This is a genomic window from Serratia sp. DD3, assembly GCF_000496755.2.
The window spans coordinates 1-57671 of record NZ_AYKS02000093.1 but is presented as its reverse complement, the minus strand read 5'-3'; the positions used below and the strand labels follow the sequence as shown (position 1 = coordinate 57671).

Below are 57671 nucleotides of genomic sequence, written 5' to 3'. Positions count from 1 at the left end.
CTTTGAAAAATTTGCCTGCAATACCGCTCATAAACGCCGTAGGAAGGAAAACGGCGATCAGTGTAAACGTGGTTGCAATCACCGCTAAGCCAATCTCATCGGCGGCTTCTATCGCAGCTTCATAGGGGGTTTTACCACCGCGCAAGTGGCGCACGATGTTTTCGATCTCGACAATCGCGTCATCAACCAGAACCCCGATCACCAACGACAGTGCCAGCAGACTGATCACATTGATAGAAAACCCCATCAAGGCCATACCAAAAAAAGCTGGAATTACTGACATGGGCAGCGCCACTGCCGAAATAAAAGTAGCTCGCCATTCGCGCAGGAAAAACCAGACGACCAACACCGCCAACAACGCGCCTTCATACAGCAGATTGAGTGATGAGTTGTACTCCGCTTTGACTGGGCTGACGAAGTCAAATGCTTGGGTGATAATCAGATGCGGGTATTCTGCCTTAATTTTTTCCAACGCTTTTTCGACAGCGTCGCCCACTTCTACCTCGCTCTCCCCGCGGCTCCGCACAATCTCAAATCCAACAACTGGCTTGCCGTCAACAAAGGCAGCAGAGCGGACTTCAGCCACAGTGTCGGCGACAGTAGCGAGTTGATCGAGTCGAACGTAACGCCCATCGATAAGCGGGATCTGTAGTGCAGCGATCTCTTTGGCGGAGTGTTGCCCTCCTAGGGTGCGAACAGTCTGTTCGCTATTGCCAAGCTCGGCGCGTCCACTGGGGGCATCCTGTTGCACTAAACGCAATTGTTGCGAGATTTGTGCCGCGCTCACCCCCAGACTTTCTAGCTTTAATGGATCGAGCAGCACCTGGACCTGACGATTGACGCCCCCGACTCGATTGACGGCCCCGACGCCGCGGATCGCCTGCAAGCTGCGCACCAGGGTGTTATCCACAAACCATGACAGTGCTTCTTCGTCCAAATGTTCTGAGCGCACCGCATAAACCAGCACAGGCGTTCCAGACAGATTGACACGTTGTACCACAGGATCACGGACATCGCTGGGGAGATCAGAGCGCACACCCTGTACTGCTGAACGCGTATCATCCACCGCTTCCTGGACCGGTTTCTCCAGTTGAAATTCCAGCGTCATAATAACGCCGCCTTCGGAGATCTTGGTATAGATGTGCTTTAGCCCCTGCAGGGAAGCCACGGAGTCCTCCAGTTTGCGCGCCACGTCGTTTTCCAACTGTTCCGGCGAAGCGCCCGGCAAGGCGGCGCTGACGGTGACCATCGGTAACTCGATATCGGGAAACTGTTGGATCTTCATACTACGGAAACTGATGATCCCAGCGACGGTGAGTAGCACAAACAACATAGCCGCAGGGATGGGATTACGTATAGACCAGGTAGAGAGATTCATTGTGCTGTTTCCCCTGTGGGGAGGGGGTTAACGCGCACTCTTTCGCCGTGATTGAGGAAACTGGCACCGCTGGTAACGATGCGCATATCAGGCTGCAGGCCGGTGAGGATCTCAAACCGCCCTTGATATAACTGACCAATCTCGACTTTAATTTCGCTGACGTTGCCCGCGTCATTAACAGCAAAAAGGTAGTGAAACCCTTCCCGTGAGACGAGAGCAGATTGTGAAACGGTAAGCGCTGATATTTCACCGACGTGGAACGTCCCTTGGGCAAACATACCCGCTTTTACCCCGAGCTGTTGTTGCTGTGTCGGGGTGATATCGACATAGACGATGGCGTTGCGTGTTTGCAGGTCGAGTGAAGGGGCCAGGGCGCGGATGCGGCCTGTGAGCTCGGTTCCTGCTGTGGTGCGCAATACGGCACTCATACCCGGTTTGAGGAGGGGTAATTCTGCGGCGGTCAGTTCTGCGCGCCATTCCAGGCGCTCTTGACGGATCAGGCGGAATAATTCGTTGCCACGGTTGGCGACGTGACCAACAGTTGCGCTTCGCGATGAGATAATACCGTCGTCAGGGGCCAGTACGCGCGTTTTTTCCATGCGCAACCGCTGGTATTGAACTTGCGCTTTAGCTTGTTGGACGCGAGCACGTGCTGTTTTATCGGCGGCGAGGTATTGGTCGATCTGCAATTCGCTGAGTGCACCGGTATTCTTCAGTTGGCGTGCGCGTTGTGCATTCGTGCTGGCTTCGTCTTTATTCGCCAGAGCTTCAGCTAAAGCAGCCTCTGCTTGGGCAAGGTCAGCGGCGACTGTTTCGGGGTCAAAACGCGCAAGAAGTTGGTCTTTACCAACGCGGTCGCCAACATTGACGTAAATTTCTGCCAAGCGTAACCCATCAGCCTCACTACTGACAATCGCTTCCTGCCAGGGGGCAATATTACCATTGGCGTTGATTTGGCGTGGTAAATTCTGTTGTCGGGGGACTTCGATATTAACGGTAAGTGCCGCCTGTTTTTCTGGCGGAGTATCACCATGTGCGGGGCTGTTTGCACTTATTGTAAAAATAAAATAAATGCTGATACCGATTATGAGGACAATAGCGCCGAGAAAAATTCTATTTTTGTACCACGTCATGTCAATTATCAACCCTTTGGAGGTGATTAAAAAATCCATTTAACTCATCAGCATACTAAAGTCACATAATCCGAGGCGTCAAGCAAGTCGCACGTCTCCTTTTATAATCGTCATCACGTGGTCGATCGAATGGATGATATTACAAGACAAGTGCAGCACAAGCGGTTGATCTCAACACAGCATCAGCACGGTTTAGGTATTGGCTTATCGGAAAGTGAGATAAATAGTTAACCCCTGTCATGGTGTTGTCCAGGGGTTATGCTTTAAGAATCTAGGGAGGTAACTATGCTTTGATCACACCACAAGCAAATCGTGCTCCACCACCGCCAAGAGGACTGGGATGGTCGGAATGGTTATCACCACCTGCATGCACCATGATGGCTTTTCCATTTACTTCATTAATCTGCTTCAATCTTGGCGCTAGCACTGGATAGGTGGATGAGCCATCGGCATCTACATAGAGTGCGGGCAAGTCACCCAGATGGCCATCACCATAAGGGCCTAGGTGTTTGCCTGTTTTCGCCGGATCAAAATGACCACCTGCCCCCAAAGCAGCAACGGCTTTGCCGTCTTTCATTGCGGGTTCGCAACTGCCTTTTTCATGAATATGAAATCCACGAACACCTGGCTGTAACGCTGTTAACTGTGGAGTAAATAACAAACCATAAGGGGTTTCACTGATGGTGATTTGGCCGATGTTTTGTCCTATTCCTTCGGCACTGACTTGATGAATGGGGACATTAATGCTTGCCGCCTGTACCGCACTTGATGCAACTAAACCCAAAACCGCATACCAACATTTTTTCATTCCGTGCACTCCTGTTTCATCGGTAGGTATTTAATAAATATTGTCCTAGAGGCTGTTGATCTTTCGTGGTGGATTATTAGGCGGTATGAAGGACTGGTATAATGACTTTCGCCAAAAACTAACCGCGACAGCCCAACATGCCAAAAACGATATTAACAGATGGATACTGGTTAAAGCTAATCCACTTGATGCTGAAACGGGTCGCGCCTATGGCAAGCCGGAACACAGAAATAGATTAGAAGGGAAATAGATTCCTCTGCCCGGAGGGGAAAATGGTGATTATAGGCGTCGTACATAACAGCGTTTAGCTATACCATTTTGAGCTATGGGTACCAGGAAGAGCATTGTTCAGTCTGGTGGGAGATTGGTTTCTTTTCTTCACTTGCTCAGCTAGCACCATCCGGGGCAATTTTCCTCAAAGTGATATACTAGCCCGCTTAACGAGTGAGCCCTTGGGGTGAGAAATCACGCTTTGGCAAAACATAACTAACGAGTGGGTTATGACCAGAACAGTGGCGTTTAAGCAGGTTGATGTTTTCCCTCAATTGCCTTTTAGCGGCAATCCGTTGGCAGTTATTCTGGATGCCAACGGATTAAGCGATGACGAGATGGCGGCCATCGCCCGCTGGACGCATTTATCAGAAACGACCTTCGTGTTAACCCCGACCGATAAACAGGCCGACTATCGGGTGCGTATTTTTACCGTTGACGGTGAGTTGCCGTTTGCCGGGCACCCTACGCTAGGTACCGCGCATGCGCTGCTGGAAGCGGGGTTGGTACCACAAACGGCGAGTCAGATCGTGCAAGAGTGCGGTGTTGGTCTGGTTACCATCAAGATCGATCCTCAAGGGGCGCTGGCGTTTATGGCACCAGAGGTAGTTCTCACGCCATTTGACGATGCGTTGATTGGCACTGTATTTGACCAAGAGGCATTGGATGTCGCACAAGCGGTGACTATCGCCGATATGGGGATTCGCTGGCTGTTAGTGCCGATGATATCGGCGCAAGCCGTGTTAAATGTTAAGCCCAATGTGAGCGCCTTAGAGCGTTTACTGAAACATGCGCAGGTGAATGGTCTGATGCCTTTCGGGCCAAGTAACGAGGGTGCTGAGCAATTTGAAGTTCGGGGTTTGATGGTTGAGCAGGGGGCGTTAACAGAAGACCCTGTCACTGGTAGTGCCAATGCATGCCTGGCGCATTATTTCGCTGCGCGCGGATCGCGGGATGATTATCATGCTCGTCAAGGGACTGCCATTCAACGCTATGGACGTATAACGGTCCAGTATCGTGAAGAGGGTATCTGGATTGGCGGCCAAACGGTCACGGTGATTAACGGCAGTATTAATCTTTAACCGCGGCCCCACAATATAGGGTTGCCCACGGGTTAGCGAGCGAACTTGACGCTTCCATGTGGTCTATTCCCCCTGAACGTGAACTTTTCGAAGGTATACACCTATAGCTTGAATGAACCGAATTCGGTTATGGATAATCCGCCTTCGTTGCGATGGGATTATCCTGTCATGTTTGTGGTTACCGGTAGGGTACCCCAGACCTATTTGATGTTATTGATTATTTCATTATCGAAATCAGTTTTAGCTGCCGTAATCCGGCTGGGGGGAAGGTGCCCAGCAATAACGCCCGGTGTATTGCTGGCGTTTATATTAGTCAATGGGCATGTTTGGTGCATAACGCCGGTCAAGTGTACTCGTGTTGAACCAGTTGACACTTGAGTTACGACGGGGATCCGGAAGTCTGGAAATCCTGTTGGGGTGTAAACAAACAGACATGCCTGATGTTCTACTGGTAACTCACTGACATCCTGCTTGGTAAATTCGACGAGGAACTCAAATGATGGGGGCGTGGGATTGTCATCCAGCGGTGACTTCTCGAGTACCAATTTTTCCGCTAAAGCACGATAACTGGGTTGACGATAGAATTGGTCTGCCGAGAGTGAGATATAGAGCTCTTCGAGTATATAACCTCCGTCAAGTGATTTCGGCAGGTCAATACTCACTGTTCCCGGTTTACCAGGGACTTTATTGACCGAAAGTTTTTTCCTCGTTTCGGTATAGCTCTCCTCTCTATGGGGTAAAAGGAGACAGGTGACGCCAGTGATACAGGCAAACATTTTGAGTGAGTTCACTCTATGGCGATAAGTCGCGATAATATCGACTTTCGATGAAAGGCTGGAAAGCACCGCAGCATTTTCCTGCGGTGTGAAAAATGGAGTGTAGAGATCACTGACGGCAAATGTGAAGTGCAAATTTTCGTTTGGCTTCGCCGCATTTGCCGCAGTCAGCAGTAGTAGGCTGCCGATTAATGCGCAGATCCCCTTTCTGATCCCCAATAGAGAGACTGTAAAGTATGTTTTTCTCAGGGAGTGGTAGCAGGTAAACATGATCAACACCTCAGGTAATCTAACCAGAGCATTGCCCCCCAAGCACTCAAGCTGCCATCTGGCAACCTGAATGGCTTGGGGGGGCACTTATTTCCGCGCAGGCTAATTTTGCCCGGCGGTGCTCTCCGTATCTTCAGTGGTGGGGGCTTCAGCAATTTTCATGGTGACAAATTTCTGATAGAACCAACCGACGGCCACCAGACACAGGCCGAGACCCAGGAATGAGGCGGAACGATAAAGCCCTTCAAGGCCAGACATATCCCACAGGAACAGTTTGACGATCGTCAATGCCAGCAGCCCCAGCGAGGCGAGGCGTATCTTGTCATTTGACCAATGTATTGCGCCGTACATCATGCCAATGGCCGTCAGCATCCACACCAGTGAGTAGCTGTATTGTTCACCGCTATACACCACCGGGCTATCCAACCGAGCACCATGCCACAACTGGCGAACCGTCAAGGTAATGAACACCATTCCCAGCAGAGCTGTGACGCCCAGTACATAAGGTTTTAGCTGTACTGTTAACCATTGATCTGGCCAGAATTTTAGCGCAACCAACATGAATAACATTGGGATTGCATAGGCAACGGTGACCATATTCAGCAACGGCAGGCTACCGACACTTTGTGCTGACCACAATGGGTTAAAGGCAAGCAGGCTGGCTGCTGTCATGAGCAGCATCAGAACAGCACTGGCTTGGGCTGCCCAACGGTAGATATCACGCAGTGAATCCGCCAGCCGTTCGCGATAACCATAGGCCAACGCCATGATGCCGAAGGTGACGCCATGCAATGCGCAATCAGTAAGAGAGGCGAAATCCAGGGAAAGATGGTAGCTGCCATGCAACAAGTGGCGTAGCTCGACATTAATCCATAAGGCCAGCAGGTAAATGGCATTGGCCGCTAACCAATTGGCGGTATCGTCACCGCGCCGGGTAGCAAGCAAACGTGAACTCAACCACAGGCAGAGAATCGGAATGCCAAAACCGTATAGCGTCCAGGGAATGGTGACGGAAGCGATATGCAAGGGCGACGAATAGTCAATAATAAAGGGGTTCAGTGATAAACGTGCCAGCAGTAACATGGCATGTATCTTGAAAATCCAGGGCAGCAATGAAATCTGACGCCAACGTTGCCAGAGTACCAGTAACAGCAGTTGAGCCGCCAGCAATAGGGTGAGCGTAACCTGGCTGAAACAGATGAATAGTGCAAAGGCCAACATCAGTTGAGCGGCAATCTGGTAGATTGAGCGCAGAAGCTCTGATGCGCGGGCGTACAAATCACTGAACATGTTCCAGGCGACATACATCACCAGGCAAACTGCCAGCAGAGAGTACTCAACCCAGAACGGCTCAAAGTTATCGCGACAAGCATAATAAGTACTTGCCACAGTACACATCGGTACCAGTACAGACAACGCCGCCCACCAAAGTTTACGGTAAACCGGCCTGGTGACCTGGTAGATGCCATATATCCCGCATATTAGCGCTAATAGACTCACCCCTACTAAGCTGACCCAGACTCTTTCTGGCGTAAAGAGCGCGACTGGGTTAATAAAGGGAGAAATGGCTAATACCCCGACCACTGGGACAAACAGATCCAATGACGGGGAGCGTTTGGCGATCAAGAGCAGGCTGATAGAGAACAGAATCAGCGTGGCCCAGGCCAGCAATGAATAGTTCTCGACTACCGTTAAGGCAAACAGTGAGAACGCCGCAATGAACCCAGTAAATAGGGGATCCAGTAGTGCGTTGGGCCAGTTCGTCCAGTCATTATTGCGGAAACGCATTTTGCTTTTGAGTGACCATCCCAGGTGTGGCCAGGCAAGGAATCCGTAAGTGGTTGCTAGCAGGAACAATGAACGCGCTAACTGGTGTTCTTCGGTGGCCATGGTTAAAGAAATAAGTAGCCACAGATAGTTGCCCGCCATTGCTCCCAGCCATAACCAGCGGCGATAAACCCGGCTCATCAGCCCGATAGCGGCCAAACTGACCAGGAACACATAGGCCAATAGCCCGGTGACATTACCACTGCCGGTTGAGACAAATAACGGCACGGTGTAAGCCCCAAGGAGCCCTAACGCGGCCATAAATGGCCCCTGCCATAAAGCCAGTACCATTGCTAGCAGCGAAGTCAGGCTGAGTAATAGCATCAGCACAGGCATTGGGAACATATCGTAGAGATATTTAGCGGCCAGCATTGAGGCGAATAGGCCGATAATCCCCGCGCCACTGAGTGCGGCGGGAATGTAACGGGCATTCGCTAACGGCAATTGAAAACGAGAGCGCCGGAGTAATTCACCCCCAGCAACCATCAGTAGGCTCAACACGGTAGCGACGGAAATCCGTAATGTCGGTCCGAACAGCCCGCGTTCGCTGCCCGCTTTCAGCAGGAAAATCACGCCCAGGGCCATGATCACACCACCGATCCACACCATCCAACGGGCGGCAAACTCTTGTTCGAGACGTTTCCAGATACTTTCTTTGGCATCGAGTGAAAACAGCACTTTATCCAACTTGACCCAGACGTCCGGCACCGGAACAGTGGGTTGAATGTGGGCTGGCTCTTCATTGACGGTCTGCGAGATAGTTTGGGGTTGATCCAGTGGTTGAAGCACCTCGCTGCTAGCAGTCACTTCGCTGCTAGTAGTCTCCTCTGCTGCCTGCGTGGTTTGTGCACTCTGTTCACTCTGCTCTTTTGCCGCATAGGCCGCAGCGATGGCTTCAATCTGCTCCTGCTTTTTCAGTTGCACGAAATCCCAGTGGTTTGGACGAGTGGATGACCAAGGGTCTGATGCGGTAGCGGGGAAGTCTGGCAGGGTGACAACGTTTTGCTCTTCCTCTACCGCACTGGTGGATTGGTGCTCTTCCTGGGCCGCAATATCAGGGGCCACTTCAGGCGTTGACAACGTTTGGGGGCGTTGACTGGATAGCTTGGTGAGCTCTTCACGAATGTATTTGACTGACTCAGATAAGGCACTTATTTGTTTGTAGATAATAAACATGAAAATCAACAAACCAGTCCAAAGCCAATATTCCATTATTCATCCCGTATCTTAAGATTCTAACGTCTTGCTTATGAATAGCTTCAAGCAGCCTATAGAGATGTTTATGATAATGCGAGCTTTTTTTAAAAAATGAAGCTGGCAGATGGTGTTCAAAAAGCTTTGCTTGATTGGCAAGGGGAATGTGATAAACGCGAAAGTACTCACCTTTCTCCAGTCGATGGGTATTGAGCCACATCGTGGGAGTTTGATGCCTTGTTATCTGGGGGGCGTAGTTAACTTTGGGCCTGTTCATGCTTTCAGGTTGGACGGTGACCGTTTATTACCGGTCGGGTAGGGTTGCTCAAGCGAGTGTTGCGCTATGCGCGGCATTAATTCATAATGCGTATAACGCAACACATTAGAGCAGTGAGCAGTCAAACCATGATTAAGAGTTTTAAGCACCAAGGATTAAAGAAATTCTTCGAAACGGGTTCAACTGCGGGAATTAATGCCAAACAAGTTGACCGAATTGCTAACCGTTTGGCTGTTCTTAACCGGGCTGTAAAGATTGATGATGTCGATCTACCAGGTTTCGCGTTACATCCTTTGACTGGTAATCGGAACGATCAGTGGTCTATCACGGTAACAGGAAATTGGCGGATCACATTTACTCTATCTGATGGTGATGTTTACATTGTTAATTATGAGGATTATCACTGATGGCTATGATGTATAACCCACCCCATCCGGGGTTATTGGTTAAAGAGTGCCTGGAAACGCTAGGCATGAGTGCCAGAGCGTTGGCTAAAGAATTAGGCGTTGCACCATCAACAGTGCAGAGATTAATCTCTTGTAAATCTGATGTATCACCAGAAATGGCGTTAAGGTTATCCGTCGTTGTTGGTAGCTCTTCTCAGGTTTGGATGGGGTTGCAGGCTGACCATGACCTTTGGCATGCTCAACAGACTATTGATATCTCAACTTTGCATAAGTTGCATGTGGCCTAATGAGGGATTAGTGTCCCCGCTTTCGCGGGGATCGAGTTTATCTGGCCTGCCCCTGCAACAAATCCAACGCATACAGACGTTCGCCAGGCTTTAGCCTATCCAGCAAGAGCATAAACCGCACATTATAAGGTAAATAGTTACCCCTTAAATGGCCGCGGGATTGGGTGGCTTAGGCAGTAAAGTACTCGTCTTCCTCCAGTCGATGGGTATTGAGCCAACACCGTGGGAGTTTGATGTCTTGTAAGCTGGGGCTAGGGTGAAATTTGGCAACGGTCACGCCTCTTTCAGACTGGACGGCGATCGGCTGAGACTGTTGAGATAGAATTGACCTTCATGAACCCTCGCGTTAAATTGCTCATATATTTTAATAAAAAAAAGAACAAGTGAACGCTATGATCAAAAAGACACCAAAGCAAGATGCTCTATATGAATCAATAAGTGACTGCACTAAAGTTCTCTTTAGCGATTTAAATTCGGATAATCTGTTAGAAACCATTAAGTTAATGTCTGTTGTTGATGATAAAGGGCGTTATCTACATTGGGATGACATCTCTAAAAGGATTAGAGTAAAAGAAAAGGCAATTGCGCACTGGTCGTTAATAAAAATGGCAAGGAAAGGTGTACTCAGGCAAGTACCCGCTCTTGGCGATGCTTTTCAGAATATTACTTTTTTCACTTTATTACCTTCAATGCAAAAAGCATGTTCACTTATAGATAGGACATGCACTGAAGCAGGCCTAAATGATTTAATAAGCCGAATCAGTATACCTGGTTACTATTTAGATGATTTTATAAATGAAGAAAGTATTGCCTCTAGTCAACTCGAAGGTGCTTCAACCACTCATGCTGTAGCAAAAAAAATGTTGCTGGAAAACAGAAGTGGTAGAAATGAAAGCGAAAAGATGATTCTTGGTAATCGTCGCTTGATGACTCTTGCTTGGGAAAGTCGTTTTGACGAAATGAGTTTAGCGTTATTATTAACGTTCCATGAGGAAGCTACTCAAGGAATTGACGATGATAAATATCACCCAGGAAAAATTAGAAAAACGAATGATGTTTGGGTGGGAGGACGCGATGGTGAGGTGGTGCATCAGCCACCAGATGCAGAGATATTGGGTGACCTATTAGATAAATATATTAAATGGATTAATTTTTCACATGATGAAGGTATCTCTCCGCAAGACTATCTACACCCTGTTGTGAAGGCATGTATCATGCATTTTGGTCTTGGTTTTTTGCATCCATTCAACGATGGCAACGGGCGAGTTGCCCGGGCAATGTGTTATTGGTATTTATTTAAGCATGGTTATGATGCCTTTATATATATATCTATATCTCAGTTACTCAAAGAAGCCCCTATTCAATATGGTGAAGCTTATATGAAGACTGAAACAGATAATCAAGACGTAACTTATTTTGTTGACTACCAATGTAGGGTGCTTGAAAGAGCTGTTAATGGGCTCATTGATCATGTTAGGACTGTTGCCGGTAAATTGCGGGAGTTTGATACATGGGTTTTCACCAGTGGCATACGAAGGAAAATGCCTGATATCCAGCAAACCATCATCAATATGGTGGTAATGGCACCGGGTGAAAGTTTTACTGTTAAAAGTTTTGCCGAGCGGGCTGGCGTTTCAGAGGCGGCATCTAGAATCCATCTTGAGAAACTTGCGGAAGTGGGTATTTTACTTAAACAAGGTGGAGGTGGAAGCCGACCTGTCCATTATCTTCCCAAAACGTCTTTTGATAAAATGAAAAAGGCTTTAATGAAGTTATATGCATGACCGTTTTTTTCCAGTGTTGGCGAATCATCCGTTGAGGAACTAAAAACAGCGCAGGCGTGGGTGAGTAATCGTGTTGGTAAGGGATGTTATCCGCAGTTTATTGCACCTAAGGTATCCGGTGAAACCCGCGTTGAGTGGAAACAGGTTTATCCCTGTTTCCACTAATTGGTATTAGAGACGTGAGATGTTCACCGCCCGTTGCGTCAGTCTGTAACGGGCAGACTAGCCCCCTTGAGCCGCGTCTACCAAGGTCAAATTTTTGGTTTCTGGTGCCCAGGCAATGGAGATAATGGCCCCAAAGACTAAGACCAGTGCCAAAATGAGGGTGGTGGTGGCAAGACCATAATGCACAACGGCCAGTGGCAATAAGCCTGTGCCGATAGCGGCGCCCAAACGGCTCATTGAGGTGGCAAAACCGACCCCCATCGAACGTACTTCGGTTGGGAAACTTTCAGCGGGGAATATCCCTACCAAGTTACTGACCGCCGACATGATCAGGGTAAAACTCGCAAAGGTGATGATCAGCCAAAGGGTTTGATGGGCGGGGATCAGGGCTAACATCACTAAACACGCTGCGAGGAAGAAAAACGAACCAATCAGGAAACCACGGCGTGAAAAAATGATGGTTAACGCAATCCCTAATACGGCACCGACAACCAACAATGCATTCAATAACAAATCGGTTGAGAAATTATTATCCAAACCCATCACATTGAGAATTGACGGCAGGAAGGTATAGATAGCGAAATAGGGGATCACCAAACAAACAAAAAACAGGCTATTAAACGCAGTACGACGACGATATTTCGGGCCAAACAGTGAAGCAAACCGCTGTTTAGACGTCACCTTCGCCTCATCACTGAGGATGACATTAGCACCAAAATGCTTATGCACCACCGCCAACGCCTCTTCACTCCGGCCTTTACCCATTAACCAACGTGGTGATTCTGGGGTGCCAATACGCAGCAGTAAAATAACCAATGCTGGCACAGCCGAAGAGGCCAGTAGCCAGCGCCAAGTATCCGGCCCCAATTCTGTCAGGAAATGGCCCATAAAACCGGCAGCGACATAGCCAAACGTCCAGATCACGCTAAACGAGCCCAGTAACACCCCACGATGTTTGCGCGGGGCGAATTCTGCCAACATGGTATGGCCTACGGCATAATCCCCCCCAAGGCCAATACCCACCAAGACACGCAAGAAGAACAACTGTTCTGGTGTGGTGGCAAAAAACTGCAAGGCAGAAGCGAGGGTAATAATGACAAAGCTGAAGCTAAAGATTTTCTGGCGGCCCAGGTAGTCCGAGATCCAGCCAAGAAATAGGCTACCGATAAACAACCCGATTAATGCCGAGCTGCCCAGCATCCCTTCCCAAAACGGTGAAAGCCCCATTTGTGGTTTAATTTGTGCCAATGCAAAACCAATGACACCTAGAACATAACCATCAGTGAAGTGAGCGCCAAACGTCAAGCTAGCGATCTTAATATGGAAACGATTTAACGGCACATCGTCCATACGGATTGGCTGCGGTGTTAAATGTTGCATGAGCCAGTCCTCCTGCTGGAGATATTATTCATATGTTCCCCTGTTTTTTTGAAAAGCCAATTAATAACAACTCTCATTGTTAATTAGTTGGGTAAATTTACCAAGAATGATTAAATAGGCTTAAAATATGAGTTGATTGGATAAGTCGTGCTGCAGAATTATTGTAATTGCGAATGTATTGCCTTTTTGGTATTAGCCGTCAATCAACATTATCCGTTTTGTCGAAATATCATTGATGACGGCTAAACCCGATTTTAGATTGCTTTTTTAATTCACAAAACTCGCATAATCTTTAATGAACGGTGGCAGCACAAATAGCATATAGAAGCCCCAGATCACTAAAATAACGTGCAGTACATCGTTTTCAGAGAACCACTTGCCGCCTTTCCAGAGCAGGTCGGTAATGCCAGCTTTGTAGTATTTATCATAACCCCACCAAGACAGGTAGATAAGTACCCATGAACCCATTAAAACCAAATCCATGGTGTGGCCATGCATGAAGTAACGCACCAAATTTAGGATACAGAACAAAATAAAGCTTGGCAGTGAAACCTGTATCATAAATTCAAATGTAATCAGCGATTTTTTAGGTTTAAATGCGCCGTACAAAACAACAATAGGATAAATGATCGATACCACGATTGAGTACCAAATCAGTATTTCCAGGTAGATCCCGGTGGTACATGAATAGGCAATGGCAACCGTCATGGCATTCATACTTAACTGTTGGAAAATAAGGTAAATAATTTCCCACCAGGTGGTCCATGAACAGGTTTCTCGTCTGGCGCATTTCAGCTCATAGCCTAATGCTTGATAACTGGTGCCTGCAATAATGGCGCCCACACCCCAAAGAACCAGTGAGATACCCCACCAATATCTTGATAGCTGATCGTCTTGGGTGACCAGGAAGTTGACACCCGCAACGGTCACGAGCAAACCTAAGAAGTATACCCAGAATGAAGAGGATGGCTGGTTTAACATAAACTCCCAAGAGCCAATCTTCATTTGTTTTCCTGGTTGTTTTTCAAACCAGTTTTCTTTTGTTAATTCAGCGTGCTTTATTTGGTGAACTCTTTCAAAAATGCTGTCAGATTTCATAGGAATATTCCTTGCCAATAATTTTTAAATCGGGCGCTTTACCTGTCTGTGTAAAGCGCACCAATTGTAGTTATGACGTTGTATAGATCACTGCGTTATCTTTATCTTAGCGCGTGCCAGTCAGTTAGATATCATCGTGATTTGGAATCAGAACAAATTTACCCACGTGTTTCTTAAGCGCGAACTCTTGCTGCGCTTCAACGATATTCTCTAGCGGGAAGGTTTTGGCGAGTGCCGGCTTGATTTCACCATTTTCGATGGCAGAAATGAGGCTCGGGAATACTGGCTCGTCCCAACAAGTACAACCGATAAGCGTCAGGTCTTTCAGATAGAAATCGCGCATATCCAGTTCAACGATTGGGCCTGCAATCGCACCTGAAGAAACGAATCGACCACCGCGCTTGAGCACCTTCATCATTTGAGGGAAGTTAGGCCCAGCAACGTTATCAACCACGACATCGACTGACTTATGGCCAAGCACTTTGAATGTGTCTTTGCCAAAAACGATGACTTCATCGGCACCATAGGATTTCACCAGGTCAACTTTGGCTTCACCTTCTGCCAGCCCAATAACGTAGGCACCACGGCGTTTAGCTAATTGAACAACGGCTGAGCCTACGCCACCGGAAGCACCTGCCACCAGAACGCGTTCGCCGGCTTTAATCCCTGAGCGCTGAACCATGTTTTCTGATGTGCCGTATGAACAAGGGATTGAGCCCAGCTCTGCATCTGTCCAGTCACACTCTACTGGGAATACTTCTGTGGCTTCAATTTTCACATATTGAGCAAACGCCCCATCGAAATCAGACGCCATCCAGATATTTTCCATCGAGTCCCAGCCTTCACTGCGGATACAAGGCCTGATGAGAACACGCTTGCCGAGCAGGTGTTTGTACTGCTCATCTTTCACTTCGACCACTTCACCACAGCAGTCGGTACCTTGAATAAATGGGAAGGGGGTTTCTTCATTCCAGCCACCATCTTTTTCTTCAGATGCCTCGGCCTTCTCTTGGTCGTCGTCTGAGAGTGTATTGGTGCTTTGCGTTACTTTTGATGAGTACCAGCCCAGCCGGGTATTGACTTCGGTGTTATTGACACCGGCAGCTAAAACTTTGACCAGTACTTCGCCTTGATCAAGCACAGGAACAGGAACGTCCATATAGACTAATTTATCGTAGCCACCGTTACCGGTGGTAACGACTGCTTTCATTGTTTTATCGCCTTGTTTAACTTCAAAGCGGTTTTTGTCTTTGTTGTACATAACCATTATTCCTTTACTATTTCAGGTGGTTGATAAAATACCAACCACGTTTTGTTAGTCAGGCCCTAAAAGTGTCTTGGCAACACTTTAGAATCCACCCTGTCTATTAAAAGTCAAACTACTTTTAAATTACATATTCTTTACAGGCTCAGCTTAAGCGCCAGTTTTTTGCAGTGCCTGTTCATTTTTTTTGTCAGCAATTTGTGATCTGCGGTAAATCATGGCTATCACGGCACCAAACAGACCGACTACTGCACTCACTAAGAAATAGGCCTGGTAACCCCCTTCATTACCGAACACATCCCACAGGTAACTGTTCATTAGTGGGATCATGATATCCGGTAGGTAACCGATAAATGAGACTGCGCCGATGGCGGTACCCATAATGGCGATATCGATTTTTGATTGACCCAATAGAGACCAGTAGGTGCCACGGATCATGTAGACAAACAAACCCGCCAGAATCACCAATCCACTAATTGCCATGCTAGGCAGTGTTTTTGGTAAAAAAACCATTAATATCAGACAGGCAGAGCCACCCAGCAGTGAGCAGGTAATAGTGACTTCTTTACCAATTTTGTCGGCCAGGAAGCCGCCAATAATGCCGCCAAAAGGACGCATCCACAAAACCGCTACCATGATGGAACCGACGCCGATAGGGGTCATACCCAAGTTTGACTGAAGGTGCCCACCAAAGTAGTAACTGGTCCAGAACACGGTATAACCAGCAAAAATGATGATGCCGTGTAGGTAGATGTACTTATTGGTAAATACTTTTCCCAGGTCAGAAAACTTAACTCCACTCTCTTCGCTGCCCGGCTCTTTTTCTACTTTCTTGGCTGTTTTGCTGCCATCTTTAACGAAGAAAAACACCAATATCGACGTCACCAAAAGAACGGTTGAATACATGTAAACAATGGAGACTAGCGCGGCTCTCTTATCGGTAACTTCAATGCTGCTCCCTAGAACAACAGTGAAAATTGCCAAGGCCAAACTTGCCAGCAAGGCTTCTACCAAGCCACGTCCGCCATCAAGGATACCGAAGAAACGCCCGTCCTCATCATCGGAAGAGAGCATTTTCACCACTTTCATGTGAGAACTCCAGAAAGTGAAGACGGAGAAAAATCCCCAAATGGCAAAAATAACCACGACGTACTCATATGTTGGCACTTGAGCAAACCAGAAACCACCCAATGCTGTTCCTAGCAAAGAGAGTGCTAATAAGTTTTTGGCGGAAAATTTGTCACTCAGTACACCACTTGGAAAATAACCGACAATAAACACCAAACCAAGAACCGTATAAATCGTGTTCATTTGGGTTAATGACATGTTAAATACTTCCAATATCGTTTCTTGATACTGAGCTTTCAGGTAGATAAGTGGATAGATAGAACCTGCTGCAAGTATCACCAGTGCGAATTGCAAGTATCTTCCTAGATTTCCGTTCTTCATTTTTTCACCTTATCAATTTTCAAACAAATTGATTTATTTCAGCACTCATTATCCCTGGAACATGAGTGCAGCTATTATTGGAGAGGTGTCTTTTAATTATGTTTAGAATTGACTAAACACGATTTCGATAGCATATGCGCCAGGATCTTTAGTCCCTGATAGGCTGTCACTATTAAGGTAAGATGAGCGACCCGCTTTCGCACTGGTCATCTCAACCGTTGATTCCGCACCTGCTTTCGCCGCTTCAATGGCTGTTAAGAAGCCCTCTTTAACCCAAGCCTCTAACGCCGGGTGTAGCGCGTCAATCATGGTGCGATCACCGGGTTTCGCCCCGCCGTAAGCCATCATCTGGCCCAAACCGGCTTGCAGAGCTTTTGGCAGTGAACCATTCAATTCATGGTCACGGCCTGCGGCGGTAAACATAATGGAAAGTAAGACACCCGAAGAGCCGCCCATGACTGAGGTCAAGCAATCAGCAATGGTGGTCATTAGCTTCGATTTGTCTTGCAGTGGAAGCTGATTCGCTTCTAGCTGAGCGAGCACTTTACTGGCACCTGCGGCAAAGGTTGAACCGGTATCGCCATCACCCACGATGGAGTCCAGGTGGTTTAGCTCCGCTTCAATATTGATAATCGATTGGCAGACCTTGCGCAGTACCTGGGCTGTTTCTTCGTGGTGAGAGGGCTCAAATGCCTTCTTGGCGATCAGGCTTTCACAACGGGTCACGGGGATTTCGCGGCGAGCCACTGCACCCGGCCAGGACTCTGTTTCTACTTCCGCAGTCAGCGCTTTAGTGATTTCATCCGTCAGTTGAATGGTGGAGATAGAGAAGCCTTTCATATCGATAGCGGTCATCAGCGCACCGCTAACAATGAATTTCGCCTGCCGACCCAGCGCAGACTCCATGACTTCTTTCGTCACGATATTCATCTCGATTGGCGACAGCCCACCCAAGTTATTCAGCAGAATGGCGTTATTGGTGAGGGGTTTGGCGGCAATAAGCTTGCTGACCATGGTTGAAACCAATTCCCGTGCGGTTGGCAGGTCAATGGTTTCGATACCCGCTTCACCGTGAATACCTAAGCCAAGTTCTGCCTTTCCTTGCGCGATACGGTCGTTGCTTTCCCCTGGCAGTGAACAACTGGTTAGTGCGACGCCAATAGAAGCTGTTTTGTTATGCGCGTCAATCGCCGCTTGTTTCACTTGTTCTAGCGAGCCGCCATTTTCAGCGACATACCCTGCCACTTTTTGCACGAACAGTGTGCCGGCAATACCGCGCGGTTGAGGATTATCGGCGATAGAGATGTCATCACCCACCACAATCAGGTCAACTTTACGCCCCATCTCTTTGGCTTTTTCGACTGCCAGGCCAAAGTTCAGACGGTCACCGGTATAGTTTTTGATGATAACCAGGCAACCTGCATCACCTGTTACATGCAGGATAGCGCTGAGAACGGCATCTACACTGGGGGCAGCAAACAGGTCGCCACATACTGCTGCGGTTAACATCCCTTTGCCGACAAAACCGGCGTGTGCGGGCTCGTGGCCTGAACCACCACCACAAATGAGTGCAACCTTGTCTTTGTTCCAGTCGTTACGAGCAACCACTTTAGTATTATTATTAAAGTCTAATAATGTGAGGTTTTCTCTGTGTGCTGCATACAGTGAGCCTTGGATGGAATCCAGAACAAAAGACTCTTTTGCGTTTAAAATTAGGTCTGCCATTTTAATTCCTATCCGTATGAAGGTTTTAATTTTGAACAATGGGTTAAAGATAGGTGCATTTGAGTATCAGCACCTCTGCGTATTGTTGACTATACGTCCTGCATACTGTCTGGCGAACAGTAAAAAAAACGTTGCACAATGTAACGTTTGTCTCAATGAAACGTTGCATTATGAAACGTTGAAGTTCTTTTTCTGGCTATAAAGTGAGCTTGAGCACAACGTCGGCCCTTGTTGAGTAAATCGAATATTTGCCGGGTGACAGGATCAGCACACGTATCATCTGGAAACACCGGGCAAGAGTCGGCGCGAGTGTGCCAAGAAGGGAGACGACAGGCGGCCATTGCGCATGCTGTATTTATGGTGAGGGCAGGCCTTCACTGTTGCTACAGGGAGTGATAGCAAGCCACTCAGAGTGGGATTCGTTATGGGTGTAAGGGAGGAATGCCTGAGGATCGCGGTGATGCTGCCACGCGGTTGAAGCATTGAATCTGGCCTTGCCACCAGACTATTGCTTCGTGGTGGTATCCACTAATACTTGCCAATGTCCGTCTTTTTTTGAGCCAAGGTAGGTCAGTTTATGCTGTCGTTTTAATTTTGCCACTGCACGCTCAATGGTACTGGGTGCACGGCCAAGATGCTGTGCAATCTCTGCCAGTGATAATTGCGGTTGTGCACGCAAGAGAACCAAAATTTGCTCTGAGGTTTCTACCCGCGTTTCTACCCGCATTTCTACCCGCGTTTTTACCCGCGTTTCTTGCTCCATCTCGATTGCTTGCTGTAGTTCGGTGGCGAGTGCGGTGGCTATTGCGCTGAGTAAAAATTCGATAAATTGAGTGCAATCACTGCGCGCATCGGCCTGACGAAATGCCTGATAGTAATCATCCTGGCGGGATTTAATGACTGTTTCCACTGGTAAAAAGGCCAGTAACGGTTGCCATTGGCTTAATATCAGAGTTTGCCATAAGCGCTCGATACGACCATTGCCATCACTGAACGGGTGGATAAATTCAAATTCGTAGTGAAAGGCTGATGAGGCAATTAAAGGGTGGGCATCGGTGGTCGCTAGCCAATCAAATAGCTGGTCCATTAGTCGGGGGACTTGGCTAGCGGGTGGCGCCATATGCACCAGTCGCTCTCCACGATAAATTCCGGCACCACCGTTACGCCATTGACCGGCATCAGTAATCAGACCGTACATCATCTGTTGGTGCGCGGTCAGTAAATCCTCAATATTGGTGGCTTGCCAACTGGGCATCGCCTCATAAGTGGCAAAGGCGTTATGTACTTCTTGAATTTCTTTCGGTGTGCCTAAAACGGTTTTACCCGCAATCACAGCCGTAACTTGTTCCAGTGTGAGGGTATTTTGTTCTACTGCCAGCGATGCCTGAATGGTACGGAGACGATTTTCGCGTCGCAGAGCGGGTTGCAACCTGTCTTGGTTTACGGCTAACCAACGGCCAATGGATTCAGAGATTTCCGCGACCCGCCGCAGCATGATATGAGTAAGTTGAAACGGTGGACTATAGCGCATCAGCTTATCCTTTCACTATTGCTGGGGTGATGGTGCCGATCATGGTAGCTTCGTTTGGCTTTGATAGGGTACCAAGATTACACAGTACCACCATGAGCAGGATATTTACCACGTACACCTATACCCACCACTATTCAAGTGGCAGCTTGCATGGCGATGAGGAGAGTATGATAGGCCGGGCAATCATCCTATACAAGTTTCCGACGGTTTCTGGAGCTTGCTTGCTATGCGCTTAGTGCTGAATTGTAGAGCGGCGCGCTATTTTTAACTAAGAAAACAGGTCAATTTGATCTTCTTTTGATTGCGCCGTCTCTGGGGGTGATTGTGCTAATAATAAAGCTGAAACATTGAGGTTTTGAATATCCGTTTCACACTCAATCCCCCCTTTGGCCACTAAGTCTCCATTAGCGGCATCACGGTCATCTGTTGGTTTGACCCACAAGGGTACCCAACAGTTTTTCAGGTTTTCTTGGGCGCCATTAAGCGTTCCCCCTTTTTTACCCGCATGGATCACCAATGCACTATCCGCCAGGCAGTAGATGTATTTATTACGCATCATGGCATTGCCTGCATTAAAGCTCGCCTCTGGATAAAATGGGGAAATCAGCGCCAGATGGTTATTCATTAACCCGTTACGCCATTTAGCACTGGTGGCCGTTTTCAGTAAACTATCAGCCAGAATACCAATCACCGAACCGCCCTGGCGCATGGCAGCTAACATGGCGGTTTCATCTACGCCCCGGGCCCCCCCTGATACAATAGCAACACCCTCTGTTGCGGCCATAACCCCCACTTGTTCGGTAAAAGTGAGGTCTGCAGTGGGAGCATTTCGTGAGCCAATAACGGCCAAGCCCCCGGCATTCAGTAGAGACTGGTTACCACACCCAAAGAGTACCGGAGGGCAGCTGTTTTTTAAGCGTTGTTTTAAACGCCACGGGTACTCTGCGTCGGAACGAGTAACGACCCAAAGGCCTGCTCTTTGCCACTTCTCCATGGCTAATGCCAAACTATGACCGCGGTTTAGCAATTGTGAAATGCGCTCAGAACTTATCTGCGCATCATTCCAGCCATTAAGCAGCGATTTAGCGGTTGAGGTTAGCAAATCAGCGGGGGATAACGATTGGTTTTTCAACCATAGCGCGAAGCGACCCCATTCTCCATTGGTAAGGGGTTTGGCATCTTCACTACTCAGGTTGCCAAAATAGCTAGTGAGCAGTAAGGTCGATTGGGCGATGGGTGATAAATTCATCAGTTTCTTACCGAGGATGAAGCCAGTGCCACAGGATACACTACGCCACTCCCTGCTCGCTGTAATAATGCCGCTATAACAGAAAGAGTCCAACCCGAATCGATGATGTCATCAACCAGTAAAACGGGCTGATTGCGGTTAAATTGGGTGATCTCAAAAACGCCATCTAAGTTATGGCATTGATGATAACGATTGTGCTGCCCTTGCTGGGGTGGGTTATCGCGAATTTTGCGTACCGCATCAACAAAAGGTACCCCTATCCTCAACGCTAATCGTTGTGCAAGCGAGGATACTAAATCAGGATATCTTATGGAAGGCACATGGCACACCCAGGTTGGGGCAGGATTAGGTTGCCATCTTTGCATTATCATTTCCGCCAGTGCTTCGACCAATTCATCCGAAAAATAACCTGAGAATTTGTTTTCTGCTACCGTTCGCCCCCAGCCCGCATCTCCCCAGCGGGAAAGTACTCTGCCTGGTTGTGCCATCAGTGCGCCAAGTAGTCTTGGAAACTGATAAACGGGGAAGGTTCTTGCCGATTCTGCATTGGATTGTGCAACCTGTCCCTTGGGTTGAATGACGATTTCTGCCTGTTTGAGGAAGATGCCTGCGCGATGGGCCAAGCCGGGGTCAATTTCCTGAATGATAACCGGGTGCCCAAGGCAGGACTCGCATCTTCCACAGGCCGCTGGGGCATGGTCATCTAATGCTTGTTGTAAATAGGTCATTTTACAGCCGTGGTAAGTCAGATAATGCTGTACCTCAGCCCATTCCTGCTCTCGCTGACTGGTTAAGTGGGCAATTCGATTATGATCCATCGCATAGCGCACGGGGGTTCTACGCCACTGGCTAGCCACTTTTATAACCGGAGCCGGGTTTTCAACACTGAGTAGCTTTAATACTTTCTCAATCTGACCTTGTCGCAAGTTCGACTGCTCTTCGATACCGCGAAGTGACAAGCCATCACTGTTTTCCAACAGATGCAAAATTTCATTCACTTGTGATTCTGAAGGAAAGGCTGAATCCCTGAAAAAGTCATGGATATTCTGATCTTCTCCCCCTGACATCAGCACACCTAGTGCGTTATCAATGCCTCGTCCTGCGCGACCAACCTGCTGATAGTAAGCGACAATAGAACCAGGGGCTTGATAATGAATAACAAAACTGAGGTCAGGTTTGTCATATCCCATCCCTAATGCGGTCGTCGCGACCAAGACTTTCAACTTGTTGTGCAAGAGCTGAGTTTCAAGATGTTCACGGTAAGTATTACTATCGGCAAACTCTTCGGCCTCAATGCTACCGTGATAGGCTTTGGCATCAATTGCATTATTTCTCAACCAAGCGGCGACCTGCTCAGCATCCCGAACGGTTAACGTGTAGACAATCCCGGTCCCCCGTAATGTGGGTATCACTTGAGCTAACCAAGCAAGGCGTGAAGCCTGGTCCGGTAATACCATGGTTTGCAACGCCAGGCTTTTCCGGGTTAGCGTTCCTCGCTGGATGTGAATATCCCCAATCTGGGTTTGAATATCTTCTACTACGCGGTTATTTGCGGTTGCTGTGGTCCCTAATACCGGTGTATTGGCGGGCAATTGCCGCAGGATATTCACAATACGGCGGTAGTCGGGGCGGAAGTCATGGCCCCAATCAGAAATACAGTGAGCTTCATCAATCACCATTAAGGCAATGCGATCGGCAATCGGCGACAAGACAGTTTCAATAAACTCATCGTTAGCCAGTCGCTCAGGGGAGATCAACAGGCAATCGATTTGATTACTGAGGATCTGTTGAGTGATAGCCTGCCAATCAGCGGTGTTAGCTGAGTTTATGGTTTCAGCGACTAAACCCAAGCGTTGAGCAGACTCAACCTGGTTACGCATTAACGCCAACAAAGGGGAAACAATGATGGTTGGCCCCATTCCTCGGTTACGGAAAATTCTGGTGCTGATAAAATAAACTGAGCTTTTACCCCATCCTGTACGCTGTACGACTAATAGTTTTTGATGCTGGTTAACCAGAGCATCGATGGCTTCCCATTGTCCATCACGAAATTCAGCAGTGGGATTGGCAAGTGCAGTTTGCAGTAATTGCTGGGCTTGAGTCCGGTTCATTATTGTCCCTCGATTGACCTAGTGAAAACGCCTGTATCGTTAACACTTGGCCTTTCTTGATAGCATCCAGAGGCAGGTAGTGCAATGAGCCCACGGTGTCGGGGCTGGGTTCGGTATTCATTTTGCGATCTGCCTAGACTGGGTTTGTCACTTACATGCAACTCAAATGCGTTAGCGTTGATTAATCTGGTTCATAATCAGGATGTCGATGACTCGCAGACTTTCTGTTCTTATGGTGTTGGTGCTATTGTCGCTACTGCGCTGACGGCTTGTGATACCGGTAATGCCAGTATTCCCTCTGAAGCCACTTCTGATGCGTTGACAGCAACGCAGCATAAACTTGCGCTTGAATTGGATGATGATGTACTGGCACAGCAGGCGGCAACAATGATTTTTGGTATCTGTTTGATTTCGCAACCCAAAGAATGTCCTATCCATGAAGTGACTTCCATTCTGGCGTTATCGTTTGGCAATCGCCCCAACGCCAACAGTGGCAATAGCGTTTTACCTGGTGAACAGGAAGCTCTGGCTGATCCTGGGCCGATTAACGAACAATTAGCGGAGGCGGTTTATGAACTCTATAGTCAGCAACCGGTCCCCATCTATGCGCAGTGGGAAATCGCCCGCTTTTTGGAAAATAAGTATCAATTAACCAACGTGGTTTCCATTGAGCCGAAACTTACCCCAGCAGGGAAGATTGAGTATCTGAGTACTTTGGGTGTGGTTCAGCAGGCCGTGGTACTAGCGCAAGGTGCCGCCAATCTTGGCACTTGTGCAGTGATTGGGCACCATGACCATGTGCGTCGTGGTGTTATGACGGCGCAATCATGTGGTATTCGTGCCTTTAAGTCGGAAGGGATCACATTACCTACCGATTATGATCCTCAGTCTGGTCAGGTATGGACTCGCCGCCGGGCTCTCTATGTGCCTTTCGATATGTCCCTATCGATCTTGTTGCCGGTTTTCAGATGGCGGAGCGACAAGATATCACGGCGAATTTAGTCAGGCTGTTGTTTTCAGGTGTGGTAACCATCAGAAAGCAACAGGCTGCGTGGCGGGACAAAGCCAATGGTGATCCTGTTAGCCCCCGAGTTTTCGAGCGGCGGGTTATGCTTAATGGCAGAATCACGCATGAGCTTGTCCCTGCATCCCACCTAGCTTAGCAGTAAGCCGTCATCGTCCAGTTTTTCACCGCGTGTTTTTTCAAACATGGCCAGTAGGTCGGTAACTTGCAGGTTTTCCCGCTGCTTACCGCTAACATCCAGTACTACTCGCCCTTGGTGTAGCATCACGGTTCGATGGCCGTGATCCAAGGCCTGGCGCATGGAGTGGGTTACCATAAGCACCGTCAGTTGTTGTTCGGCAACGATACGGTCAGTGAGTGCCAAAACAAAGGCAGCCGTTTTAGGGTCGAGCGCCGCCGTATGCTCATCTAACAGCAGTAATTTAGAGGGTTGCAATGATGCCATTAACAAACTGACCGCTTGCCGTTGCCCCCCCGAGAGCAAGCCCATATGGTCACCTAAGCGGTTTTCCAACCCCAATTCCAGCGTAGCCAGTTTGTCGCGGAACAACTGCCGTTGCTGGTTTTTAACGGCATGTCGAAACCCGCGAGGCTGACCGCGCTGCAGTGCCAGTGCCAGGTTCTCTTCAATACTCAGTCCCTCACAGGTACCCGCCAGCGGATCCTGAAATACTCGGGCGACCATACCTGCACGACGCCAGGCTGGCATAGTGGTGACATCCTGCTCGCCAATAAACAGATTACCGCGGTCGGGGGTCACATCACCGCTGATCGCATTGAGCAGCGTTGATTTCCCAGCACCGTTGCTACCAATCACCGTAACAAATTGCCCGGTTTCAATGCTCAGAGAGAGACCGCGTAATACCGGGTTCTCCAGTGGGGTACCGGGGTTAAAGGTTTTAAATAACTGTTCGGCACGCATCATGATGATCGTCTTCCTTGCTTGCTTTTTAGTTTTTGTTTTAACTTCGGCAGGATCAGTGCCAGCGTGACCAATACGGCGGTGATCAGGTTTAAATCTTGGGCTTGCAGGCCAATAAAGTCGGCATTCAAGGCCAGAGCAATCATCAGGCGGTATAGCAGTGCGCCCAGCAAGGTTGCCAAGGTGATCAGGTAAAGGCTACGCGCGGGTAACAGTGTTTCACCGATGATCACCGCAGCCAGACCCACGACAATGGTGCCGATCCCCATCGAGATATCCGCACCGCCTTGAGTTTGCACATACAGCGCTCCTGCCAGGGCAATCAACGCATTAGAAAGCGCCATGCCGATTACCGTCAAACGGCCAGTGGCGATCCCCTGTGCGCGCGCCATGCGAGGATTTGCCCCAGTCGCACGCAGAGCAAGGCCGACTTCCGATGACAGAAACGCATCCAGCGCCAGCTTAACCACGATAACAATCACCAGTAGCAGGAGCGGTTGAATCAGCCAGGCATTATCTTCAACCGTGCTGATAAAGGGGGTGAAAACACTCGGTAAGCCAATAAGGGCCAGATTAGGAGCGCCCATAATACGTAGATTGATGGAGTACAGGGCAATCATCACCAGAATACTGGCCAACAGTTGCAGGATGCCGAGCCGCACATGCAGCCAAGCAGTGAGACAACCCGCCCCAGCCCCAGCGATTGTCGCTAACCCACATGCTAACCAAGGGTTGAAACCACTGACTATCATCACGGCGGCAACGGCTCCGCCTAAGGGGAAACTACCATCCGCGGTTAAATCGGGAAAGTCGAGCAAACGAAAGGAAATCAACACTCCCAGCGCAACCAGCGCAAAGATCAAACCGATCTCCAATGCTCCCATCAGGGAAATTAACGACATGCAAACCTCATAAAACCTTACCCCACCCAATGGGGTGGGCCATCCCTAGTAAAATACCGGAGTTCCCCCCTGTGCCGCTATGATCGCAGCAATTGGGGGGAGTGTGGGTATAAAATAACCATCAACGTAGAAAGTTACTTGATCACTTCCTGTGCTGATTGCACTAATTCTGCAGGTAGTGTGACACCTTGTTTCGCCGCTGCTGCTGGGTTGACACTCAAGCTGAGTTTATTACCAATTTCAGGGGCAATGGTGCCGGGTTTTTCACCATTTAACAGGCGCACCACGACTTTACCGGTTTGCCGGCCCAGGTCGTAATAGCTCATCCCGAGCGCAGCCGCCGCACCACGTTTGGCAACGCTATTGTCCCCGGCGATCAACGGGATCTTGGCTTGATTCGCCACCGCAACCAGCGATTCGTAGGTAGAAATAACATTATTATCGGTATTGGTATAAATCACATCCACTTTACCCACCAGGCTTTTGGCTGCTGGGGCCACATCTACGGTACGAGCGGCGGGTGCTTCAACGAGAGTCATGCCGCGCTTGGCTAACTCCTCTTTTAGCTCTTTGACCACCACGGTTGAATTGACTTCACCCGGGCTGAATACCATCCCCACACGTTTGGCATCGGGTTTAACTTTTAACATCAAGTCAACTTGCGGACCAATAGCAAGGCTGTCTGAAACCCCGGTAACGTTGGTGCCGCTGGGCTTCCAACTGCTGACCAGTTTGGCGGCAACGGGATCGGTTACGGTAGTAAACACCACAGGAATGGTTTTGGTGGCGGCAACCACTGACTGAGCGGCAGGGGTGGAAATAGCTACGATGGCATCGGGCTTGTCACCGATAAACTTACGGGCAATCTGCCCGGCGGTGGCCATATTCCCTTGGGCACTCTGGAATTCAACCTTGACTTTATCCTGGTCATAACCCGAGGCTTTGAGTTCATCAATGACACCATCGCGCGTGGCATTCAATGCCGGGTGATCAACGATGGAGACGATAGCCACTGATTTTGGCGTAGCAGCATAGCTGCTTACCGCGAATAAGGTTGCTGCCAGGGTGACAAAAATCTTTCTATTATTTATATGCATAAGAACATCCTGTTAGAGTGATCGTCAGTGCCCAAAATAGCGGCAAATTATCCTAGCACAGTGTGTTCCCCCGCAACATTCCGTTAATCAGGAAAATGACAAAAATCATTGGATAGGTTTTCGCTGATGCTAATTTCATCACTGAGGCGATGTTCCTCATATTGTATTCATCTTAATATGGTAAAATGATTAAAAATCAGTAATTTAGTAAATTTAATGTTATTTAATCTTCTATCGTATGGGGAAGGCTGTGGGTTAAAACCCCATAGGCAGTGTCCGTAGCCGTGGCCTTGCTTGCCACGGTTTAACATGGAAAAAAATGCTTATATGACATATAATTGAAACGATCATCTATTAAGATGCTGTGATTTTATCCTACTAGCTGTAAGGAGCTATGATGACAGAACATTTATTTACCCTTTGGGACATACTGGTCACATCGTTTTCCCTGTTCTTTTTTATTGCTTATCTGTTTATCATTTTCCAGATTGTCTCTGATCTTTTCCGTGATCATGAATTGAACGGCTATGCTAAAGCCGCGTGGATTATCCCGTTGCTGTTCGTCCCACTGTTAACGTCACTGGTTTATCTGATTACCCGTGGCAAAGGCATGGCAGAGCGCCATCGTGCGCAAGTGCAACGTTCTGTTTCTGCGACCAATGACTATATCCGTGAAGTGGCAGGGAAGTCGCCAGCAGAGCAGATTACTGATGCCAAGAAACTGTGGGATGACGGTGTGATTACCGAGAGTGAGTACTTACAGCTCAAGGCGAAAGCGCTGGGTTAATTGTTACTCTGTTGTTGCTTGAAAAACCAGTTACCTTTATGCGCTATTAAGTCGTATTCGAGGTAACTGGAAAGGTGCTTAATCGTATTATAAGCTTGGTATTAGCGCGCTACTTTGTTAATTTCCTGGCGCAATAAATCTAATAGCTCATCTCTAATGGACTCTTTAATATGTACCGGGATGAAGAGTTCTTGATCGTGATTATAGCGCAACTCTTTTTGTTGGTTGTAAGACAAGTCACGTCGACCTGTTTTATCAAAAGGAATTCTTAGCGGGTCTTCTAGCAAATCTTTTGTATATAATGCGCTGTCAGTAAAAGCCATGCCATAGGGGCCGCCAAAGAAAGGGAAATCAACTAATGCTAACTTGATGCTTTCATCAGCTGGAATTTTAAATTTCTTTATCACTTTGTTGATTTTTTTGCTTGCACTGGCGTCGTCACCCAATAATAGCGTGCCTTCTAGGTTTCTACTCTTAATAAATTCGGCAGGCTCAATTTCTTTAACTGAATGTTCCAGTAATGTATTGTTTTTACTGTGATAATCAAGAAGCATTTCCAGCATCTTAATTAAAACCAATCTAACGTTCGGCTTGATGATTTTTTCTGCACTTAACTCTAAATTCTCCCAGTCTTTCCAACGGTTAAATTTGCCAATAAGCATATCAACAAAAATTGCGATGTCATTATGATTGGCTGGGAGAGCGTAACATCTAGGAAGAGGGCTACTATCTTTGAAGACGCTAAAATCGTCCTGTATATAGATAGCTTGGTCAGTTAACAGGAAACCTAATGGATCTCTCTGGCGGTTAATTCTATCTAGAACATGGAATCCAATAAATAATAACGGGATTTCTTGTGGGGATAAGGGGTTTTTGGTGTATAAGTTTACAAAGGCATCATAAAAAACATCTTTCACATCTTCGTAGTAAGGGTGGCTATCCGTTATAAAAAATAAGCACTCACCAAGTTCATTATAATAATCTCTGGCGGAGTTTTTTATCATCACTTGCAACTCATCAAAATGAGTTTTGACATCAGGAGACAATGAATTAATATAATCTGAATAGAGAATATCTGCAGCTTTAGGTGATGCACTCATTAATATAATCCTTTAATTGTATGGTCTTTATTACTCAAGCTACAGCATGGTGAGCTGTAGCTTGCGGGGATTATAATCAAATTTCCTTGCGCCCCAAATATCTTTCTTTGAGTAGGGATGCCGCAATAGCGATATCCAACACCGGTGAAGGTGGCAGATAGTTGGCTTTACCCAACTCTTGCATGGCACCAATTAGTGGGTGGTCATGCCCCAGTGCGTAATCAGCCAAGAGTGTGCCGGCGATGGTTTGCTTAGAGACCCCAGCCCCGTTACAGCCGCCAGCGGTGTATATGCCTTTTCGCAGTTCTCCCCAAACCGGTGCGCCATTTCTGGTGACGCTAATGGTGCCAGACCAGGTGCGAATCAGCGGTACTTCGGTTAGTTGTGGGTAAACCTTGTTGAATATTTTTTTGTGCATCAGGGTGGCTTGATAGGTTTGCGCGGCGGTGACGCGGCCATTTAACGCCGGTACCACATGTTGGCGAATCAGGAAGCGGTGGTCCTGGGTATAGCGCAATGTTGCCCCGGCAATGGCGTTTACTGGTGTTAGCCCCCAACTGCCCATTTCTGGCAGCTTTTGCCGTTGCTCCGGGGTTAAAGGTGCGGTGATACTGGCAAATGTCGCCATGGCTGCCTGTTTGCTGGTGACCGGGGACAGTTCTCTGGAAAGGGCGTTGGTCGCCAGCATGATGTTGGCGGTTCTTATGCTGCCATAGGGCGTCACCACCTGCTTTACCTTACCGTGGCGGATCTGCATCACTGGGGTATGGTTATAAACAGTCACATTTTCCGGTAGGTTATTGGCTAAACCGATAATCAAGCTGGCAGGGTTCACCAGGATCGAACTCGGGGTGTAGATCCCTTTATGATAAAAACGGCTGCCTAGTTTTTGTTGGAGCTCTTCTTGCGCCAATACCTGGTAAGGCTCATCCATCATATCGAGATTATCGGTATATTCCTGCAATATCCGCTCATTGCTACTATCAACCTGGCAATGATATTTACCGACGTTCTCCCATTCACACTCGATGCCCTGTTGCTCAATCAAGGAAGTTAATTGATTGATCCCTTCTTGTAATAAGGAACGATAAGATTGGGCTTTTTTAAGTTCGGCGGTTGAACTGCCGATATTATGCGGGAGGCCAATAATAAACCCTGAATTTCTGGCGGATGAGCTTTCAGCGGCACAATCAGCATCGATAACGATAATTTTCAGTTCAGGGCGATAACTGGCCAACCTTCTGGCAAATGAGACACCCGCAAAGCCTGAACCGACCACCACCCAGTCTGCTTCGGTATCACCAATCAGCGGAGGGAAGCTGCTCGGCAAGGTGTTTTCTTTCAGCCAGCCATTTTGGTTTTGGTTTAACGGCACCGATGCGTATTTCAAAACTTAGCGTCCTTTAAAATTTATCAGAAGAGAACAAACTATATATTTTTTTTATTGTTGTAGATACCGAGTACAACGGCTTGTCTTATCCGGCGGTGCTGCCATTTATGACCAGCCAGCTTCTTTCTGATGGCGAATGGTAAGAAGGGTGACGTCATCCTCATCAAAACGGTAGAGCACCACATAACCGCTATTGCCGAAGTTTATCGGCCATTCACGGTATAAAGGCGAAAGCTCCACTACAGGCCGCCCAGATGCTGGTTGGTAAGTCAGAATTTTTACGCTTCGGCGGATCTCACGGATAGCATTGCGCGCTGCATTTATATCCTTGAGGGCCAGAAAGCGGTATAGACGCTGAAGATCAGACAGCGCTTGCGGTGTCCAGTTCAGTTGTGGCATTCCGGCGGCTCCACATCCTGACCTGCCTCCAATTGTGCCAGCCAATCGTCGGCCTCTTTCTGAGTGAGGTGAAGGCCTGTTCTCTGGAATTCGTCCCAGGCATTTTGTGCATCACGCAAATAGGTTTCGCGTTTCTCTTCACGTTCAACATATTGTGTAATCGCCTCGCGCATCAGCCAGTGCGCAGAACGACGACGAGATTCCGCCAAATGTTGGAGGCGATTTTTCAGGTCATCGCCAAGTTTGATGGATGTCGCTGTTGCCATAGGTCTCTCCGGTATTTAATGGTATTACCTCTAGCTACTATAATGTACCGGAGAGACAACAGCTAGTGTTGTAATGGGGTGACTTAAGCCTGATAAAGCAGGATGGTGTTTAACAACACATAATCAACACGGTCACTCCAGTGCGGCAAATCCGGCACGGATCTCTTCTTCCGGCAAATCGATACCGATAAACACCAGCGTGCTTTTACGCTCTTCTTCCGGTAACCACTCACGATCCCAATCCGCGTTATACAGACGTTGCACGCCCTGAAATAGCAGGCGGCGTGGTTCATCTTTGATCGACAAAATGCCTTTATAGCGCAGCAGATTATCGGCGAATTTGAGCAGTAGACCTTCCATCACCTCGGAGACCTGCATCAGCTCCAGCGGTTGCTGGTGATACACCACAATCGATTGAATATTGTTTTGTGGTTGCGGAATACGGCGGAACAGTGGGGTTGGCGGGGTGACATTAAGTTTGTCATTTAGCACAAAACCTTCAATGTCGAACAGTAGGCTGAGGTCAATGTCACCGTGGGTGGCTTTATAAATAGGCGCACGGGCGTTCATTAACTGTAAGCGCTGGATCAGTGCGTCGTTATCTGTCGCTACATCGGTTTTGGTCAGCAGAATGCGGTCTGCATAGCCGACTTGCGCTTGTGAAATAGTGAACTGGTTAAGCTGTTGATCGGCATGTACTGCATCCACCAGCGTGATAATGCCATCTAACAGGAAGCGTTGGCAGATAACCGGGTGCGAGAAGAACGTTTGGGTGATCGGCCCTGGGTCGGCCATGCCGGTGCATTCAATGATCAGCCGGTCAAACGTCAATTTGCCTTGGTCGACACCATCAAGCAGATCCAGCAGGGCATCTGCCAGTTCGTTGGCTTTACTGCAGCAGATACAACCGTTGCTCAGTGTGGTAATGCGGCTGGCGCGGTCGCCAATCAGTGCGTTATCAATCGGCACTTCACCGAATTCATTTTCGATAACCGCAATCTGGTAACCGTGATTTTCATTCAGAATGTGGCGTAACAGGGTAGTTTTACCCGCGCCTAAAAAACCAGTCAGGATGGTGACTGCGATGGGTTTCATGATGGGTCCTTTTGACTCACTGGGTTAGCAGCAGCGCATACCGCCTTTGCCATCACCCCCGTAGCGAGCATCTTGGCGTTCACGGAAGAACTCCTCATAGGTCATCGCCGGCTTGTCTGGGTGGTTGTCTTTCATATGCTGGACGTAGGTATCGTAGTCAGGCACACCAATTAACATACGTGCTGCCTGGCCGAGATATTTACCCGCCTGGCCGAGGTTTCCGAACATGAGTTAGCTCCACAAAAAATACCCGACGCATTGATGATACCCCATTTACCCTAACCATGGCGGTCAGGACAAACGGGGCGTAATTAATGTTTATGCTATCGGGTATCGTTTAAATCATTATCAGTGGTGCGAAGAAATTTTCACGCCACCTTCTGGGATCGGCACATAAGGCGTTTCCTGGTCGGTACGGTTCGGATTTTTGTGCGCCGCGATGGCGGTTTTGATGCCATAAACCAAGATACTGTAAACCACCAACAGGAACAGAATGCTCAAGCCCGCGTTGGTGTAGTTGTTTATCACGATATGGTTCATATCGGCAATCTGTTTTACCGTCAGGTCAGCGCCACCTTCGGCGATTTTGCGCTTGTACTCTTTAGCCAAGAAGAGGAAACCTTCCAGTTTTGGATTATCACTGAACAGTTTCAGACCCAGCGCATAAGTAGTAACGATCAGCAACCAGGCTGCAGGGATCACCGTAACCCAAATATACTTGGCACGCTTCATCTTGATCAGCACTACAGTACCCAAGACCAACGCCACGGTAGCCAACATCTGGTTAGAGATGCCGAACAGCGGCCACAGGCTCTTAACACCGCCCAGTGGATCCACCACACCTTGATACAGCAGGTAACCCCACAAGCCAACACAACCTGCGGTACCGACAATACCAGCAACCAGTGAGTCGGTTTTCTTCAGGAAAGGTAAGAAATTCCCCAACAGGTCTTGCATCATAAAGCGTCCAGCACGGGTACCTGCATCCAGCGCGGTAAGGATAAACAGCGCTTCAAACAGAATACCGAAGTGGTACCAGAAGCCCATGTTGGCACCCGGAATCACTTGGTGGAACACGTGAGCAATACCGACTGCCAGTGTTGGCGCGCCACCTGCACGGTTCAGAATAGAAGGTTCACCAATGTCTACAGCGGTTTGCAGGATCTGCTCAGGGGTGATGACAAAGCCCCAGGAGCTGATGGTGGCCGCAGCATGTGCAGACACATCACGCAAAGAGGCCATAATCATTGGCGCATCTGCGGTACCCAGGCGGTGCAGGTCAGGCATGGTGATGCCCAGCGCTGCTGGTGGGGTGTTCATGGCAAAGTACAAGCCCGGTTCGATAATCGAAGCGGCGACCAGTGCCATAATAGCCACGAAGGATTCCATCAGCATGGCACCGTAACCGATAAAACGGGAATCGATTTCGTTGGCCAGCAATTTTGGTGTGGTCCCGGAGGCGATCAATGCGTGGAAGCCGGAAACGGCACCACAGGCAATGGTAATAAACAGGAATGGGAACAGGGTCCCTTTCCATACCGGACCGGTGCCATCAACGAATTGCGTTACCGCAGGCATTTTCAGCTCAGGGTTGAGGATCACAATACCGACCGCCAGCCCGACGATAACACCGATTTTCAGGAAGGTTGCCAGGTAATCGCGTGGTGCCAGAATTAACCATACTGGCAGCAGGGCAGAGATAAAGGCATAACCAATCAGCGTAAAGGTGATGGTGGTGTCTTTAAAGGTCAGCGCTGGGCCCCAGTATGGGTCGTGGGCAATGACCCCACCAAACCAGATGGATGCAATCAACAGCACGATGCCGATAACAGAGACTTCACCCACCCGGCCAGGGCGCAGGTAGCGCATGTAAATGCCCATAAACAGCGCGATTGGCACGGTAGAACAGACGGTGAATACCCCCCATGGGCTTTCTGCCAGGGCTTTTACCACGATCAACGCCAGCACCGCCAGGATGATGATCATAATCAGGAAGCAGCCAAATAGCGCAATACTGCCTGGGACCGGGCCCATTTCCTTTTTAATGATCTCGCCAAGAGAGGCGCCGTTGCGGCGTGAGGAGATAAACAGCACCATAAAGTCCTGTACCGCACCCGCCAGTACCACACCGGCTAATAGCCACAGGGTACCAGGCAAGTAGCCCACCTGTGCTGCCAATACGGGGCCAACCAGTGGTCCGGCACCGGCGATGGCCGCAAAGTGGTGACCGAACAGCACGTTTTTATTGGTCGGTACGTAGTTCAGGCCATCGTTATTCACCACCGCAGGTGTCGCACGGGTGGCATCCAAGCGCATCACTTTGGTGGCGATATACAGGCTATAGTAGCGATAAGCCACCAGATAGACCGCTACCGAAGCAACGATAATCCATAATGCACTAATACTTTCTCCCCGGCGTAATGCGACAACACCCAGGCAACCTGCCCCGAGTATTCCCAGCAACATCCATGGGAGATGTTTCAAAATTCCCTCGCGTTTCATTGAGGTATCCTTATTCCAGTCTGCAATAAATAGTGAGTGATAAGTCCGGTTATTAGATGTTTCAGGCAAGAATGACAGGCCTGTTGGCGGACATTGGGTGTAACGTCTTCCCCCTGGTCAGGGGCAGGTTTAGGAACAGCTCATCATCACTGCACTAGGGAAGTGAATACATCTTAATTTCAGTCAGCGGTTTAATAAGCGGGTGAGCGGTTGGAATGGCCCAGTGAGTGGTTTTTGCTGTTGTTACCAGCCACGGGGAGCCAAGGGCCAAAGGGTGACGTGATTCACAAAAACCGTGTTTTGGCACTCCCGATAAAATATTCCAGCTCAAGCAATCATCGGTGTTACTTTTCGCTTAGCACGGCTAGGGGGATCCTCTCCAGGATGCCATTGTTAAACAGCGGGTAGAGTTGCCGTTCTGGCATATGGACATAACCGATATGGCAATAACACTGTGTGCGTGAACAAGGGCGAGGCTTCAACACTTCCCGGTAGTTTTCCTGATAGATATTCCCCAGCTGTTTATCAATAAAGTGGCAGCGACGAATGGTCCCGTCCTGATCGACGCTGATGACCTGCTCCCCGGTGAGACAAGCTTTACCACGGCTCGGATAATCTTGCGCATTGATATTGAACAGCGGGTCTATCTGGTTGAGAAAGGCAAGCTGCTCCGGCTGATAGGGATACAACCGTGACCCATTGCGATAGGCATTCACCCATAAGTAGACCTCTTGCGGTAATGCGGCCCGCAAGGCGGTTATTGCTGCAAAGTGGGACGGTTTGCCGACAACACCGACACTAAAGCGCACTTGGTAGGCCATCAGGTCAGTTATTTGACGCAAAAAATCCGCGAGCGTCACCTCGCCAGGATGATAGGTCACCCATAAGGCGACTTTATTCCTTTCTGCTTCCTGCAAAAAATCCAATCGACCACTCAGGTTGGTTTGAAACACCACTTTTTCGATGTGTGCTGTCTGGCTTAATGTGATGAGCGCCTGCTGGTAATGTTTGCGCACTAGCGCTTCACCCCAGGGGGTAAAAAACAGCTTAAGTGCCAAGTCACTCTGCTGCTGCGCCCATTGGGTAAAGCGCAACAACGAGGCGTGATCTGCTTGCCGTTCAGCTGCGCTCTCCAGGTGTTTGGCAAATGGGCAGTAGCCACAACCGTAATTACAGCTGCTTAAAACACCCCGGTACAAGACAGTAAGGGAACGCATGATCAGCTTAACTTATAGCTGGACATCTGGTTGACGACCTCATCGGCATACAACCAAGGGCCGATGGCGTCTGAATAAGCCAACCCTTGTGCGGTCAGCGTGATGCGCTTATCGGTCTGTTGTGCCAAACCAGCAGCAAACAGTGACTGTAGTTGAGGATAATCTTGCAGGGGATCACTGTGGAAACGTTGCTGATACAGTGGAAACGACAACCCACTGCTGTGCAGCAAGCTTTGAATAATAAACCGTCGTTGTTGGTTATCTTGATTAAGTTGGAAACCGTAGTTGACCTTGGCAAAATCTTGCGGGCTGCGGCGGATATAATCTTGCAGGATCGACTTGACGCTCTCCTGCCCCACGGCGTATTCGCTGGAGTAGTGCAGTTCATGGGTATAGGAACGGGCTCCGCAACCCAACCCGAGCATACCGTCATTCTGGCAGCAATACTCCCCTTGTCCGGCGAGGCTAGCGGAACGGCGGAACATGCGCATACTGACCTGCTGATAACCGTGCGCCAGCAAATAGTCCCGCCCACGCTGATAAAGCTCAAAACGCTCATCATCCCAGGACTTGCCGGACAGTCCGATACCCGTCAGCGGCCTAACGTACAGCGGGTAAAGAAATAGCTCCTCGGGTTGAAACTCCAGCGCAGTTTGTAGCGACAACAACCAGCTTTGTGGGGTTTGATAAGCCAAACCGTAAATAAGATCGATATTCAACACCGGAATGCCGCTGTGGCGAATAGCCTCTAGGGCACGAAATACTTTCGCATTGCGCTGTGGGCGGCCGACGCTTTTCACTTCACTTTCCACAAAGCTTTGTACGCCGATACTCACTCTTTGGGTGTGGTGCGCGGCTAAAATATGCAACCGATCGGCTGTTGCCGTTGCCGGGCTGACTTCAACACTGGCAGGAACGCGGGGATAATCGACGTTAAAGATATCGATTATCCGATACACTCTTTCCAATTCGGCGGGTTTGAGATAAGTCGGTGTTCCGCCACCAATGGCCAATTGGACCACTTTCATGTCACCGAGTGATTGCTTGGTCTGCCGAGCTTGGCGCTCAAGGGCGTTTAAGTACTCAGTCTCTATGGTTGAAGAGGCATTGACCGTGGTAAACAGATTGCAGAAATCACAACGCATTTCGCAAAAGGGAATATGAAGATATAAAAACAGCGCCTGTTTATTTTGTTCTTGCCATACATCACTCAGTGAACGTGGGCTAAACGGCCGATAGGCGGTTTTATGCGGATAGGCATAGGTGTATGAGTGATAAGGTGAATCTAACAGTGGAAGGTTAGTTGACGACATGACATATCCTACAAAATAAACTGTGCATAGGGCACTTCCCACACCGTGGGATGAGCCAGACGATGGCCGAAGAATCCATCTTCGCCAAATGCCTCACCGTGATCAGCACATAGGATCACCAGCGTGGGGCGGCGTAGTGCCATGGTGGCGAACAACCGGCCCAGATGAGCATCGGCATAGGACAATGCTGCTCTTTGCGTAGCCAACGAATCCCGCGTGACATCACTAAAGATATGCGTCGGTTTATGGGTCGCACTGACATTGATAAATAACAGCAGGGGCTGGTGCGGTGGTAGCGTCTGGAGAACGTTTAACGCCTTGCTGACCTGCCGTTGGGTCGATTGACGGCTACTGGGGCCCATTCCAGGGTTCCAGTAAGCCTCCTGAAATAGCGCTGGGAATTGGGTGCCAAGCGGTGGACGCATATTAAAGAAACCCACACCACCAATACAAACGGTATGGTAGCCACGCGAGCTCAAGGCCGCCGGTAAGTCTGCTTCATCAAAAGTGAAGGTCGTTGCATGGGTGGTTGTTGACCCAGAAAATTGCGCTGCAAATAAGCGGTGATGTTTACCCGGCTCACAGGGGGTCGGTAAGAACCCGGCAAAAAAGGCTTGGTGAGACGGGTAGGTAAAGGTGCCTGGAGCATGACGCTTCTGCCAACCCTGAGCGGGTAAATAACGGCTGATCGCCGGGGTTTCTCCAGCATGATGGGCCTGCTGTGCGACATCAAACCTCAAACTATCAAGCGTGATGAACAGGATGTCGTGGCTACCGATAAGGTCTTTCATTACAGCGGTTCCTGCAGCGCCAACAGTTGAGTGGCATAGGTATCCAGCCCACGGTATAGCACTTGGCGGTGATAGTCACCGAAGGCATTAGCCTCTAACAACACCGCCTGCCCGGAAGTGGTGATTAAGATGTCCAGGCCAGCATAGAGTGCGCCAGGAAAACAAGCGGCTCCTCGTTCAGCCAGAGTCAACACCTCGCGATAGCGCTCTTCACCCAAACGGGCGATTAACTGGTCAAGATTACCGCGCTCCCCCCCCAGGTGCAGATTGGTCATACAACCACGCCCTAGCCTGACCAGCGTGTGCGTTGCCTTACCGGCGGTGACCACCACACGGAGATCCATGGCTTGGTTTTCCATGCCCATCTTGGGTAGCCAACGTTCAATCTGCAACGGATGGTGGCGCAGTAAACCGTCTATTAAACCTGCTACTTGGCGCTCATCCCGATAGTGGCGTTGTTTGCGGGAGTTATACAACCTGAGTTCCCCGGCGACGCTTTCCATATAAACGGTCGTTGATGCCAGTAGCCCTTTCCGCCCGACCTGCAGGGCGACGGTACCAGAAGCGCTGCTGCCATGAGCCAGTTTGATAAAGACTCTGCGGCAGCCACTCGCTACCATATTGCTGCGCAACTGCTCATAACTGTCACATTCCGCCAACGCTTTAGGCACCGGGAGGCCCGCTTGAACAAAACGTTGTTGTGTCACCCGCTTATCAAACATCGCCAAGACCTGATCCGGTTGCCAGGTAAATTGACCAGGGAAGTGCGCGATGGGCGGTAAACGATGGTGCAGAAAGCGGCCAAAACCACGATACCACTGCCGAGTCGGCATCAACCGCCCCTGTTCCAGATCCAACGCCGCAAGCTGAGCTATCGATAAATCCCCCTGATCCTGCGTCCCCAACGCGAGCAATAAGCGCTCGGTTGCCAGGTCTTCCCCTGGCGAGTCCAACCGCAAAATGACATTGGGTTCCCATTGGCGTGCCAGTGCAGCACCATCCTGCATGACCTGCGCATAACTGATCACTCGCGCAGCCGGCCAGTTTAGCCTGGAGAGGGTATTTTGCAGTGCAGTGACTCGTCGGCTGCCAGGTGGTGCTATCACCACCACCTGACGCGGAGTTAACCTGGAACTCGGAGACAACATAAGGTGGGTTACTCACCGATGGCGACAAAGCGCCAGTCATCTTCTTCATCTTCCTGTTCGGAAACGTCTACAACCATGCCCAACCCTTTCAGTTGAGCCATCATCTCGTCGTCTAAATAGTGGCGATGCAAATCGAGTTTTTTCAAATGACGGAGTGCATCTGCTGCTTGGCACAATGCCTTTCCTCCCTCATTACTGAGTGTCCCCAATGAGAGATCCAATACTTCCAACTGCGGCAAAATGGCCGACTTGACCACAGCCATGGCAATTTGATCTTGATCTTCAGCGTTGCGCAGACCGAGGTAGCGCAAGGCGGGCAGATTGTTGCCTTGGTAAAGTTCCGCCAGATCATCTTGTTGATAGCTGGCACCGTACTCATCGGTACCTAAATAGAGTTCTAAATGTATCAGGTTAGATAATTTGGCTTGGGCAATCTGGCGCACGGTCTCCCCACTTAATCCTCCACTTTGAACCACCAAATGGGTCAGATTATTGGCGCGCAGATCTGAAAATACCAGTTCGATGCCGCCACGGACGGTGAAGTGGGTCAGGGCGGGGTAGGCATTCATCAGTGGGCTGACATCGGTATTGTGCAACCAACTGACTTCACACTCTTCAACCGTGATATCACCGAAAAACAGCGCGCGCAGATGAGGGAGATGTGCTGCTGCTTTTATCAGGGCGTCGGCGGCAGTTGACGAGTTTTCTTCATAGGACTCTGGGCTCCACTGCCCAACCACTAGAGCCTGGGTCTGGTTAGCCAGTGGGTCGCTCAGATACTGTTGGAGTTTATCCGCAAAGCTAAGGGGGTCATCATACTCAAGACCAATACGGTAGGCCGTATTATGCAGATTTTTCAAGGGCTGGCCCGGTTCCCAGGCGACTACTTTATAGCCAGCGAATTCTTCCTGATGCTCATAAAATGCCATTTTACCTTCCTCCATTCGGGCCGTCGTCATTAAGCGTTGATAACGGCAATCCACACATTGGGTTGAACTAGACGCGACTAGCAGCGTTCATGCATCCTGACTGACCGCTTAATGCTTAGAGAACTGATGGTACAATAACCAGAGAATGCCAACAACTGGCGGAAACATAAGGCAAAGTAGCGACCTATAAAGATCGCCGTTCATTAAGAATCGTCTTAACTGACCTGCTTCAATCGCTAGTGTCAATAGAGTGCGGCTTCGTTTCATGTTCCATTAATGGAGCCTATCAGATTTGAAGGGTCTATTTATGGAACAAAATAATTTTTGCCATTGAACCAAGGAATTTTTATTTTTCTATAAATAGTACATAGTGATAAGTAATGCTCTATTAATAAAACAAAGAGGCATGTAATGGCCAAACCATCTACTCGCACCTACTCTCGCTATAGTCGCGATGCCGCACGACTATTAGGGTTGATGCTTTGAACTGCTGGCGATAGTAGAACAGGGTATCCCTTTAGTGGTCAGAATTACGGCGATAGTTAAATATTTTTAATTTTCTAATGACAGGGAGTTCGATGTGAACAAATTTGCCAAATCAGTCTGGCTTGGTTTGATACTTAATATCATTTTTTTCGTTATTGCATGGTTTATCGCGACATCTCTGCCATATGATCAGCTTGATTACTCAATGCGTGATTTGGTTGATATGATGTCAATTTTGGTTATTCCGTTTGGGATAGCCGTTGTTATACAAATCATCAGTTTAATTTTACTGCTTAAACTACCAAAGTTTGGGTTGGCGCTGGCGTCTATCAGTTCGCTTATCATGCTACCTATTAGTATGCTTTTTTTCATTGGCTATAGTTTCAGCTATGAAAAACAGGTGAATAGTGCGTTGACTCCCTTCAACCAAAATGACCGCAACAAGCTGGTAAATGAGTTGAATTTTAAAACATCTTCATTTTTGGTCCGTGGGATTGTACTGGTCGTGATCGGGGTTATCCTCTGCCTTATCTTACCCCCCAAGGCACCGGGCTTTTTGCTGATTAGCGTGGGAATATTATTGCTGTATCAAGCTGTGCGTTTAAAAAATCATATTATGATTGGTCTGCTGCATGACAACCTAGCGATTACACTGACACAGTTTTCAGACACCTACCTTATTCCGCTACGTGATGTCACGTTAATTAAAGAAAACAAACAGATAGTTAAATTGCATATCAAGAGTGCTGGCATAGATAGAAAATGTATCTTAGCGAAGGGATGGATTGAAGAAGAAAACTACCAGGTGGCACTTGCCGATATCTTAACGAAATTAGCTAGACAGCCATAAAGCCAGCATTAACGTGGTTATCTTGCTGGCGGTATGCGGGCATATGCCCGTGATTTTTCTCGGTTGATGAATTGGTTACCGCCAGCTTGTGGTGAGAATGAACTTGGGGCTATCTGTGAACATCATCCCAGCTCAAGCCAAAACGGGCCAGATATTTACGTAAGCGGTCGGCATCATTCGGGTGCTTTTTTTGTTGGCGCGAAACAGCGAATAGTTGCCGTCCGGCGTCTGACAGCGAAGTGGCAGTACGGCATACCTGCAATACGGTTGCCAACTGGCTTTGCTCAAACAGGTCGATAGGGGTTAGCTCGACAGGGAGTGATGGGGTCGGAAGTGATGCGGTGTTGCTCTCTTGCCACTGTAATTTCAACCGGTTGATTTCTTCTTCCACCAATGACCGAGTGATGCGGCCCTGTTCTGCCAGGGTTGCCATCCGGGTGATGGAACAACCCAGCTCACGGAAGTTGCCGTGCCAGGGGGCCTGCGGAGAACGGGCAAATGCCAGATAATGCTGTCGTGCCTCTTGGTCAAAACGAACCTGGGTCTGGTTGCTACGTGCAAAACGCTGTAGTTCATAATCGATATTGGGCTCGATGTCTTCACGGCGCTCCGCTAGCCCGGGCAAGACGAAAGTCCACATGTTAATACGGGCATATAAGTCTTCACGGAAACGCCCTTGGGCAATCCAGTCGCGCAGATTGCGATGGGTGCCAGCGATCAATTGAAAATCGCTGCTGACCTCCTGATCAGAACCGAAAGGGAAAAACTTCTTCTCTTCAATCGCTTTCAAGAGCATTGCTTGCTCGTCCAGCCCGAGCTCGGCAATTTCATCAAGAAACAACATGCCACCGTTGGCCTCACGCAATAGGCCGGCTCGGGCTTGCAAGGCCCCGGTAAATGCCCCTTTGACATGGCCGAATAGGGTCGACATGGCATTATCGCCACGCAACGTTGCGCAGTTCACCGCGACAAAACGTCCGGTGATTAAATGGCGTGAGTAGCGTAGTTGATAGATACGTTCTGCCAGAAAGGACTTACCGGCACCGGTAGGGCCGTTAAGTAGCAAGGGCGCATTAGAACGTAGGGCCACCCGTTCTATCTGGTCAATCAGCGCATTAAACGTGCTGTTCCGTGTTTCAATGCCGGATTTCAGAAATGACACTGAGCGCTGTTGTTCATGCAAGAAACGGCTGGTAAGGGTTGCGTAGCGGCTAAGATCCAGGTCGATGACTGAATAAAGCCCCGGCGGGGAGACCGGCTCGGTTTTTTCACCTGGGGCGGTTTGCAGCAGTTTTGCGGGTAAATAGCGCGCCTCCGTCAGCAGAAACCAGCATATTTGTACCACGTGAGTACCGGTGGTGATATGTACCAGATAGTCTTCATTTTCAGTATCAAATGGGTAGCGGTTTGCAAAGTCGAGAAAGGCGCTATAGACCTCTTCAAAATCCCAAGGGTCTTGCAGTGCCACTGGTTGTAATACCACTTGCGTGGTTGGCGAGACTGCGATGATATCTTCCGCGACCTGTTGCGCCATCCCTTTGTCTCGGGGTTGATGCAATAGTTCCAGGCGGTCGATGGGGAGGTCAGGTTGTTGGCATACACCGACGGTTGGGCGCCATTTTTTCCAACGGTTCTCTCGTTTACCGCGCCTATCCAGTGTGGTTCCCAGCACACCAATCACAACTCTGCGTTTCATTTTATCCCTTAAGATAAATTATTATCCTTAAGGATAAGATATACCTTTGTGGTTATGGGTTCCAGTTACCAACAATAGATTTTTTATTTATTAAATATCAATACATTAAAGTTATTATCACTGTTTTACTCGAAATTGGCACGTCTTTCGCTATATCTATACCAGTTCATTCAAGTTGATGTTCAGTAATGATAGGTTCGGCTGAAAGCTTCAATGTATCAAGCAACGAGAGTGACTTTATGTTCCCGCAACTAATGTGAAGATCGGGAATGATGATATCAAAGAGAAAAGATGACTAACGCTATGAAAAATAACTATCAATTAATCGCGCCAGTTAACAGTGCTCCAATAAAAATGTGGACACAAGGTGTACCCGTTGAGCCTGAAGCACGTGAGCAATTGCTGAATACGGCAAAAATGCCCTTTATTTTTAAACATCTGGCGGTGATGCCGGATGTGCACTTAGGGAAAGGTTCGACCATTGGCAGTGTGATCCCGACTCGTGGGGCTATTATCCCTGCGGCGGTGGGGGTGGATATTGGTTGCGGCATGATTGCGGTACGGACTTCCTTGGTCGCCGCCGACCTGCCGGATAATCTGGCAGGCTTGCGTAGTGCCATTGAACAGGCGGTTCCTCATGGTCGCTCGTCAACGCGCAGTAAAAGAGATAAAGGTGCCTGGGGGGAACCGCCAGCAACCGTCAATAAATATTGGGCGACATTAGCCCCGCGCTTTAAGCGCTTGACCGATAAATACCCACAGTTGCTGAAGACTAACAACCATCTGCATTTGGGAACCCTGGGAACCGGTAACCACTTTATTGAAGTTTGCCTGGATGAAGCTCAGCAGGTGTGGGTGATGTTGCATAGCGGCTCTCGTGGTGTGGGGAATGCCATTGGTTCGCTGTTTATCACTCTGGCTCAACAGGATATGCAGCAACATATCGCTAACTTGCCGGATCGTAATCTGGCCTACTTTGCCGAAGGTAGCGCGCATTTTGAGGATTACATGGAAGCAGTGGGTTGGGCGCAGGACTTTGCCCGCCATAACCGGGAAGTGATGATGGAACATGTACTGGCGGTGTTGTCGCGGACCATAACCAAGCCGTTTACCACACAGCAGGAAGCGGTGAACTGCCATCATAACTATGTGCAGCGTGAGACACACTTTGGTGAGTCGGTCTGGGTAACGCGTAAAGGCGCGGTATCGGCGCAAGCGGGGCAGATGGGGATTATCCCCGGTTCGATGGGGGCGAAAAGTTTCATTGTGCGCGGGTTGGGTAACGAAGAGAGCTTCTGTTCCTGCAGCCATGGAGCGGGGCGCGTAATGAGCCGTACTGCCGCGAAAAAGCGTTTTACTGTGGCTGATCAGATCCAGGCGACAGCCCATGTGGAATGCCGTAAAGACCATGAGGTGATTGATGAGATCCCCATGGCTTACAAAAATATCGATGCCGTGATGGCGGCACAATCTTCCTTGGTGGAAGTGGTTCATACCCTGCGGCAAGTGGTGTGCGTGAAAGGATAAGAATATGGAAGAGCAATTAAATGGTGTTAGCAGTGCCATGCGTGAAAAAGTCAGGCAGGTACTGCGCGACGTTGAGCAACGTTACCAGGTGCGGGTGCTGTATGCCTGCGAGTCTGGTAGCCGGGGCTGGGGATTCGCTTCCCCAGACAGTGATTACGATGTGCGTTTTTTGTATGTTCATCAGCCGCAATGGTATCTGCGCGTAGAACCACAGCGGGATGTGATAGAGCTGCCCATCGATCAGGAACTGGATGTTTGTGGCTGGGAGTGGCGTAAGACCTTAGGTTTGTTGAAACGCGGTAACCCGACGTTGATCGAGTGGCTGGATTCACCGGTGGTCTATCAAGAGAGTCAAGAGAGTGTGGCGGCATTGCGCAGCCAGGTCCCACAGTGGTTTTCTGCCCAGCGGGCACGTTGGCACTATTTGTCGATGGCTCGGAAAAACTTCCGTGGTTATCTACAAGGGGAGCAAGTACGGCTAAAAAAATATTTTTACGTATTGCGCCCACTCTTGGCGGTGCGTTGGATAGAAGCTGGCAAGGGGGTACCACCGATGCGTTTTGACCAGCTATTGGCTGGAACCGTCGATGAACCTCGGCTGTTGGCGGAAATCCATCAGTTGCTGCAGTCGAAGCAGCGTGCGGGTGAAGCGGAATATGGCCCGCGCAGGGAGAGGATACATGGGTTTATTGCCAAGGAACTGGCAGCGGATGTCAGGCAGCAAGCGTTACCGGACAGCCTGGCGGACAGCGACCGTGAACTCGATGAGTTGCTTTATCGTACTGTAATGAGTTAATCAGCCCGGGGAAAAGGTATTTAATCGATTTTCCGGGAACTTGAGTATCACCCAAAAAGCGTAATTGCACCGCCTCTTCCTGCGAAGATGCGGTGCGGAAGGCTTAACTATCAGAAATGCCAGGTAAAGCCAGCATTAACCCGGTTGTCCTGGTGGCTTGACGATACCAGGCCACCATAGCCCAGCGAGAGTGTCGCATTGTTGCCAACGGCGACTTCGGCGTTGGCTTTCACTACCGCAGCATCACGGGATACCGGCACGCTATTGTTAACAAATGGCACGCTGCTACCGCTGAACATCAGCCCAATGCCACGATCACTATCACCATACTGGTGTTGCCAGCCCAACTCACCACGTAGGGTAACCGCTTGCAGCTGGGTATCTGCACGCATGCCGAGTGTTGAGGCGGTGGCATCAGTATGCTGTTTATCGCCGTGTAACGCGGCTGCGCCGCCATTTTCGGCAATACCGTTATTTTGGTAGTTGATATAGGCCAGGTTGGCGAAAGGTTCCAGCTTCACGGTACTCGCCTGGATGCTGTAGCCTGCTTCGGCAAACAGTTGCTGAGTGCGAGCACTGTAATTGGCACTCGGGTTATCAAACTGAGTAGCGTAATTCACGTTGCGTGAGGTCTCGATACGGTGCCAGGTGTAGGTGCTGCCCGCACGCAATGCCAGGTTATCAAGCTGCTTGCCGCCGTAAACCCCCAGATGGTAGTTGTCGCTGGTGGCATTGGAACCGTAGCCGCCGTCGAGTGAGGTACGGGTATAACCACTGGTCACCCCAAGCTGCCATTGTTGTGCCAAGGTGGAGTCCAACCCCATCAGGATGCCATAAGTGGATGCCTGATAGCCCGTCGCATTTGTGTCACCAGAGGCGTGATCCCATGCCCCGAGGAATTGTGCCCAAGCTCCCCCTTCATTCACCTTAATGTCTGGTGAGTGGGTAAGCCCTTCACTTTGGCGCAAGCGTTCATTCAAGGCATCCCGCAGGTAACGGCTGTCATTGATCTGGGCTGAGGCCATATCCGCATGAATTTGCCCGGATAAACGGCGATAGGCCTGTTGTGCTTCCCAGGCGCTTTGACTGGTCAGGATGCTTTCATAAACTGGGTTGCCTGCTGGCAAGGTATCCGCAGCAGTAGCCAGCGCCCGCTGGTTTGGCGTTAATGCCATATCCGCGAAGGCGGTCGTGTTGCGGCCCACGTTCAAGGTGACCTGGGTAGGTTGATAGTTAAGCGTGGTCCCCAGGAACAGATAGTCAGGTTGTACGGTATCGAACTGACCCTGAACCCCAAGCTGTGCGCTTAAAATGGTGTATTGGTGACCCAGCAGACTGTGGACCTCATTTTGGCTAAGCAGGTTGCCACTGTGTTCGAGCGAGACCAGCACATCCGCACCGTTTAGTATGGCCATACCCTGGCTTTGGATTTGGTCACTGCGGCCATCAGTGGCAATTTCTACCGCATAGCGAGCCCCCGGCTGGAAGGTGACATTATTGGCTACCTGCAAAGTGCCAATGGAATTACCGGGGGCGATAATGGCACCGGATTGCGCGGTTAATGCGCCAACCGTACCCGAACCACCCAGCAAAGCTCCATTATCAACCGTGACCGCAGAGTTCCCATAGTAACCATTGATGATCAGCGCACCACCTGCCACCGTCGTCGAGCCGGAGAAACTATTATTACCGGTGAATTCGAGTACCCCTGAACCGTTTTTGACAAAGTTACCGTTACCGGCAATATCATTGGCCCAAACATCATAGGCGCTGAACCCGCCTTGGTTGGCATCCATATTCACCGTGATATTACCGTTAAAGGCACCGTAACCATCCGCGGCATCGTAGAGATTAATCCTGGCCCAACCGGAGCCATCATCAAGAGCATGACCGGATTCTATCTCGGTGGTGGCCAGCACATCGCGCCGCTGTTCAGCGGTGAGGTAAGGGAAACGGCTGGCAATTAGCACCTCAGCTCCCTCTGGTACCACTGGGGCAAGGTCGGTTGGGCCTATCACTGCCAAGCCGTAAGTCATACGGTAACGATAATCGGCTTTGTTTTGCGCAGCTACAGCCTGGCGTTGTGCTTGGTCTGCGGCGGAGCATTCGGCAAAGGTGCTCTGACAACCCTGTTCCAACAGGCTGCGTAAATCAGTTTGAGCTGCTTGCATCAACCCTTGGAAATCAGTGCTGGTGACCATCGGGGCCCCGAGAATGCTGGCAATATTTTGCCCCAAATAATCAGGGTTGTTGTTCAGTATTTGTGCTAATGCGTAGGTGGTCATGATCCGTGCGCCAATCACATCCAATGCATAGTGGGCACCCAGTACCATACGGCTATTGCCATATTCCGAACCCCGTAACAGGAATTCCTGGAAGCGCTCTGGCACCATTTCAGCAAACAGCAACGTACTGGCAAAACCAAAGGCGGCGTGCCCACTCGGAAACGCCGCATTGCTTTTAAGCGTGGGGATGATGGCTACTGCCGAGTCGGTTTCAACGCCGAAGAAATCAGGCGCACTGAACGTGTCGATGCTATCGGGGGCGACCTGGACAGGGCGAGAGTTGCCAATGGTATTACGGTTGGCATCAGAAGGATGGTAAGCCAAGTCATAAACATTATAGACCCCACCGGCGGGCAGACTAATGCCCGTGGCGAGCTGAGCGGGTTTACCATTGGCACTGCCATTGGCATAGTAGTTTTTGGCAAAGCTGGAATCGACCTGAATGAGCGCATTAACTTGTGAGAATAGCGCTTCGAAATTCTTCGAGAAGGTGGTAGCGGTATAATTAGTGGCATTGATGCTGTTAGCGGAAGCGAAAGTGCCATACATCTTTGGGCCAAGGGCATTTGCCACCAGTAAACCGTTGCTGATTGAGCCAATCAGTGCCGCAATAGTGTTATCGGCAATGGCTCTGGCACGCACAGCATCAGAGGCGTTGTTATTGGTGGCGATTGACGTATTGAGGTTGTCATTTAATACCGTCTGCCCTGCCGTGCTGTTATTCAGCAGGCTGAACCCCGAGATCAACTCTGTTGCTTGTATAGTCCTGGCTTCAATGGCCCAAGCCGTGTTGAGCGAAAGCAGTATGGCGATAGACAGTGCAGATAGTGCTGTTTTTTTTGACATTATGGGTCATCCCTAATAGCCCGATAGATTGGCGGGCTCATTAATTAACAGCTTTTGATGACATTTTTATGACGCGAGCAAGTCGGTGAAAGTGGCGTGATGGCGACAATTGCTCTTTATTAGCGTTGAATCAAGAGGGGAAATGGGCGGGTTCAGTGTTGTACCGCCATGGTTTTTGAGTAACAACCCTTAACAAAGGCGATGTGGGGAGAAACAATTCTCGGTAGTGGCGCTATTGGGCGCCAAAAAAGAGGGGAATTTACGCGAGTAATATTTCCCTCTTGCTACCAAGTGCACATATAATGCGAGTCCGGTCACATTTGATCGGAGACGACATATACTCGTTGTCTTTCAAGCTGCAGGGAAGCTGGCTTTCCTCTGTTATTTGGCTTATCCATCCCCCAATCGGGGGTACCGTTACCACGGTGACAAGGGTAGTATTCTGGCCTCAACTTGAAAGAACCCGTGTATAGACTTTTAATAGCTAACATGGCCACCACTCTAATTACGAAGATGAAAATGAGCATTCGCGCGTTATTAACCCTGTTTACTGCCCTGACTGTGTTCAGCCAGGCAGCATCCGCTGTTGTATACCCGTTACCCGCCAAGGGAAGCCGCCTGATCGGCGAGAATATTGAAATTACGATTCCTGCAGATAGCAAACTGCCGCTGGAGAGCTTCGCGGCTGAGTATCAGATGGGGTTTAGTAATATGCTGGAAGCGAACCCAGGGGTTGATCCCTTTTTGCCAAAGCCTGGTAGTAAGCTGTTGATTCCACAGCAATTGCTGCTACCGGATACCCCTAGAGAAGGCATTATTATCAACAGCGCGGAAATGCGCCTGTATTACTTTCCTAAAGGCAGCAATACCGTCGTAGTATTACCGATAGGTATTGGTCAGTTGGGTACAGATACCCCGAAGGATTGGGTGACCACGGTACAGCGCAAGAAAGCAGGGCCAACCTGGACGCCAACCGCGAAAATGCGCGCAGAGTATGCGGCTGAAGGTGAGATCCTGCCTGCTGTCGTCCCGGCGGGTCCAGACAACCCGATGGGCTTGCATGCACTGTATATTGGCCGTTTGTATGCCATCCACGGCACTAACGCCAACTTTGGTATTGGCTTACGCGTAAGCCACGGTTGTGTACGTTTGAGATCTGACGATATCAAATACTTATTTAACAAGGTGCCGGTAGGTACCCGCGTGCAGTTTATCAATGAACCGATAAAAGTGTCTGTGGAGCCAGATGGCTCACGCTACGTGGAAGTACATAACCCGTTATCGGCTAACGAAGAACAGATTAAGTCGAAAGATCCTGTCCCGCTGACGATTACAGCCCTTGTGGAGAAAGTATTGACGGATCCGGCTGTCAACCAAAGCGAAGTCGACACTGCGATGAAAGCGCGCTTGGGTATGCCAGTTAAAGTGAACTGATATTAAAGGGTGACCCTTTGGGCTGAGGGGATTAGACCTTGGTTCATCCGTGTTGCTGTTTGGTAGGGCAGACCTTTGTGTCTGCCCTGATTACACCAACCAAAGTGCAGCTGTTCAATAAAATGGGAGATGGCAAATCATTACAACAGCCATCCTGCTTTGGCTTATAGATTAATGGTACGTATATTCAATTTTGGCACACCCAGTAATATTTTGGCACACCCAGCAATAAGAGAAGCTACGCTGTTAGCGCCCACGTTTTGCCACTAGCGTAAATTTGTAATCATCACTCTTAAAGAAGTTGCGGCTGAATTCGAACACGGTGCCGTCGTCAAGAAAGCCAGTAGATACTTTCTCCAGGATCGGTTTTTGTGGGTCAATGCCGAGGGCGTTAACCACATCTTCACTGGGCATAACGGGAATAATCTCCTGCTCACTACGCTCAATCACCCGCTTTTTCACCTGCTCAATGTAATGGTATTTTGATTTTTCCATCACTTCGTAACTGAGGTCGGGGAAGAGTGCCAGCGGCATCCAGGTTTCTTCCAGTGTGACTGGTTTTTGTTTGATATAGCGCACTCGCTTGACGTAATACACTTTGTCTTCGGTGGTTAAACGTAGCGCTTCGGCGATGGTTGGGCTGGCTTTTGCCACTTCAAAGGCGAGTACTTCGCTGTGAGTTTCCACATTACGGTCAGCCAACTTTTCATAAAAACTGGTGAGCTGGTAGATGTCGTAATTGACCTTTTCTTCTTTTACATACCAGCCACTACCCTGAATACTTTCAATTACTTGCTCTTCAGTGAGTAATTTCAACGCCTGGCGCACCGTGACTCGGCTAACCCCATATTGTTCACGCATCTGGGCTTCCGTCGGCAGTGCTGCACCGGGTTGCAGTTCACCATCAGCAACTTGTTTACGCAGGGTATCGGCAATCTGGCGATAGATGGGTTTTTTACTCACAGCGCGGGTATCCCTGGGGTTGTGTGACGATCTGCCTGCATTCTAGCTTTCGTGAGCGGATAAAAAAACAGATAACACCATAATTTGTGCAGTTGTTATCATTTCACTCCAAGTTATATGATACAAATATAATACAAAAATCGCGTTGATTTGAAATAGATCACATAATGGTATTATAACAATGATTATCATAGAGCCATATTTTGCCGAGGGAACGGCCTCGGCACCTGAGTGAAGATAACCAATCTGAGGATAACGATGAACCTGAGCAGCCTGACCCATCCCAGTCTGATAAACCTGCAAACGGTATTTGCGGGACGTGATCAGGCTATCCAGCAACTTGCTGATCAATTGGCAGCACAAGGCAAGTTGTATGATAAAGACGCTTTCCTACAAGCGGTATTGGCGCGTGAAGCACAAGGCCCCACTGCACTGGGTGAAGGCTTGGCGGTACCGCACGGCAAAAGCAAGGCGGTAAAAGAAGCCGCATTTGCTGTTGCCACACTGAAAGAACCACTGCAATGGGAAGGGATTGATGGCCCGGAAAGCGTCAACCTGATCTTTCTGTTGGCGATCCCTGAAGATCAAGCCGGTTCCACCCATATGCAGTTATTGACCAGCCTGACGACCGCGCTGGTGGATGATGATGTGCGTGAAGCGGTGCTGCAAGCGACAACCCCAGAGCAGTTGCTGGCTTTGTTGGCGGGCGGTGCCCCGGAAGCAGAAGAGCAACCGCAAGATCAGTCTCGGCCAACCGTGGTGTGCGTCACTGCCTGCCCAGCGGGTATCGCCCACACCTATATGGCAGCGGAATATCTTGAGAAAGCCGGGCGCAAACTGGGCATCAATGTCTATGTTGAGAAACAAGGTGCCAATGGTATCGAAGGGCGGTTGACCGCTGAACAACTCAATCAGGCCACAGCCTGCGTATTTGCCGCCGAAGTGGCGATTAAAGAAGTAGAACGTTTTAACGGTATTCCGCGTATTGAAACGCCAGTGGCGGAACCGATTAAACATGCTGAACGTATTTTACAGCAGGCGTTGGCTGCTGGTGAACAGGCTAAAGATGCCCCTCGGGTTCAGCAAAGCGCAGCACCAGTAAAGAAACTCAGCGTTAAGACTGAACTGAAACAGGCTTTGTTGAGCGGCATCTCGTTTGCGGTGCCGCTGATCGTTGCCGGGGGTACCGTGTTGGCGGTGTCAGTATTACTGGCACAAATGCTCGGCCTGCAACATCTGTTCGACCAAGAGAACTCCTGGCTGTGGATGTACCGCAAATTGGGCGGTGGCATGCTGGGGATCTTGATGGTGCCGGTGCTGTCGGCTTATACCGCCTATTCATTGGCGGATAAACCGGCATTAGGACCGGGTTTTGCCGCCGGGTTAGCCGCCAACATGATCGGTTCCGGTTTCCTCGGTGGTGTGGTGGGGGGCCTGATTGCCGGTTACTTGATGCGTTGGGTGAAGAACCATGTGCGCCTTAGCCCTAACTTTAATGGCTTCCTGACATTTTACCTGTATCCGGTGATCGGCACCTTAGTGGCAGGTAGCCTGATGCTGTTTGTGATTGGTCAACCGGTAGCTTGGCTGAACAACAGCCTGACCGCTTGGCTCAATAGCTTGTCGGGTGCCAATGCGTTGGTGCTGGGGGCTATTCTTGGCTTTATGTGTTCCTTTGATCTGGGTGGCCCAGTAAATAAAGCCGCCTATGCGTTCTGCCTGGGGGCAATGGCTAATGGTGTGTTCGGCCCCTATGCGATTTTTGGCGCAGTCAAGATGGTTTCCGCTTTCACTGTGACTGCTTCTACTCTGCTGGCCCCACGTCTGTTCCAACAGTTTGAAATTGAGACCGGGAAATCCACCTGGCTGCTCGGCCTGGCCGGGATCACCGAAGGGGCGATCCCAATGGCGATTGAAGATCCACTGCGGGTGATTGGTTCCTTCCTGGCGGGTTCAATGGTCACGGGGGCGATTGTTGGTGGAATGGGCATTGGCTTATCAACGCCGGGCGCCGGGATCTTCTCGTTATTCTTATTGCATGACAATGGCCTGGGGGGCTTGCTGTCAGCAGCCATTTGGTTTGGGGCGGCACTGATTGGCACGGTGATCTCCACGCTGGTGCTGATCTTCTGGCGGCGCCATGCGCTGCAGCAAGGCAAATACACCATTGTTAAAGCTGAGTAATTTTTTTTAGCGCCGTAAAAGCGGCGCTTGCTTATTTAGGAATTGAACATGAAACCTGTATCACGCGTACATATTACACCGCATATGCATTGGGATCGTGAGTGGTATTTCACCACCGAGGAGTCACGTATCCTGCTGATTAACAACATGGAAGAGATCTTGGCCCGGCTGGAAAGTGACCCAGAGTATCGTTTCTATGTGCTGGATGGTCAAACGGCAGTGCTGGAGGATTATTTCGCCATCAAGCCAGAAAACCGTGAGCGGGTGAAAGCACTGGTGCAGGCAGGTAAACTGATTATCGGCCCGTGGTATAGCCAAACCGATACCATGGTGGTGTCGGGGGAATCCATTGTCCGTAACCTGATGTATGGCATGCGTGATTGCCTGGCGTTTGGTGAGCCGATGAAGATTGGCTATCTGCCAGATTCTTTCAGTATGTCTTCGCAGTTACCGCATATTTTCAATGGCTTTGGTATTACCCGCGCCATGTTCTGGCGCGGCTGTTCCGAACGCCATGGCACCGATAAGACTGAGTTTTTTTGGCAGAGCAACGATGGCAGTGAAGTGGCGGCACAAGTATTGCCATTAGGTTATGCCATTGGTAAATACCTGCCAGAAGATGAAGCCGGGTTGCGTAAACGGTTGGATAGCTATTTCAACGTATTGGAAAACGCCTCAGTCACCAAAGATATTCTGCTGCCTAACGGCCACGATCAGATGCCACTGCAGCAGAACATTTTCCAGGTAATGGCTAAATTGCGCGAGATTTACCCGCAGCGCGAGTTTGTGATGAGCCGTTTTGAGCAGGTATTCGAGCAGATTGAAGCTAGCCGTGAACGTTTGGCGACATTAAAAGGCGAGTTCAACGACGGCAAGTATATGCGTGTACACCGCACTATTTCGTCGACCCGTATGGATATCAAGATTGCTCATGCCGAGATTGAGAACAAAATCGTCAATATCCTCGAGCCATTGGCTGCTATCGCCTGGTCGTTGGGTTTTGAATACCATCACGGTCTGTTGGAAAAAATGTGGAAAGAGATCCTGAAAAACCATGCCCACGACAGTATTGGTTGTTGCTGTAGTGACAAGGTACACCAGGAGATTATGACGCGGTTTATCTTGGCGGATGATATGGCCGAGAACCTGGTCCGCTTCTATATGCGCAAGATTGTCGACAATATGCCGGTACAGCATGGTGATGCACCCGGGTCGGTGGCAGATAAACTGACCTTCTTTAACTTGTTGCCTTATGCGCGTAGTGAGGTGATCAACACCACGATCCGCATTCGCGCCCAGCAATTCTCGCTGCTTGATGAGCAAGGGCAACCGGTGGAGTATTTTATCCGTGCCGCGCGGGAGATTGACCCGGGGTTGGTGGATCGCCAGATTGTGCACTACGGCAACTATGACCCGTTTATGGAGTACGACATCCAGTTGTATCAGCCACTGCCAGCGATGGGCTATTGCACCTTGCATATTCACGCTAACCAAGCGGGTAAACAGCGCCAGCCATCGGTAGCGGCAGCAGAATGCCTGGAAAACGCCTATTACCGTATTGGGCTCAATGCCAATGGCACCCTGGATATTGAAGATAAACAGACCGGTTGCCGTTATCAGCAGGTGCTACAACTGGAAGAAGGTTCTGACGATGGCGATGAGTATGACTATTCACCTTCCCGTCAGGAGTGGTTGATCTATTCAACTGAAAGCGCCGTCACCACCGCTATCAAGCATGAAGCCTGGCAGAGTAGCATTACACTGGCGCTACGTATGGCACTGCCGGTTAATTTGCAACAGCGGGCAGAACGCCGTTGTGACGGTTACCTTGATGTACATTGTGAAGTGACGTTGGCGCATAACAGCCGCCGGATCGACATCGAAATGTGGTTAGATAACCAAGCCGATGATCACCGTGTCCGTGTGCTGATCCCGACGCCATTTGCCAGCCAGACGGTATTGGCGGATAACCAATTTGGTACCATTACCCGCCCGGTGGATGATCCTGCGATGGCCCATTGGCAGCAAGAGGGCTGGAAGGAAGCGCCGATCCCGGTATGGCAATTGATGAACTTTGCGGCACTGCATGATACACAGCACGGGCTAGCGTTGTTTACTGAAGGACTACGTGAGTTTGAGATTATCGGTGAACGCCGCGATACCTTTGCCTTAACCCTGTTCCGTTCGGTAGGGGTGCTGGGTAAGGAAGAGTTGCTGCTACGCCCTGGGCGTCCTTCCGGCATTAAACTGCCAACGCCAGACTCACAAATGCGTGGCAAATTGCATTGTCGCTTTAGCCTGTTTAGCTTTGCGGGCGACCCCCATCAGGCGGGCGTGATGCAACAGGCCCGGGCCTATGTGACGCCGGTTCGTTGTTACAACAAACTGCCGTTTGATGCGATGAAACTGAATCTGGCTAATTTCCGCACACCACTGCATTTTAGCCTGCTGTCGATGGCAGAATCTGGCCCGGTGTTGAGTGTGTTGAAGAAAGCTGAAGATGCTGAAGCTCTGATTATCCGCGTGTACAACCCGGCGGAACAAGGCACGCTCAGCGGGCAGTTAACCACCACACGGCCATTAACCGAGTGGGTGGAAACAGCGATGGATGAACAACCGCTATCGCAGCAGCATGCGGCTAAAGGGGAATTCACTCAACTAGCTCCGTGCCAGTCGAAGACCTTCCGTTTTCGTTGTCAGTGATCTGAGTTATCAAGAGATATCAGCAATGGGCACACCCGTGGTGTGCCCATGTTGGGCAACTTATTTCAACCCTGGTTAGCCGCTAAATCTGCCACCAACTGATTAACCGGGTCACTCATATTGGTGAACTTACTCAATTCTGAACGGGTCACCACCACGAATACGCCGATATTTTTCTGCGGTATCATCGCCATATAGGTGATAAACCCACCGCCACCACCTGTTTTCTGAATGATCCCCGGCAGGCCTGCTTGAGGTGCCATATAAACCCAACCCAAACCCAGGGCCGATGCTTCACCGGGAACGTCCATACCCTTCACGGTAACCAAATTCTGGCGTTGGAAGTACATGGTTTGTTCACTGGCAGCGGTGGGCTTGCGTGGCCCGGTGACGTTAGAAGAAAGAAATTGCTGCATCCAGCGCTGCATATCACGCGGGGTGGAGTAAACGCCACCACTGCCAGCTGCGGCTCTGGTATCCCGGCAGGTGCTGGGATTGACCGCGGCCACCATCAAGCGTGAGCACTGTTCAGCGGTCGGGGTTAATGTGGTATCCACCATCCCCAAGGGGGTAGTGATTTTTTCACGCAGCAGGGCGTTGTAGGGCTTGCCTGCAGCACGAGAGAGCGCATCCGCCAGTAGGTCGTAAGCCAGGTTAGAATAGGCCGCGTGAGTCCCGGGCGGTGTGGTGATCTTGGCATGTGCCAGCCACTGCCAGCGCTGTGCTTTGGTTGGCCAGGTAAAGACCGGTGTCTTTGGTGGCTTTTTCCCCGGTTGTTCACGGGGCAATCCACTGGTATGGCTAGCTAAATTCAGCAAAGTTATCGGCTGAGAGGGGCTGTAAGCGGGAACATAAGCCCCTTTAGGCGCATATTTACGCAGAGGGTCGGTCAGTTTGACTTTACCTTCCGCCGCCATTTTAACCATCACTTCGCTGGTCATCAGCTTGGTGATGGAGGCAATGCGGATCAGCGAGTCGGGCTGCGGGCGTTGATTGTTACCCGGTTTGGTGCTGCCAAAACTGCGGTTCACCACTTGATTATTGTCGATCACTACCAGCGACATACCGATTGCGCCGCTGTTGAAGAACATATGTTCAGCATATTTGTCGACAATCTGCGAGGTCAGTTGTGAGTTGCTGGCTTGGCTAACCCATGGGGTACATAACCCCAGCAACAGCGATAAGGTGGAGAGTGAAGTCTTCAACGATCATTGTCCATATAAAATAGTATTGGGAATTTTTGCGCTCGATGCGTCGCTTGTATACGGTCAACTCATCAAGTTAATGAGCTAAGTGTAATGCGCTATCGCCGTGATGGCATGTGCAAAACGCGAGGAATAGTAAAAGTTTTTTATAGTTGAGGAAAAAATAGCCAAGCGCAGTTAAAAGTGACAAATGCCATCAGAGCCAGTCAGCTTTTTTAATCGATTAAACCGGGAGGAACAACAAGAAGAGAACCCATCAAGTGGTGCGAAGAGAGGGACTTGAACCCTCACGTCCGTAAGAACACTAACACCTGAAGCTAGCGCGTCTACCAATTCCGCCACCTTCGCA

Annotated in this window: 44 protein-coding genes and 1 tRNA gene (1 of these 45 running past the window's edge); 12 read left to right on the top strand and 33 right to left on the bottom strand. The window is 49.5% G+C overall.

Annotation, left to right across the window (positions count from 1 at the left end):
- From IO95_RS19060 to sodC, 3 genes are all read right to left on the bottom strand, one after another.
- Window positions 1-1378, bottom strand: partial view of an efflux RND transporter permease subunit gene (locus IO95_RS19060; protein ID WP_023490592.1) — the beginning only. Its footprint begins 1709 nt before the window's first position; 1378 of the gene's 3087 nt are visible here — the first part of the coding sequence; the start codon lies at window positions 1376-1378; the stop codon falls past the left edge of the window.
- Window positions 1375-2511 (bottom strand): efflux RND transporter periplasmic adaptor subunit, encoded by a 1137-nt coding sequence (locus IO95_RS19055; protein ID WP_037386656.1) that lies wholly within the window; start codon window positions 2509-2511, stop codon window positions 1375-1377. Before IO95_RS19055 ends, IO95_RS19060 begins: the two co-directional genes overlap by 4 nt.
- Window positions 2512-2794: 283 nt before the next feature.
- Entirely contained in the window at window positions 2795-3319 is a 525-nt protein-coding gene (gene sodC / locus IO95_RS19050) for a superoxide dismutase family protein (protein WP_023490590.1), read from the bottom strand.
- A gap of 500 nt (window positions 3320-3819) precedes the next feature.
- On the opposite strand from sodC, the gene IO95_RS19045 reads away from it, so the two are divergent.
- Window positions 3820-4671, top strand: a complete 852-nt coding sequence (locus IO95_RS19045; protein WP_023490589.1) for a PhzF family phenazine biosynthesis protein — start codon at window positions 3820-3822, stop codon at window positions 4669-4671.
- Window positions 4672-4871: 200 nt separating this feature from the next.
- On the opposite strand, the gene IO95_RS19040 is transcribed toward IO95_RS19045, so the two are convergent.
- Together IO95_RS19040 and IO95_RS19035 are read right to left on the bottom strand one after the other, a co-directional pair.
- Entirely contained in the window at window positions 4872-5717 is an 846-nt protein-coding gene (locus IO95_RS19040; protein ID WP_023490588.1) for a hypothetical protein, read from the bottom strand.
- A gap of 102 nt (window positions 5718-5819) precedes the next feature.
- Entirely contained in the window at window positions 5820-8756 is a 2937-nt protein-coding gene (locus IO95_RS19035; RefSeq protein ID WP_023490587.1) for a DUF2339 domain-containing protein, read from the bottom strand.
- Window positions 8757-9143: 387 nt separating this feature from the next.
- On the opposite strand from IO95_RS19035, the gene IO95_RS19025 reads away from it, so the two are divergent.
- The 3 genes from IO95_RS19025 (at window position 9144) to IO95_RS19015 (ending at window position 11493) form a co-directional block, all read left to right on the top strand.
- Window positions 9144-9422, top strand: a complete 279-nt coding sequence (locus tag IO95_RS19025) for a type II toxin-antitoxin system RelE/ParE family toxin (RefSeq protein ID WP_023490586.1) — start codon at window positions 9144-9146, stop codon at window positions 9420-9422.
- Window positions 9422-9709, top strand: a complete 288-nt coding sequence (locus IO95_RS19020) for a HigA family addiction module antitoxin (RefSeq protein ID WP_023490585.1) — start codon at window positions 9422-9424, stop codon at window positions 9707-9709. The genes IO95_RS19025 and IO95_RS19020 overlap by 1 nt, the downstream gene beginning before the upstream one ends.
- Window positions 9710-10101: 392 nt before the next feature.
- A complete protein-coding gene (locus tag IO95_RS19015; RefSeq protein ID WP_051791289.1) occupies window positions 10102-11493 on the top strand; it encodes a Fic family protein in 1392 nt (463 codons plus the stop codon).
- Window positions 11494-11715: 222 nt separating this feature from the next.
- Here the strand turns inward: IO95_RS19015 and IO95_RS19010 are convergent, their stop codons facing one another.
- The 8 genes from IO95_RS19010 to IO95_RS18975 form a co-directional block, all read right to left on the bottom strand.
- Window positions 11716-13038 carry an MFS transporter gene (locus IO95_RS19010; protein WP_037386598.1) on the bottom strand — a complete coding sequence of 441 codons (1323 nt, stop codon included), beginning with the start codon at window positions 13036-13038 and terminating at the stop codon, window positions 11716-11718.
- Between the two features lie 267 nt (window positions 13039-13305).
- Window positions 13306-14136 carry a hypothetical protein gene (locus tag IO95_RS19005; protein ID WP_037386595.1) on the bottom strand — a complete coding sequence of 277 codons (831 nt, stop codon included), beginning with the start codon at window positions 14134-14136 and terminating at the stop codon, window positions 13306-13308.
- Between the two features lie 124 nt (window positions 14137-14260).
- Window positions 14261-15397, bottom strand: a complete 1137-nt coding sequence (locus IO95_RS19000) for an alcohol dehydrogenase family protein (protein ID WP_023491585.1) — start codon at window positions 15395-15397, stop codon at window positions 14261-14263.
- Window positions 15398-15550: 153 nt separating this feature from the next.
- Window positions 15551-16849: a nitrate/nitrite transporter gene (locus IO95_RS18995; protein ID WP_023491586.1), complete on the bottom strand. Its 1299-nt coding sequence runs from the start codon at window positions 16847-16849 to the stop codon at window positions 15551-15553.
- Window positions 16850-16951: 102 nt separating this feature from the next.
- Window positions 16952-18574 (bottom strand): dihydroxyacetone kinase subunit DhaK, encoded by a 1623-nt coding sequence (locus IO95_RS18990; protein ID WP_023491587.1) that lies wholly within the window; start codon window positions 18572-18574, stop codon window positions 16952-16954.
- A 505-nt stretch (window positions 18575-19079) separates the two neighbouring features.
- Window positions 19080-20105 (bottom strand): Fic family protein, encoded by a 1026-nt coding sequence (locus IO95_RS18985; RefSeq protein ID WP_023491588.1) that lies wholly within the window; start codon window positions 20103-20105, stop codon window positions 19080-19082.
- A gap of 268 nt (window positions 20106-20373) precedes the next feature.
- Window positions 20374-21354, bottom strand: coding sequence for a DNA-processing protein DprA (locus tag IO95_RS18980; RefSeq protein WP_023491590.1), 981 nt, complete (start codon window positions 21352-21354; stop codon window positions 20374-20376).
- Window positions 21354-23465, bottom strand: a complete 2112-nt coding sequence (locus tag IO95_RS18975) for a RecQ family ATP-dependent DNA helicase (RefSeq protein ID WP_023491592.1) — start codon at window positions 23463-23465, stop codon at window positions 21354-21356. Before IO95_RS18975 ends, IO95_RS18980 begins: the two co-directional genes overlap by 1 nt.
- Before the next feature lie 177 nt (window positions 23466-23642).
- Here IO95_RS18975 and IO95_RS23645 point away from each other — a divergent pair, with 177 nt between their 5' ends.
- Window positions 23643-24467: a hypothetical protein gene (locus tag IO95_RS23645; RefSeq protein WP_051791288.1), complete on the top strand. Its 825-nt coding sequence runs from the start codon at window positions 23643-23645 to the stop codon at window positions 24465-24467.
- Between the two features lie 152 nt (window positions 24468-24619).
- On the opposite strand, the gene IO95_RS18965 is transcribed toward IO95_RS23645, so the two are convergent.
- The 3 genes from IO95_RS18965 to IO95_RS18955 all read right to left on the bottom strand — a co-directional run bounded on the left by IO95_RS18965 (window position 24620) and on the right by IO95_RS18955 (window position 27410).
- Window positions 24620-25414, bottom strand: coding sequence for an ABC transporter ATP-binding protein (locus IO95_RS18965; RefSeq protein ID WP_023491596.1), 795 nt, complete (start codon window positions 25412-25414; stop codon window positions 24620-24622).
- On the bottom strand, window positions 25411-26313 hold the full coding sequence (locus IO95_RS18960) for an ABC transporter permease (protein ID WP_023491597.1): 903 nt from the start codon (window positions 26311-26313) through the stop codon (window positions 25411-25413). The genes IO95_RS18965 and IO95_RS18960 overlap by 4 nt, the downstream gene beginning before the upstream one ends.
- 134 nt (window positions 26314-26447) lie before the next feature.
- On the bottom strand, window positions 26448-27410 hold the full coding sequence (locus tag IO95_RS18955; protein ID WP_023491598.1) for an ABC transporter substrate-binding protein: 963 nt from the start codon (window positions 27408-27410) through the stop codon (window positions 26448-26450).
- A gap of 397 nt (window positions 27411-27807) precedes the next feature.
- On the opposite strand from IO95_RS18955, the gene IO95_RS18950 reads away from it, so the two are divergent.
- A complete protein-coding gene (locus tag IO95_RS18950) occupies window positions 27808-28197 on the top strand; it encodes an SHOCT domain-containing protein (RefSeq protein ID WP_037386591.1) in 390 nt (129 codons plus the stop codon).
- A gap of 101 nt (window positions 28198-28298) precedes the next feature.
- Here the strand turns inward: IO95_RS18950 and IO95_RS18945 are convergent, their stop codons facing one another.
- The 12 genes from IO95_RS18945 to IO95_RS18890 form a co-directional block, all read right to left on the bottom strand.
- Entirely contained in the window at window positions 28299-29297 is a 999-nt protein-coding gene (locus IO95_RS18945) for a hypothetical protein (protein WP_037386588.1), read from the bottom strand.
- Window positions 29298-29373: 76 nt separating this feature from the next.
- Entirely contained in the window at window positions 29374-30687 is a 1314-nt protein-coding gene (locus IO95_RS18940; RefSeq protein ID WP_023489833.1) for an FAD-binding oxidoreductase, read from the bottom strand.
- A 105-nt stretch (window positions 30688-30792) separates the two neighbouring features.
- Window positions 30793-31086 (bottom strand): type II toxin-antitoxin system RelE/ParE family toxin, encoded by a 294-nt coding sequence (locus IO95_RS18935; RefSeq protein WP_023489834.1) that lies wholly within the window; start codon window positions 31084-31086, stop codon window positions 30793-30795.
- Window positions 31074-31352 carry a CopG family ribbon-helix-helix protein gene (locus IO95_RS18930; protein WP_023489835.1) on the bottom strand — a complete coding sequence of 93 codons (279 nt, stop codon included), beginning with the start codon at window positions 31350-31352 and terminating at the stop codon, window positions 31074-31076. The genes IO95_RS18935 and IO95_RS18930 overlap by 13 nt, the downstream gene beginning before the upstream one ends.
- 132 nt (window positions 31353-31484) lie before the next feature.
- The gene (yjiA, locus tag IO95_RS18925) at window positions 31485-32447 is read right to left on the bottom strand and encodes a GTPase (RefSeq protein ID WP_023489836.1); all 963 of its coding nucleotides are present in this window, start codon (window positions 32445-32447) and stop codon (window positions 31485-31487) included.
- 24 nt (window positions 32448-32471) lie between these two features.
- Complete coding sequence (locus IO95_RS18920) at window positions 32472-32675, bottom strand: YbdD/YjiX family protein (protein WP_023489837.1); 204 nt, start codon at window positions 32673-32675, stop codon at window positions 32472-32474.
- A gap of 120 nt (window positions 32676-32795) precedes the next feature.
- The gene (locus IO95_RS18915) at window positions 32796-34949 is read right to left on the bottom strand and encodes a carbon starvation CstA family protein (RefSeq protein WP_023489838.1); all 2154 of its coding nucleotides are present in this window, start codon (window positions 34947-34949) and stop codon (window positions 32796-32798) included.
- Between the two features lie 344 nt (window positions 34950-35293).
- Window positions 35294-36166, bottom strand: coding sequence for an STM4011 family radical SAM protein (locus tag IO95_RS18910; RefSeq protein ID WP_023489839.1), 873 nt, complete (start codon window positions 36164-36166; stop codon window positions 35294-35296).
- Between the two features lie 2 nt (window positions 36167-36168).
- A complete protein-coding gene (locus tag IO95_RS18905; RefSeq protein ID WP_023489840.1) occupies window positions 36169-37479 on the bottom strand; it encodes an STM4012 family radical SAM protein in 1311 nt (436 codons plus the stop codon).
- A gap of 8 nt (window positions 37480-37487) precedes the next feature.
- Entirely contained in the window at window positions 37488-38270 is a 783-nt protein-coding gene (locus tag IO95_RS18900) for an STM4013/SEN3800 family hydrolase (RefSeq protein WP_023489841.1), read from the bottom strand.
- Window positions 38270-39418 carry an STM4014 family protein gene (locus IO95_RS18895; protein WP_023489842.1) on the bottom strand — a complete coding sequence of 383 codons (1149 nt, stop codon included), beginning with the start codon at window positions 39416-39418 and terminating at the stop codon, window positions 38270-38272. Before IO95_RS18895 ends, IO95_RS18900 begins: the two co-directional genes overlap by 1 nt.
- A gap of 8 nt (window positions 39419-39426) precedes the next feature.
- The gene (locus IO95_RS18890) at window positions 39427-40347 is read right to left on the bottom strand and encodes an STM4015 family protein (RefSeq protein ID WP_023489843.1); all 921 of its coding nucleotides are present in this window, start codon (window positions 40345-40347) and stop codon (window positions 39427-39429) included.
- A gap of 580 nt (window positions 40348-40927) precedes the next feature.
- Between IO95_RS18890 and IO95_RS18885 the strand changes: the two genes are divergently transcribed.
- A complete protein-coding gene (locus IO95_RS18885) occupies window positions 40928-41683 on the top strand; it encodes a hypothetical protein (RefSeq protein WP_037386583.1) in 756 nt (251 codons plus the stop codon).
- 109 nt (window positions 41684-41792) lie between these two features.
- On the opposite strand, the gene rtcR is transcribed toward IO95_RS18885, so the two are convergent.
- Window positions 41793-43379: an RNA repair transcriptional activator RtcR gene (gene rtcR, locus IO95_RS18880; RefSeq protein ID WP_023491861.1), complete on the bottom strand. Its 1587-nt coding sequence runs from the start codon at window positions 43377-43379 to the stop codon at window positions 41793-41795.
- 291 nt (window positions 43380-43670) lie between these two features.
- Between rtcR and IO95_RS18875 the strand changes: the two genes are divergently transcribed.
- Window positions 43671-44906, top strand: coding sequence for an RtcB family protein (locus IO95_RS18875; RefSeq protein ID WP_023490342.1), 1236 nt, complete (start codon window positions 43671-43673; stop codon window positions 44904-44906).
- A gap of 4 nt (window positions 44907-44910) precedes the next feature.
- Window positions 44911-45702, top strand: coding sequence for a nucleotidyltransferase domain-containing protein (locus tag IO95_RS18870; RefSeq protein ID WP_023490343.1), 792 nt, complete (start codon window positions 44911-44913; stop codon window positions 45700-45702).
- 110 nt (window positions 45703-45812) lie between these two features.
- Here the strand turns inward: IO95_RS18870 and IO95_RS23640 are convergent, their stop codons facing one another.
- A complete protein-coding gene (locus IO95_RS23640; RefSeq protein ID WP_023490344.1) occupies window positions 45813-48833 on the bottom strand; it encodes an autotransporter outer membrane beta-barrel domain-containing protein in 3021 nt (1006 codons plus the stop codon).
- A gap of 513 nt (window positions 48834-49346) precedes the next feature.
- Here IO95_RS23640 and IO95_RS18860 point away from each other — a divergent pair.
- Window positions 49347-50267: a L,D-transpeptidase family protein gene (locus tag IO95_RS18860; RefSeq protein ID WP_023490345.1), complete on the top strand. Its 921-nt coding sequence runs from the start codon at window positions 49347-49349 to the stop codon at window positions 50265-50267.
- A 246-nt stretch (window positions 50268-50513) separates the two neighbouring features.
- Here the strand turns inward: IO95_RS18860 and IO95_RS18855 are convergent, their stop codons facing one another.
- The gene (locus tag IO95_RS18855) at window positions 50514-51230 is read right to left on the bottom strand and encodes a GntR family transcriptional regulator (RefSeq protein ID WP_023490346.1); all 717 of its coding nucleotides are present in this window, start codon (window positions 51228-51230) and stop codon (window positions 50514-50516) included.
- Between the two features lie 258 nt (window positions 51231-51488).
- Between IO95_RS18855 and mngA the strand changes: the two genes are divergently transcribed.
- On the top strand, window positions 51489-53414 hold the full coding sequence (gene mngA / locus IO95_RS18850) for a PTS 2-O-a-mannosyl-D-glycerate transporter subunit IIABC (protein ID WP_023490347.1): 1926 nt from the start codon (window positions 51489-51491) through the stop codon (window positions 53412-53414).
- 48 nt (window positions 53415-53462) lie between these two features.
- A complete protein-coding gene (gene mngB, locus IO95_RS18845) occupies window positions 53463-56117 on the top strand; it encodes a mannosylglycerate hydrolase (protein WP_023490348.1) in 2655 nt (884 codons plus the stop codon).
- 65 nt (window positions 56118-56182) lie between these two features.
- Here mngB and ampH read toward each other — a convergent pair whose 3' ends face one another.
- Window positions 56183-57295: a D-alanyl-D-alanine-carboxypeptidase/endopeptidase AmpH gene (gene ampH / locus IO95_RS18840; protein ID WP_235186792.1), complete on the bottom strand. Its 1113-nt coding sequence runs from the start codon at window positions 57293-57295 to the stop codon at window positions 56183-56185.
- A 288-nt stretch (window positions 57296-57583) separates the two neighbouring features.
- Window positions 57584-57670 (bottom strand) — tRNA-Leu (locus IO95_RS18835).
- Window position 57671: the final 1 nt, after the last annotated feature.

Excerpts from the sequence above, each read along its gene's own strand:
- IO95_RS18950 (WP_037386591.1), top strand. The coding sequence starts at position 27,808 with ATGACAGAACATTTATTTACCCTTTGGGACATACTGGTCACATCGTTT.
- IO95_RS19000 (WP_023491585.1), bottom strand. The coding sequence starts at position 15,397 with ATGTACAACAAAGACAAAAACCGCTTTGAAGTTAAACAAGGCGATAAA.
- IO95_RS18980 (WP_023491590.1), bottom strand. The coding sequence starts at position 21,354 with ATGAATTTATCACCCATCGCCCAATCGACCTTACTGCTCACTAGCTAT.
- IO95_RS18915 (WP_023489838.1), bottom strand. The coding sequence starts at position 34,949 with ATGAAACGCGAGGGAATTTTGAAACATCTCCCATGGATGTTGCTGGGA.
- IO95_RS18900 (WP_023489841.1), bottom strand. The coding sequence starts at position 38,270 with ATGAAAGACCTTATCGGTAGCCACGACATCCTGTTCATCACGCTTGAT.
- IO95_RS18870 (WP_023490343.1), top strand. The coding sequence starts at position 44,911 with ATGGAAGAGCAATTAAATGGTGTTAGCAGTGCCATGCGTGAAAAAGTC.
- IO95_RS18945 (WP_037386588.1), bottom strand. The coding sequence starts at position 29,297 with ATGAGTGCATCACCTAAAGCTGCAGATATTCTCTATTCAGATTATATT.
- yjiA (WP_023489836.1), bottom strand. The coding sequence starts at position 32,447 with ATGAAACCCATCGCAGTCACCATCCTGACTGGTTTTTTAGGCGCGGGT.
- IO95_RS19005 (WP_037386595.1), bottom strand. The coding sequence starts at position 14,136 with ATGAAATCTGACAGCATTTTTGAAAGAGTTCACCAAATAAAGCACGCT.
- IO95_RS19020 (WP_023490585.1), top strand. The coding sequence starts at position 9,422 with ATGGCTATGATGTATAACCCACCCCATCCGGGGTTATTGGTTAAAGAG.
- IO95_RS18910 (WP_023489839.1), bottom strand. The coding sequence starts at position 36,166 with ATGCGTTCCCTTACTGTCTTGTACCGGGGTGTTTTAAGCAGCTGTAAT.
- IO95_RS19015 (WP_051791289.1), top strand. The coding sequence starts at position 10,102 with ATGATCAAAAAGACACCAAAGCAAGATGCTCTATATGAATCAATAAGT.
- IO95_RS18905 (WP_023489840.1), bottom strand. The coding sequence starts at position 37,479 with ATGTCGTCAACTAACCTTCCACTGTTAGATTCACCTTATCACTCATAC.
- IO95_RS19045 (WP_023490589.1), top strand. The coding sequence starts at position 3,820 with ATGACCAGAACAGTGGCGTTTAAGCAGGTTGATGTTTTCCCTCAATTG.
- IO95_RS19040 (WP_023490588.1), bottom strand. The coding sequence starts at position 5,717 with ATGTTTACCTGCTACCACTCCCTGAGAAAAACATACTTTACAGTCTCT.
- mngB (WP_023490348.1), top strand. The coding sequence starts at position 53,463 with ATGAAACCTGTATCACGCGTACATATTACACCGCATATGCATTGGGAT.
- IO95_RS18875 (WP_023490342.1), top strand. The coding sequence starts at position 43,671 with ATGACTAACGCTATGAAAAATAACTATCAATTAATCGCGCCAGTTAAC.
- IO95_RS18955 (WP_023491598.1), bottom strand. The coding sequence starts at position 27,410 with ATGCATATAAATAATAGAAAGATTTTTGTCACCCTGGCAGCAACCTTA.
- IO95_RS19025 (WP_023490586.1), top strand. The coding sequence starts at position 9,144 with ATGATTAAGAGTTTTAAGCACCAAGGATTAAAGAAATTCTTCGAAACG.
- IO95_RS18895 (WP_023489842.1), bottom strand. The coding sequence starts at position 39,418 with ATGTTGTCTCCGAGTTCCAGGTTAACTCCGCGTCAGGTGGTGGTGATA.
- IO95_RS18935 (WP_023489834.1), bottom strand. The coding sequence starts at position 31,086 with ATGCCACAACTGAACTGGACACCGCAAGCGCTGTCTGATCTTCAGCGT.
- IO95_RS18960 (WP_023491597.1), bottom strand. The coding sequence starts at position 26,313 with ATGTCGTTAATTTCCCTGATGGGAGCATTGGAGATCGGTTTGATCTTT.
- IO95_RS18890 (WP_023489843.1), bottom strand. The coding sequence starts at position 40,347 with ATGGCATTTTATGAGCATCAGGAAGAATTCGCTGGCTATAAAGTAGTC.
- IO95_RS18990 (WP_023491587.1), bottom strand. The coding sequence starts at position 18,574 with ATGGCAGACCTAATTTTAAACGCAAAAGAGTCTTTTGTTCTGGATTCC.
- IO95_RS18975 (WP_023491592.1), bottom strand. The coding sequence starts at position 23,465 with ATGAACCGGACTCAAGCCCAGCAATTACTGCAAACTGCACTTGCCAAT.
- rtcR (WP_023491861.1), bottom strand. The coding sequence starts at position 43,379 with ATGAAACGCAGAGTTGTGATTGGTGTGCTGGGAACCACACTGGATAGG.
- IO95_RS23640 (WP_023490344.1), bottom strand. The coding sequence starts at position 48,833 with ATGTCAAAAAAAACAGCACTATCTGCACTGTCTATCGCCATACTGCTT.
- IO95_RS18920 (WP_023489837.1), bottom strand. The coding sequence starts at position 32,675 with ATGTTCGGAAACCTCGGCCAGGCGGGTAAATATCTCGGCCAGGCAGCA.
- IO95_RS18985 (WP_023491588.1), bottom strand. The coding sequence starts at position 20,105 with ATGCGCTATAGTCCACCGTTTCAACTTACTCATATCATGCTGCGGCGG.
- IO95_RS19055 (WP_037386656.1), bottom strand. The coding sequence starts at position 2,511 with ATGACGTGGTACAAAAATAGAATTTTTCTCGGCGCTATTGTCCTCATA.
- IO95_RS18965 (WP_023491596.1), bottom strand. The coding sequence starts at position 25,414 with ATGATGCGTGCCGAACAGTTATTTAAAACCTTTAACCCCGGTACCCCA.
- mngA (WP_023490347.1), top strand. The coding sequence starts at position 51,489 with ATGAACCTGAGCAGCCTGACCCATCCCAGTCTGATAAACCTGCAAACG.
- IO95_RS18995 (WP_023491586.1), bottom strand. The coding sequence starts at position 16,849 with ATGAAGAACGGAAATCTAGGAAGATACTTGCAATTCGCACTGGTGATA.
- sodC (WP_023490590.1), bottom strand. The coding sequence starts at position 3,319 with ATGAAAAAATGTTGGTATGCGGTTTTGGGTTTAGTTGCATCAAGTGCG.
- IO95_RS18860 (WP_023490345.1), top strand. The coding sequence starts at position 49,347 with ATGAAAATGAGCATTCGCGCGTTATTAACCCTGTTTACTGCCCTGACT.
- IO95_RS18930 (WP_023489835.1), bottom strand. The coding sequence starts at position 31,352 with ATGGCAACAGCGACATCCATCAAACTTGGCGATGACCTGAAAAATCGC.
- IO95_RS19010 (WP_037386598.1), bottom strand. The coding sequence starts at position 13,038 with ATGCAACATTTAACACCGCAGCCAATCCGTATGGACGATGTGCCGTTA.
- IO95_RS19035 (WP_023490587.1), bottom strand. The coding sequence starts at position 8,756 with ATGGAATATTGGCTTTGGACTGGTTTGTTGATTTTCATGTTTATTATC.